Annotated in this window: 41 protein-coding genes (1 of these 41 cut by a window edge); 19 read left to right on the top strand and 22 right to left on the bottom strand. The window is 59.4% G+C overall.

Annotation, left to right across the window (positions count from 1 at the left end):
* Together BDD14_RS17385 and BDD14_RS17380 are read right to left on the bottom strand one after the other, a co-directional pair.
* A protein-coding gene (locus BDD14_RS17385) for a TonB-dependent receptor (protein ID WP_130419904.1) crosses the window boundary here: on the bottom strand, positions 1–1,127 show its start. Its footprint begins 2,155 nt before the window's first position; the window shows 1,127 of its 3,282 coding nt (coding positions 1–1,127); it begins with the start codon at positions 1,125–1,127; the stop codon falls past the left edge of the window.
* Positions 1,128–1,426: 299 nt separating this feature from the next.
* Positions 1,427–2,149, bottom strand: a complete 723-nt coding sequence (locus BDD14_RS17380; protein ID WP_130419903.1) for a DUF5995 family protein — start codon at positions 2,147–2,149, stop codon at positions 1,427–1,429.
* Between the two features lie 127 nt (positions 2,150–2,276).
* Here BDD14_RS17380 and BDD14_RS17375 point away from each other — a divergent pair, with 127 nt between their 5' ends.
* Complete coding sequence (locus tag BDD14_RS17375; RefSeq protein WP_130419902.1) at positions 2,277–3,524, top strand: alpha-amylase family glycosyl hydrolase; 1,248 nt, start codon at positions 2,277–2,279, stop codon at positions 3,522–3,524.
* A gap of 55 nt (positions 3,525–3,579) precedes the next feature.
* On the opposite strand, the gene BDD14_RS17370 is transcribed toward BDD14_RS17375, so the two are convergent.
* Positions 3,580–4,248: a hypothetical protein gene (locus BDD14_RS17370; RefSeq protein ID WP_242618025.1), complete on the bottom strand. Its 669-nt coding sequence runs from the start codon at positions 4,246–4,248 to the stop codon at positions 3,580–3,582.
* Positions 4,249–4,837: 589 nt separating this feature from the next.
* Here BDD14_RS17370 and BDD14_RS17365 point away from each other — a divergent pair.
* From BDD14_RS17365 to BDD14_RS17355, 3 genes are read left to right on the top strand one after another with little or no spacing between them, the layout of a single operon-like run.
* Positions 4,838–5,626, top strand: coding sequence for an ABC transporter ATP-binding protein (locus BDD14_RS17365; protein WP_130419901.1), 789 nt, complete (start codon positions 4,838–4,840; stop codon positions 5,624–5,626).
* Positions 5,627–5,659: 33 nt separating this feature from the next.
* A complete protein-coding gene (locus BDD14_RS17360; protein ID WP_130419900.1) occupies positions 5,660–6,406 on the top strand; it encodes an ABC transporter permease in 747 nt (248 codons plus the stop codon).
* Positions 6,407–6,422: 16 nt separating this feature from the next.
* Positions 6,423–7,019 carry a TetR/AcrR family transcriptional regulator gene (locus BDD14_RS17355; protein WP_130419899.1) on the top strand — a complete coding sequence of 199 codons (597 nt, stop codon included), beginning with the start codon at positions 6,423–6,425 and terminating at the stop codon, positions 7,017–7,019.
* A gap of 245 nt (positions 7,020–7,264) precedes the next feature.
* Here BDD14_RS17355 and BDD14_RS17350 read toward each other — a convergent pair whose 3' ends face one another.
* The 5 genes from BDD14_RS17350 to BDD14_RS17330 all read right to left on the bottom strand — a co-directional run bounded on the left by BDD14_RS17350 (position 7,265) and on the right by BDD14_RS17330 (position 16,352).
* Complete coding sequence (locus tag BDD14_RS17350) at positions 7,265–10,234, bottom strand: FAD-binding and (Fe-S)-binding domain-containing protein (protein ID WP_130419898.1); 2,970 nt, start codon at positions 10,232–10,234, stop codon at positions 7,265–7,267.
* Between the two features lie 237 nt (positions 10,235–10,471).
* A complete protein-coding gene (locus BDD14_RS17345; RefSeq protein WP_130419897.1) occupies positions 10,472–11,500 on the bottom strand; it encodes a DUF1338 domain-containing protein in 1,029 nt (342 codons plus the stop codon).
* A 102-nt stretch (positions 11,501–11,602) separates the two neighbouring features.
* The gene (pabB, locus tag BDD14_RS17340; RefSeq protein ID WP_130419896.1) at positions 11,603–13,522 is read right to left on the bottom strand and encodes an aminodeoxychorismate synthase component I; all 1,920 of its coding nucleotides are present in this window, start codon (positions 13,520–13,522) and stop codon (positions 11,603–11,605) included.
* A 236-nt stretch (positions 13,523–13,758) separates the two neighbouring features.
* Positions 13,759–15,123 (bottom strand): sigma-54-dependent transcriptional regulator, encoded by a 1,365-nt coding sequence (locus BDD14_RS17335; protein WP_130419895.1) that lies wholly within the window; start codon positions 15,121–15,123, stop codon positions 13,759–13,761.
* A complete protein-coding gene (locus BDD14_RS17330) occupies positions 15,120–16,352 on the bottom strand; it encodes a sensor histidine kinase (protein WP_242618024.1) in 1,233 nt (410 codons plus the stop codon). The genes BDD14_RS17335 and BDD14_RS17330 overlap by 4 nt, the downstream gene beginning before the upstream one ends.
* A gap of 353 nt (positions 16,353–16,705) precedes the next feature.
* Between BDD14_RS17330 and BDD14_RS17325 the strand changes: the two genes are divergently transcribed.
* Genes BDD14_RS17325 through BDD14_RS17315 form a run of 3 tightly spaced genes read left to right on the top strand, consistent with a single transcriptional unit; the run spans position 16,706 to position 22,148 of the window.
* On the top strand, positions 16,706–17,854 hold the full coding sequence (locus BDD14_RS17325) for a TolC family protein (protein ID WP_130419894.1): 1,149 nt from the start codon (positions 16,706–16,708) through the stop codon (positions 17,852–17,854).
* On the top strand, positions 17,851–19,026 hold the full coding sequence (locus BDD14_RS17320) for an efflux RND transporter periplasmic adaptor subunit (RefSeq protein WP_242618023.1): 1,176 nt from the start codon (positions 17,851–17,853) through the stop codon (positions 19,024–19,026). Before BDD14_RS17325 ends, BDD14_RS17320 begins: the two co-directional genes overlap by 4 nt.
* A gap of 2 nt (positions 19,027–19,028) precedes the next feature.
* Entirely contained in the window at positions 19,029–22,148 is a 3,120-nt protein-coding gene (locus BDD14_RS17315; protein ID WP_130419893.1) for an efflux RND transporter permease subunit, read from the top strand.
* 89 nt (positions 22,149–22,237) lie between these two features.
* Here BDD14_RS17315 and BDD14_RS17310 read toward each other — a convergent pair whose 3' ends face one another.
* The 4 genes from BDD14_RS17310 to BDD14_RS17295 all read right to left on the bottom strand — a co-directional run bounded on the left by BDD14_RS17310 (position 22,238) and on the right by BDD14_RS17295 (position 29,600).
* Complete coding sequence (locus BDD14_RS17310) at positions 22,238–23,326, bottom strand: P1 family peptidase (RefSeq protein WP_130419892.1); 1,089 nt, start codon at positions 23,324–23,326, stop codon at positions 22,238–22,240.
* Positions 23,327–23,359: 33 nt separating this feature from the next.
* The gene (locus BDD14_RS17305; RefSeq protein ID WP_130419891.1) at positions 23,360–24,811 is read right to left on the bottom strand and encodes a sodium:solute symporter family protein; all 1,452 of its coding nucleotides are present in this window, start codon (positions 24,809–24,811) and stop codon (positions 23,360–23,362) included.
* Positions 24,812–24,824: 13 nt separating this feature from the next.
* Entirely contained in the window at positions 24,825–26,114 is a 1,290-nt protein-coding gene (locus BDD14_RS17300; protein ID WP_130419890.1) for an acetylornithine deacetylase/succinyl-diaminopimelate desuccinylase family protein, read from the bottom strand.
* Between the two features lie 93 nt (positions 26,115–26,207).
* On the bottom strand, positions 26,208–29,600 hold the full coding sequence (locus BDD14_RS17295) for a TonB-dependent receptor (protein WP_165420120.1): 3,393 nt from the start codon (positions 29,598–29,600) through the stop codon (positions 26,208–26,210).
* Positions 29,601–29,837: 237 nt separating this feature from the next.
* Here BDD14_RS17295 and BDD14_RS17290 point away from each other — a divergent pair, with 237 nt between their 5' ends.
* The 3 genes from BDD14_RS17290 to BDD14_RS17280 all read left to right on the top strand — a co-directional run bounded on the left by BDD14_RS17290 (position 29,838) and on the right by BDD14_RS17280 (position 33,899).
* Entirely contained in the window at positions 29,838–30,560 is a 723-nt protein-coding gene (locus BDD14_RS17290) for a GntR family transcriptional regulator (RefSeq protein ID WP_130419888.1), read from the top strand.
* A gap of 61 nt (positions 30,561–30,621) precedes the next feature.
* Complete coding sequence (locus tag BDD14_RS17285) at positions 30,622–31,980, top strand: aminotransferase family protein (protein WP_130419887.1); 1,359 nt, start codon at positions 30,622–30,624, stop codon at positions 31,978–31,980.
* 278 nt (positions 31,981–32,258) lie between these two features.
* Entirely contained in the window at positions 32,259–33,899 is a 1,641-nt protein-coding gene (locus BDD14_RS17280; RefSeq protein WP_130419886.1) for a tetratricopeptide repeat protein, read from the top strand.
* Positions 33,900–34,024: 125 nt separating this feature from the next.
* Here BDD14_RS17280 and BDD14_RS17275 read toward each other — a convergent pair whose 3' ends face one another.
* Positions 34,025–34,846 carry a DUF899 domain-containing protein gene (locus tag BDD14_RS17275; RefSeq protein WP_130419885.1) on the bottom strand — a complete coding sequence of 274 codons (822 nt, stop codon included), beginning with the start codon at positions 34,844–34,846 and terminating at the stop codon, positions 34,025–34,027.
* Between the two features lie 152 nt (positions 34,847–34,998).
* Positions 34,999–36,834 carry an ABC transporter ATP-binding protein gene (locus BDD14_RS17270; protein ID WP_130419884.1) on the bottom strand — a complete coding sequence of 612 codons (1,836 nt, stop codon included), beginning with the start codon at positions 36,832–36,834 and terminating at the stop codon, positions 34,999–35,001.
* 525 nt (positions 36,835–37,359) lie between these two features.
* Between BDD14_RS17270 and BDD14_RS17265 the strand changes: the two genes are divergently transcribed.
* Complete coding sequence (locus tag BDD14_RS17265) at positions 37,360–38,166, top strand: C1 family peptidase (RefSeq protein ID WP_130419883.1); 807 nt, start codon at positions 37,360–37,362, stop codon at positions 38,164–38,166.
* A gap of 113 nt (positions 38,167–38,279) precedes the next feature.
* A complete protein-coding gene (locus tag BDD14_RS17260) occupies positions 38,280–38,597 on the top strand; it encodes a protease inhibitor I42 family protein (protein WP_165420119.1) in 318 nt (105 codons plus the stop codon).
* An 811-nt stretch (positions 38,598–39,408) separates the two neighbouring features.
* Here BDD14_RS17260 and BDD14_RS17250 read toward each other — a convergent pair.
* Complete coding sequence (locus tag BDD14_RS17250) at positions 39,409–41,163, bottom strand: MOSC and FAD-binding oxidoreductase domain-containing protein (RefSeq protein WP_130419881.1); 1,755 nt, start codon at positions 41,161–41,163, stop codon at positions 39,409–39,411.
* 650 nt (positions 41,164–41,813) lie between these two features.
* Here BDD14_RS17250 and BDD14_RS17240 point away from each other — a divergent pair.
* Entirely contained in the window at positions 41,814–42,482 is a 669-nt protein-coding gene (locus BDD14_RS17240) for an HAD family hydrolase (protein WP_130419880.1), read from the top strand.
* 270 nt (positions 42,483–42,752) lie between these two features.
* Here the strand turns inward: BDD14_RS17240 and BDD14_RS17235 are convergent, their stop codons facing one another.
* From BDD14_RS17235 to BDD14_RS17225, 3 genes are all read right to left on the bottom strand, one after another.
* On the bottom strand, positions 42,753–44,297 hold the full coding sequence (locus BDD14_RS17235) for a CoA-acylating methylmalonate-semialdehyde dehydrogenase (RefSeq protein ID WP_130419879.1): 1,545 nt from the start codon (positions 44,295–44,297) through the stop codon (positions 42,753–42,755).
* Positions 44,298–44,403: 106 nt separating this feature from the next.
* Positions 44,404–45,765 carry an alkaline phosphatase family protein gene (locus tag BDD14_RS17230; protein WP_130419878.1) on the bottom strand — a complete coding sequence of 454 codons (1,362 nt, stop codon included), beginning with the start codon at positions 45,763–45,765 and terminating at the stop codon, positions 44,404–44,406.
* Between the two features lie 93 nt (positions 45,766–45,858).
* Positions 45,859–47,355 carry a CehA/McbA family metallohydrolase gene (locus BDD14_RS17225; protein ID WP_130419877.1) on the bottom strand — a complete coding sequence of 499 codons (1,497 nt, stop codon included), beginning with the start codon at positions 47,353–47,355 and terminating at the stop codon, positions 45,859–45,861.
* Between the two features lie 230 nt (positions 47,356–47,585).
* On the opposite strand from BDD14_RS17225, the gene BDD14_RS17220 reads away from it, so the two are divergent.
* Complete coding sequence (locus BDD14_RS17220) at positions 47,586–48,368, top strand: SDR family NAD(P)-dependent oxidoreductase (RefSeq protein ID WP_130419876.1); 783 nt, start codon at positions 47,586–47,588, stop codon at positions 48,366–48,368.
* Between the two features lie 14 nt (positions 48,369–48,382).
* Here the strand turns inward: BDD14_RS17220 and BDD14_RS17215 are convergent, their stop codons facing one another.
* Positions 48,383–48,688, bottom strand: coding sequence for a hypothetical protein (locus tag BDD14_RS17215; protein ID WP_130419875.1), 306 nt, complete (start codon positions 48,686–48,688; stop codon positions 48,383–48,385).
* A 253-nt stretch (positions 48,689–48,941) separates the two neighbouring features.
* The gene (gene leuB, locus BDD14_RS17210; RefSeq protein WP_207231762.1) at positions 48,942–50,054 is read right to left on the bottom strand and encodes a 3-isopropylmalate dehydrogenase; all 1,113 of its coding nucleotides are present in this window, start codon (positions 50,052–50,054) and stop codon (positions 48,942–48,944) included.
* A 196-nt stretch (positions 50,055–50,250) separates the two neighbouring features.
* On the opposite strand from leuB, the gene BDD14_RS17205 reads away from it, so the two are divergent.
* A complete protein-coding gene (locus BDD14_RS17205) occupies positions 50,251–51,549 on the top strand; it encodes an ABC transporter permease (protein ID WP_130419874.1) in 1,299 nt (432 codons plus the stop codon).
* Between the two features lie 55 nt (positions 51,550–51,604).
* Here BDD14_RS17205 and BDD14_RS17200 read toward each other — a convergent pair whose 3' ends face one another.
* Positions 51,605–52,465: a sugar phosphate isomerase/epimerase family protein gene (locus BDD14_RS17200; protein WP_130419873.1), complete on the bottom strand. Its 861-nt coding sequence runs from the start codon at positions 52,463–52,465 to the stop codon at positions 51,605–51,607.
* Positions 52,466–52,545: 80 nt separating this feature from the next.
* Here BDD14_RS17200 and BDD14_RS17195 point away from each other — a divergent pair, with 80 nt between their 5' ends.
* The 4 genes from BDD14_RS17195 (at position 52,546) to BDD14_RS17180 (ending at position 55,520) form a co-directional block, all read left to right on the top strand.
* A complete protein-coding gene (locus BDD14_RS17195; RefSeq protein ID WP_242618022.1) occupies positions 52,546–53,304 on the top strand; it encodes an SGNH/GDSL hydrolase family protein in 759 nt (252 codons plus the stop codon).
* Positions 53,305–53,339: 35 nt separating this feature from the next.
* Positions 53,340–54,101, top strand: a complete 762-nt coding sequence (locus tag BDD14_RS17190) for an SGNH/GDSL hydrolase family protein (RefSeq protein ID WP_242618021.1) — start codon at positions 53,340–53,342, stop codon at positions 54,099–54,101.
* Between the two features lie 18 nt (positions 54,102–54,119).
* Complete coding sequence (locus BDD14_RS17185; RefSeq protein ID WP_130419871.1) at positions 54,120–54,599, top strand: nuclear transport factor 2 family protein; 480 nt, start codon at positions 54,120–54,122, stop codon at positions 54,597–54,599.
* Positions 54,600–54,692: 93 nt separating this feature from the next.
* Positions 54,693–55,520, top strand: a complete 828-nt coding sequence (locus BDD14_RS17180) for an alpha/beta fold hydrolase (protein ID WP_130419870.1) — start codon at positions 54,693–54,695, stop codon at positions 55,518–55,520.
* A gap of 51 nt (positions 55,521–55,571) precedes the next feature.
* Here BDD14_RS17180 and BDD14_RS17175 read toward each other — a convergent pair whose 3' ends face one another.
* On the bottom strand, positions 55,572–57,620 hold the full coding sequence (locus BDD14_RS17175; RefSeq protein WP_242618020.1) for a beta-N-acetylhexosaminidase: 2,049 nt from the start codon (positions 57,618–57,620) through the stop codon (positions 55,572–55,574).
* Positions 57,621–57,671: the final 51 nt, after the last annotated feature.

The following is a 57,671-nucleotide window of genomic DNA, read 5'->3' as shown; positions in this document are numbered from 1 at the left end:
ATCACGTTATCGCTGTATCCGGTCTGCGGACGGCCATCGAGGAAATTGCCTGCGGATGCCGGACCTGCTTCCTGATTTCCGGCGGGCCAGAGAGACAGAACACTCAGAGAGAGTGGATTGACGGAGATGCCGTGCTGCTGCAGAAGGGCCGTACCCGCTCGAACATAAGCGGCGGTGGGCTCGGTCGCCGAAGCAGAGTTCTGGATCAGGTACTTCTGGCGCTCGTAATTGACGAAGTAGAAGAGCTTGTCCCGAACGATGGGTCCACCCACAGAGGCGCCGAACTGCTGGTTGCGCAGCTGGGGCTTGCGTTGCGCTGAGAGAAGGAAGGGGCTCTTGGCGGCAAAGAACTCGTTACGATTGAAGTAGTAGGCAGAGCCGTGAATGGTATTCGTACCAGACTTAATCGCGAGCGAGACCATGCCACCGCCGTTGCGGCCGGCTTCGGCGTTGCCCTGGGACTGCACAGTGAACTGGTCAATAGCGTCGATCGGGATGGTTACGCCGGCGATCGATCCGACACCGCCCTGGTTAGCGGCCGCACCGTTCTGCCAGATGTCGTTGTTGTCCGCACCGTCGATCTGCCAGTTGAGCTGGTTGGTGCGTGTCCCATTCAAGGATTGGGCGCCGTTGTACCCAGGCACGACCTTGAGGAGTTGGGTAAAGTCACGGCCATTGAGCGGAATATTCGCCACGGCCTTTTCGTTGACCACGGCATTGTTGGTGGTCGAAACAGTATCGAGGGTGACGGCGTCGGCACTGACTTCAATCTGTTCGTTGGTCGAGGCGACTCCGAGCTTGATGTCGAGCGAGTAAATCTGTCCTGGGCGGACGGCAATGTGGTCTACCTTGCGGGTGGAAAAGCCGGCAGCGGTAACCTCAACGGTATAATCGCCCAAGGGCAGATCCTGGAAGCTGTACACTCCGGAATCGGTCGAGACCATGTCGCGCTTGTAGCCGGTCTCGGTGCCGAGGAGCGATATTTTGGCATTCGATACTGCCGCACCGCTGGAATCCTGCACAGTACCTGCGATTCCACCGCGGAAGGTCTGGGCGGTCAACATCGGTGTCATCGCAGACACCAACACCAGGAATAAGAGATAGATGTACTTATTGAACAACCTCATAACAGGGCTCTCCTCGAACGTTTTAACTGGAAGATGAAAAGGGGCGAGGCTGGAATGCCTCGTCTATAGACACACGGTTCCCAGGCGAAGGGACAGCTACTTAGTACATCGTCGTGGATGTACAGATGCCGGGTCGTTTTTCATTGAATATTTATCAAACTACCTTTAAACGTTCCGGATTACAAGGCGTTCGTCACACAAATCACCCGGTTCATCCCACGTATCTGCGCCGGTTTCTGATTGCGAAATGGACATAAGTACGGACCACAGGAGTGTTAGCCCGATTTATCGGAAGACATTTACCGGAAGACGAGGATCGCTCTGCCCACCACACCCGTGATCCGATCCTGCGCGGCAAGACCCAGCGCTCGCTGCAGACCGTGAATCTCCCGAAGGTGATTCGAATAATCCCAGGCCAGATCACGCGCCTTGCATACGTTCCAGAAGGCAAGCAGACGACCGATCTTTCCGGTGTCCTGCGCGAGTTGACCGAGAAGTCCGGTTGCAAGCACATCGAGGGCGCGCGGCATCACCGCTTCAAGAAGCTGATTGACCGCTTGATAGTCCACGTATTGAGGACTCTCGGCAGTGGGCGTGATTCCGCTCTGATGACTGGTCTCGATGAGAGCGAGCGCGAGGTCGTGGTTGATGTGCGCATTCATCCCGGCGAGCGCGAACTGAATGCGGTCGACCCCTCCGCGAAAACGAGCTTCCATCAAAGCATCCCACGCGTTTGGAGCGTCTTTCTTATCGAGAGAGGCACGCACGGCCTTGAAGTAAAGGCCCGCGAAGACCACGTCGAGCCGGTCGAGCCAGATCGCATCCTTCCACCCTCCGGCAGGCGGTCGCAGATCGACCTCTTCGGTAACCATGCTGTAGAGATGGTTGAACCATTTCAGGCCGTCGTTGTCATCAAGTGCGGCGTCGATGCGCTTCATCTTCGCGAGAACATCGTCGATGGTGACTGCATCGGGTTCCGTGACGATCTGATACAGAGTCTGATCGGAGGCTGAGAGGCTCATGAATCACGCGCCCTTCTAAGAGAGGATGCGCGAAAGTATAGCGCAGCCGATTCGCTGTCCTCGCCCCGCCGATTTAGCATCGAGAGAGAACAGCTGGCTCAGACGGTCGAGTCCGCAACCATCGACTATGCCAATCTTCCCTCCTCGCCAGCTCCGGATCCCCGCTCTCTTCCTCTTCCTCACCCTGGCCTCTGCGGTACAGGCACAGATGCTGGCTCGTCCCGGATGGGCGGGATCGGGCATGAACGCTGCGCCGTGGTGGAAGCACGCCGTCGTGTACCGGGCCGACCCGGAGACCTTCGGCGGTCTTCACGGACTGGCCGAACACCTGGATTACGTTCATTCGATCGGCGTCGATGCCCTGCTGCTGAGCTCCCTTGGAGGAGACGCGAAGCAGCCGCTCGATCCTTCCGTGGGAACCATGGACGATGTGGACGAGATCGTGCGGCGCGCCAGCCAGAACAACATCCGCGTGCTGGTGGAGCTGAACGGAGCGTCCGCGGACGTTGAGGCGAGGGCTCGGCTGTGGCTGGTCCACGGAGTTGCCGGTTTCTATGTCACGGACGCGGGCGCCGATCAAATCGCCCAGGTCCGGAAGACGGCTGGGAGCTTCGCCGGTCAGCGCATCGTGGTCGGCGATCTCGATGCGACGGGCGCACAGAGTCGAAGCGCGGATGCTCCGCAGCTTGTGGCCGATGCGCGAGCGGGGACGCAGGAAAAGCTTGAGGCTTCCTCGATTCGTCCCTCGCTTGAGCTGGCGCAGCAGATGGCCGACGAAGGACGTAGCGTTCCCCTGTTGCTCTCCGATGGACCGAAGCTGAAGCGCAGTATGAGCCGTTATGGCGATGGCGCGCACGACCTCGAGATTGCGAAGTCGCTTGCGGCGATGTTGCTGACGACGCGGGCGGCGACAATGCTCTTCTGCGGCCAGGAGCTTGGCCTGACGGATGGGGCGAAGCAGATCTCCTTCGCTGCACCGGCGAAGGGCGAGCAGCTGGCGGCGACGAGCGTTGCGGCGGAAGATGCCAGCCCTTCGTCGCTGCTGAACTGGTATCGACAGCTCAGCGCCCTGACTCACAGCAATCGCACGCTGAGCTCGGGAGCGATAACCGTGCTGAATCACGACGACCAGAATGTCCTGGCCTGGGTTCGCAGGCCGGCGGCAGCTTCGCTGGCCACACCTGCCATCGTGGTGATCGAGAATTTGTCAGCGCAGCCGGTGACGCTGTCGCTGAAGGCGGATATGCAGCGGCTGCGGCTGCGAGGAAGTTTTCTGCGGACGCTGATGCGTTCCGACAGCGGGATGGGCGCGATGCACCTGGATGGGATGACCCTTCCGCCGCATGCCGTATTCCTCGGAGAGCTACGGTACTGAGGGGGATACCCCCATGTTGATTGCGCAATCCCTTTAGCTGTGGCACGCAGCAACATCAAGCGGGATGGCTGGAAAGAAATTTTTTGTACTGACCGTCCAATAACTTCAGAATTCCTTCAACAAGCGAAAGCTGACCCTCGAGGATTTCAATCTTTTCTCGCGTGGCTTCGGCATGGCCTCCGGTCGGATCCGGATCGCTCTTCTGGCTGTTCCCCAACGGAGCGATACTCAGGATGGCGTCGCGAATGGCCTGCTGATCGGCGGTTTTGAGTTCGTTCTGATTGGAATAAATTTCGGCGTACTCCTGTACTTCGGGGTAGGGCATGTAGGAGACCGCGGCCGTGGCCTGGGCTGTCTTCCAAGCAACATCGGCCAAGTCACGGTTGCTGGCGCCGATTTCCATGCTGGCGTTTTCCGGAGCCTTATGGTTCTTGACGATGTAGTTGAGAACGTCGAGATCCTTCTTGAGCGCATCCTGCTGTTTGCGCAGGTCTTTGAGTGCACCGGAAAGGGTGTCCGCGTTGTGCTGGATCTCGGCATGGAGACTGGCTTCGGCCTCGTGAACGAGGTGGCGGTGATGGTGAAGAGGTGGAGCAGAAAGTCGCGGATGCCGTGCATTGCTGAGTGAGGCGGATGAACGTCGAGCACCAAGGAACCTCGATGGCATTTCGCTGGTGATTAGCGTAGCAGAGGGTGCGGAGATGGCTATCTTCAGGACGGACAATTCTTTCCGCGAGGTCGAGCAATTGAATTCGGTCAGGAGGGAAGATTCGTCTTCCACAGCTTCCACAGATCTGGCCTATTTCCACAGCAAAATGCCTGAAAAAGCCCCTTGATTCGCGCCGCTGCGGGAGTACTATTCCTTTCACCGGAGGAGTGATCTTCCAGAAGGAGAGAGTAAACGAGGGGCCATCGAAGAGGACCGGCAACGGAACTCAAAACGGGCAGACAGGAGACTGGATGTCTTGCGATGGACCAAGAGAGCTCTTGCAACGAGTGGCATAACGGAGGCAGACGGGAAAGGCGGGTTTCGACTCGCCAGTACCGGACCCATCCGGAATGACAAAGCGTTGTGATCTGGTTCCGAACCAGATCTTCGAAAATCGGAAAAGAGAGGGCGGTTTCTCGCAAGAGAGATCGCCCTTTGCTTTTGGCGTGGGCTGAGGCGAACGCCTCGATTGACGAGGCTGGCCGATCCGCAGCGCTTCCCAAGGTGCGTTCGTGAGCCATTCAAGAAACTATCGCCCTTGCATTTAATAACTAAACCGTTCAGTATTGTTTTGAAAGCGACCGTATACGGGAGACGTCCTCGAATGATTTCCGTCAGCAATCTGGTCAAGAAGTTCGGTACCTTTACCGCCGTCCATGACATCAGCTTCGACGTCGCGCAGGGAGAGATCTTCGCCTTTCTCGGGCCGAACGGAGCCGGCAAGACTACAACCATCAAGATGCTTACCACGCTGTTGCGCCCCACCAGCGGTCTCATCGAACTCGATGGGCTTGACCCCACGGTGAAGCAAAAGGAAGCCCGTCAGCGCTTCGGCATCGTCTTTCAGGATCCCAGCCTCGACAACGAACAGACCGCGTACGAGAACATGGATCTGCATGGCATCCTTTACCACGTGCCTCGCAAGATCCGGACTCAGCGTACCGAGGAGTTGCTGAAGCTCTTCGAACTATGGGACCGCAAAGACGCATACGTGAAGACCTTCTCCGGCGGCATGAAGCGGCGGCTCGAGATCGCCCGCGGCTTTCTGCATACACCGAAGATTCTCTTTCTCGACGAGCCCACGCTCGGTCTCGACCCGCAGAGCAGAAACCAGCTTTGGACACACGTGAAGCACCTCAACGAGACCGAGAAGACCACTGTCTTCCTGACAACGCATTACATGGATGAGGCCGACCGTGTCGCCCATCGCATTGCGGTTATGGATCATGGAAAGATCGTCGCTCAGGGCACCTCGGCGGAGTTGAAAGAGCAGACCAGGACGGAATCCCTCGAAGCCGCATTCCTCGCCCTTACCGGCTCCTCGCTGCGCGACGAAGGTGCAAACTCCAAAGATACGTTGCGACAGGTCGCGCAGATGTTCGGACGCCGCTAAGACCACCGGGAGCCTAGACAGGAGGAGACGAGAATGGGTGCGATTTATATCTTGTGGTTACGGGAGCTGAAGCGCTATGTGCGTTCGCGGGTACAGATCGTGGTATCGCTCGGCCAGCCCTGCCTCTACCTGCTGGCACTGGGCTTCGGACTCGGTCCGGTCTTCAAGCAGGCGGGTCACGGCAGCTATCTGCAGTTCATGGCTCCCGGAGTTGTTGGCATGACGGTGCTCTTCAGCTCCGTCTTTTCCGGTATTGCCATGCTGTGGGATCGGCAGTTCGGCTTTCTTAAGGAGACGCTGGTGGCTCCCGTATCGCGAATGCAGATCATGATCGGACGCACGCTGGGTGGCGCAACTGTTGCTGTCATCCAGGGTACGCTGATCCTCATCATCTGCCTCATCGCCGGCTTCCGCCCCCACAGCTGGTTCGACCTCCCTGTTGCCTTTCTCTTCGTGGCGATGATCGCCATCGTCTTCTCAGCGCTGGGAACCGGAATCGGCTCGGTGATCAAGGACATGCAGGGATTTCAGCTGGTGATGAATTTCATGGTGATGCCCATCTTCTTTCTGTCGGGCGCACTCTTTCCGCTGACCAATCTTCCGCTCGCGATGCGCCTCATCACCAGACTCGACCCGCTGACCTACGGGGTGGACGGTTTGCGCGGCGCGCTTATCAATACGTGGCACTTCAGTCTGATGTTCGATGTCACGCTGCTTGCGGGAATCGCCGCAGTCTTTCTTAGCGCCGGCGCCTATCTCTTCACCAGGATCGAAGCATAGAGCAGAAGAGAGAGCGATGGCGAGACCTAGAAGCGCGGAGTCCCATAAGAAAGTGATCGATGCGGCGGTTCAGTTGTTTTCAGAACGCGGGATCGATGCCACCAGCATGGATGCCATCGCCGAGGCGTCCGGCGTAAGCAAGGCCACCATCTACAAACACTGGCAGGACAAAGACGCCTTGTGCCTGGAGGTGATGGGCTATCTGCATGGCCTCGACGAAGAGCCACCGGTCTTCGACTCCGGCAATTTCCGCGACGACCTCATCGCCCAGTTGCAGTATCAGCCGGCTGCCGATCGCCAGGCGCTGAGAGAAAAGATGACACCGCACATGATCGCCTACGCCTCGCGCAACCGAGCGATGGGTGCAGCCTGGCGGACGCGCGTCATCGAGCCGGCCCGGCTGGCGCTGACCAACCTGATCCAGCGTGGAGAGAAGGGTGGCATCCTCCGTCGCGGCATCGATCCCGAGATCGGGATCGCGCTCTTGCTGGGCCCCATGATGTATCGCCACGTATTCGTAACCAGGGCCGGAGCCAAGGGGCCTAAAGATCTTGAGATTCACGTCGCCGACGCCTTCCTTGCAGCCTTCGGGACAGCGGCGCCTTCTCGCTGAGATCTTTCGAGAAGGCTGCGCTGCGTCGAACGAAGAAGCAGCTCGGCGATTCGAAAGACACCGCAGATCCTTCGACTCGCTGCGCTTCGCTCAGGATGACACTTCTTCGTTCGGGGGTAAGTGGTTCGTGCTTCGGCGCGAATGGTCCACTCATGCGATATAGCCGCATGAATGGGGCACCCGGCACCTTCCCGCTAAGCTTCTGCAAAGGACTGCCGCTCTGCGTTGAACGCAGAAGACTGGAGTCAAGGTTTGTTCGATGCTTGAGCGAGGACCTCGGCCAGGTGTTTGGGGCGGGCGTCTGTGCTCTGGGTGATCTGCTCGCAGCAGCTGAAGCCGTCGGAGACGATGATGGCCTGAGGGTTGTTGCGGACGGCGGGCAGGAGGACGCGCTCGCCTAGTTTTTGCGAGATCTCGTATTTATCGTCTTCGAAGCCGAAGGGCCCGGCCATGCCGCAGCAGCCGGAGTCGAGCGCCTGGACCTCGGCGCCCGTGGCGCGGAGGAGTTTGAGCTCGTCGGTCATGCCGTGCTCGCCGACGCCGGTCATCGCCTTGTGGTGGCAGTGGCCGTGGACGACGATCTTGCCGTCGATCCTGGGCGGCTGATAGTGGGGCGCGTACTTCACGAGGAACTCGCTGAGCAGGTGGATGAGCGAGCGAAGTTTCGGCGCGCGTGGATCGTCAGGGAAGAGGTTGACGAGCTCGTCGCGGAAGACGGAGGCGCAACTGGGCTCGAGCACGACGATGGGGGTTCCGGCATCGATCTGCGGGGTGAGGACGTCGAGGATCTTCAGTAAGTATTGCTTCGCCGTGTCCAGCATGCCGAAGTCGTAGAGCGGCCGGCCGCAGCAGAGATGGTGATTGGGAAGCGATACGCGGAAGCCAGCCTCGGTGAGAACCTTGTGGGCGGCGCGCATGGTCGCAGGATGGAAGTAGTTGTTGAAGGTGTCGGCCCAGAGAAAGACTGCGGGCGCGGTGGCGGGCAGAGGGTTGCGGCGATCTTTGCGGCGCTGCGGATCGCGGGCGAGACGGCGGTCGGGAGTGAAGGGCCGCGAGAAGCGCGGAAACCTCCGGCTGGGATGGATGTGCAGCGCTGATTTGATGAGCGTGGAGATTCCGGGCGCGTTGTTGAATGCATTGACGATGCCTGGAGCGATGGAGGCGAGGCGCGCCCAGCGGTCGATGCGGCCGAAGGCGTAGTGAGAGAGCGGGCGCGAATGGTGCTCGTAGTGGTGGGAGAGGAACTCGGCCTTGTAGGTGGCCATGTCGACGGAGACGGGGCACTCCGACTTGCAGGCCTTGCAGGAGAGGCAGAGGTCGAGAGATTCGCGGACCTGCTCGTTGGCCCAGTCGTTGGGGAGGACCTCGCGCTGCATGAGCTCCCAAAGGAGATGGGCGCGGCCGCGGGTGGAGTGCTGCTCTTCTCCGGTGGCCATATAGCTGGGGCACATGGTTCCGGCGTCGGCCTTGCGGCAGGCACCGACGCCGACGCAACGCAGGGTCGCGCGGGCGAAGGAGCCGTTGTCCTCCTTGAAGGCGAAGTGGGTTTTGGGCTCCCAGGGCTTGTAGTCGGCGCCGAGACGGAGGTCTTCGTGGATCTCGTGCGGGTCGATGAGCTTGTTGGGATTCATGCGCTGATCGGGATCGAAGAGACGCTTGAACTCGCGGAATGCCTCCATCAGCTCAGGGCCGAACATCTTGGGCAGAAGGATGCCGCGAGCCTGGCCGTCGCCGTGCTCGCCGGAGAGGGAGCCACCATGAGCGAGGGCAATGTCGGCGGCCTTCTCCATGAAGGCACGGAAGTCGAGGATGCCCTTTTCGGTCTCGAGGTCGAAGGAGAGGCGCATGTGGACGCAGCCCTGACCGAAGTGGCCATACATGGGGCTCCAGTAGCCGTACTGCTCCATGAGGGCGTAGATGGCGCGGAGATAGGAGCCGAGCTGCTCGGGAGAGACGGCGGCGTCTTCCCAGCCCTCCCAGCCGGTGCGCTTGCCGGGGACGAAGGCGGTGGCGCCGAGGCCGGATTCGCGGACGGCCCAGACCCGGTGAGCTTCGGTGTGGTCGTAGATACGGGCTTCGGCGATTCGCTCGAGCGCCAGGGCAAAGTCGTGGGCGCGGAGGTCGGCTTCGGCCTGGGTGTTTCCGCCGAACTCGACGAGCAGGAAGCCGCGCCCTTCGGGGAGGAGCGGAATGTCGTCGAGGGCCTTCTGCTTGCTGCGAAGGGAGTCGAGGAGGAGGCCGTCCATGCCCTCGAGGCCGATGGGCTTGTGGGTGAGGACGAGCGGGACATGATCGGCAGCAATGAAGACATCTTCGAAGCCGACACCGACGAGGGTTCGGAACTGTGGGGACACGACGAGGTTCAGCGTCGCGCCGAGGATGACGGCGCAGGTGCCTTCGCTGCCGACAAGAGCACGGGCGACGTTGAAGTGTTTCTCGGGAAGCAGCTCGTCGAGGTTGTAACCCGAGACGCGGCGGGGGATGTTGGGAAACTTTTCGCGGACGAGTGCAGCGTAGGTGTCGCGGATGTGCTTGAGTCCGGCGTAGAGCTCGCCGGTGCGGCCGCCTGCGGCGATCTTCTGATTGAGCTCTTCTTCGGAGGTGGCACCGATGGTGAGGCGGGTTCCGTCGTAGAGAAGGATGTCGAGTGAGTGGATGTTGTCGACGGTCTTGCCGCCCATGAGCGCGTGGACGCCGCAGGAGTTGTTGCCGATCATGCCGCCGATGGTGCAGCGGCTGTGGGTGGCTGGATCTGGGGCGTAGGTGAGGGCGAAGTTTTCGGCGGCCTCGCGGACGCGGTCGAGCACGATGCCGGGTTGCACGCGCACGGTGCGGGTGACGGGATCGACCGGACCCATCTTGTTCATGTACTTCGAGAAGTCGAGGATGACGGCAGCGTTGGTTCCCTGGCCCGCAAGCGAGGTTCCGCCGCCGCGCGAGAGGACGGGAGCATTGAATTTCCGGCACGCGGCTACGGTGGCGATGACGTCTTCTTCATCGAGGGGAATGACGAGGCCGATGGGGATGTGGCGGTAGTTCGAGGCGTCCGTGGCGTAGAGGGCGCGGGAGGCCTGATCGAAGCGGACTTCGCCGCGGACTGTCTGCCGGAGCGCCTGTTCGAGATCGGATGCGGCGGAGAAGCTTTCATGCGCACGGGCATGCGAGCTGGGGAGAATGGTGAAGGGCGTGGCGGTGGGGGTCGTGGTGGTGGACATTTTGTCTGCGAGTTATTTTAGTGCTTTTGTGGAGGGTTCGCGCTTGGGGCCAATGCCTGCGGATAGGATGAAGCGAAGTGGCGGTGCGGAGTTGTTCTCAATGCGCGAATCGTGGTTGCACGGACGAACTACTGAGATTCTTGCTGCGCTCAGAATGACGGATGTTGAAGACCGCTCCTCACCTGGTCGTTACGGGCGTCACTTGGTCGCTACGGCGTCGTTACTTGGTGTTTGCCGTCATTTTGTGTTGGCGGTCATTTTAAAGATAGCCTGCGCGTTCGAGCTGTCGAAGCTGAGATCGAGTGGGCTCTTGCCATTTTTTTCAGGCATGCGGAGGCGGGTGATGAACTCGTAGAAGGAGCCTGGAACTTCTTTGGTGACGGTGCTTCCGTCCGGTGCGCCGAAGTTGCGTTGGACGCGGGCGGCGAGGAAGGCGGTCTGACGCACGCGACCGGACTGGGATTTTTCGACGACATCTTTGATGGGCTGGTTGAGGGCCTTCAATTCGGCTGAGAGCTGGTCGACATCGGCGACGCGATCGGTGGCGTGGTTGAAGGCGTTGCCCTCGGTGGAGATCCAGGCCATCTCGGGCGATTCGGCCAGGATCGCCTGATAGTCGGCAAATGCGGGCTCGGCGTGCTGGCGCTTGAAGACGGAGACGAGGACGGGGAGGAGTTTCTGTGAATCCTCCATGGAGAGAAAGCCTTCGGTCTCAAGCTGTTTGAGGAGGGTTGCGGCCTCGGGAGTAACAGGATCGACCGAGGTTGCCGTGACGCGAGCGACTGCAGCCTGGAAGTCGGGCGAGAAACGCTCGGGGTGCAGCTCGCTGATGAAGAACTGCGCGATGTCCTCGGGGTAGTCGGCCTGGGCGTGGGAGCGACCGGTCATGCGTAGCCGCTCGAGCGGATAGACGCCGTTGAGCGCGTAACCAAGCGGACGCAGGATGCGGGTGATGGCCTCCTGTCCGGCGGGAAGCGCGCCCATGCCTTCGAGCCCGACGGTGCGAACAGCTCCATGGTCGTGCATGATGGTGCGTTTCTGGTCGAGGCAGCGTTGAACATATCGCTCGGCGGCGGGGACGCGCTCGAGGAGATCTTCGAAGAGAAGCATGTTGAGCGCTTGGGCGAGAACGGCGCGGGAGGAACGGGGTCCTGCGTCGGCGACGAGAGCGGCATGGATGACAAGGACGCGGAAGAGGCGGCTGGTACGGTCGTGGCCGATGCTGCGCTCAAGAAGCTGATATAAAACGCCGGTCTCATGTCTCATGGTCTGGCTCCTGGGTTCGATTGCCTGGTGCGCGCGAACGATCCATCATGCTCAACGAGGAAGGACACTGTAGATGGTAATCCTCCGAGGCAGTTCCATGTGTCACGCGGGCCGGACTGGGAACAGAATGCGTGGGAACAGAATCGGCGGGAGTTCGGGATCGGCCATCTCGATCCGCGCGATAGGACGAAGTCCGCGGACGGAGTTTCCGAGGAACGCGGCCTCGGCGCTACGCAGGTCGTCGAGGGTAAGGGGGCGTTCGGCGGCATTGAGTTCGGTGGCAAGGACGTGGCGACGAAGGACTCCGGGCAGAACGCCGGATGCGAGGGGCGGAGTAAGGAGCGATCCTTCAAGGTTTACGAAGAGAGTGCTGATCGCTCCCTCTGTGAGCTCTTCTTTTTCGTTAAGGAAGAGGACCTCATCAAAGCCGTCCTGACTAGCCCTGGCGTACTCGCGGTCGTAGAGCTCGCGCTGTGTGGTCTTGTGCCGGAGCAGGAGATCGCCGGAGTTCACCCGGCAGGGAGATATGCGGATCGTGATAGGGGCGGAATCTTCCGTGATGGCTGTGGGCGACACGGTTACTTCGCCGTTGGCCGCAAGGAGGAGACGGATGCGGAACCGTTGCTGGAGCGCAAGCGAGGCTGCCAGTTCCTCGATGCGCGATTCGATGGCGCTGCGGTCGAATGGAAAGTCGAAATAAGCCGCCGAAGAGGCGAGGCGATCGAGATGCAGCGGCAGATATGGCATGCCGTGGCCGTCGAAGAGCATGGTTTCGATGAGCTGAAACTGCGGCGCGGTGCGAGTGAGAAAGGACGCCTTGAGCTGGCACTCACGATACTCCGACGCAGCATCGGAGTCGGCAACGATGCCTCCGCCGACTCCCATCCTCGCGATTCCATCGCGCAGGACGAGGGTTCGAATCGCCACATTGAACTCTGCATCGCCGGAAGGCGCAATGTGGCCGATCGCCCCGGTGTAAACCCCGCGGGGCTGACGCTCGAGCTCGTGGATGATCTGCATGGTGCGAATCTTCGGCGCGCCGGTGATGGAGCCCGAGGGAAAGAGCGCATGAAAGATGTGGGCGAAGGTGAGGTTGGGACGAAGCTCGCCGGAGACCGTGGAGGTCATCTGCAGCAGCGTCCTGTAGCGTTCGACCGCGAACAACGGATGCGCATGGACGGACCCCATGCGGCATATTCGACCGAGGTCGTTTCGCAGCAGATCGACGATCATGACATGCTCGCTGCGGTTTTTCTCGTCAGCCTCGAGGCGCATCATCTGCTGTTCGTCCTCGGCGAGATCGAGCCCGCGCGGCATGGTGCCTTTCATCGGGCGCGTGACGATGCTGCCGTCGCGAATCCTGAAGAAGAGCTCCGGTGACAGCGAGACGATGTGGTGGCCGGCGACGTTCAGCAAGGCGCCGTAAGCGACCGGTTGCGTCTTCGAGAGCACTGCCAGGCAGGCTGCGGCGTCGTGGTGCGTCGACACAGTGACGGAGTCGGTGAAGTTGACCTGATAGGTGTCACCGGCCTCGATATATCGCTTGATGGCAAGAATCTTCCGCGTGTACTCGTCCTGGGGAATATCGAGGGCGGCTTCGCTGACGAAGATCTCGGGAGGCGCGACGGAAGGAACCGCAGGAGGTGCGGGGCCAAGGAAGTCGCCAACGGAATGATCGAAGACAAAGGGCTGCGCGTAAGCGCCGAACCACGCCAGCGGCAGCGAGTCGCCGGTCGCGGGAGCTGGAGTGGAATCGCGCCTGAGTTTGTGTTCAAGGAAATATCCGCACTCGTAGGCGAGGTAGCCGGCAAGGTGAAGACCGCGCTGACGAGCGGTCTCAATCCATCCGAAGAGCGCGTGAAGCTCGTCTGTAGTGTTCGCCGAGACGGCTTCAATGGGATTCAGGAAGAGGTAGCTGTGATGATTCTGTTCATCGAAGCGAGAGGTCTCCAGCAACACGGCGTCGGGCGAGCCAGCAGCGAGCGTTCGAAGATATTCCGGAAGCTGAGTCCACGCAGACATGAATCGCTTGCGATTGTTTCATGTCTGCGGGCCAGGTGATAGGCGTGGAGATGCCGGGCGAGCGGCTCCGAGACGAGAACGGCTCTGGACACGCGACGAAACAGTCTCCGGGCTGGAGGACTTCAGGGTGATCGTGACGTCCTCAGAGCCGGGACGCGGATGAGTTGCCACCAGACGTACCGGGCCGGGCCGCGCCGCCGGTACGGACCCACACGGCTGCTGTGCCGCCGATCAGATTATTCCTGGCCCAGCCCGTACTTCTCCATTCGATAGATCAGCGTCCTGCGACTGATATCGAGATACTTGGCTGCTTTGGTCTGATTCCCTTTGGCCTGCTCGAGGGCGCGTAGAATCAGCTCGCGCTCGATGGCCTCGAGGCTCACTCCCTCCTCGGGCAACTCGATCCAGAAGGTTGAGCTATCGGGCGGAACACGGCGTATCTCTTCGGGAAGGTCGGCCTCCGTCACCAGATTGGAAGAGCTGAGAACCAGCATTCGCTCCAGAACATTCTCAAGCTCGCGAACATTGCCTGGCCAACGGTAGCGCGTGAGATGTTGCATGACGGTTGAGGAAAGTTCCACATCCGCGATTCCATGGCGCTCCTTCGCTTTACTGAAAAGATGCTTGACCAGCTCCGGGATGTCTTCCCTGCGCTCGCGTAACGGAGGCAGCAGGAGGGGCACCACAGCCAGCCGGTAGTACAGATCCTCGCGGAAGGCTCCGTCTTCAATCATCGCCTGCAGGTTGCGATGTGTCGCAGCCACTACCCGGACATCGACCTTCTGGACTTCGGTCGCGCCGATCTTCGCGATCTCTCCCTGCTGCAGAACGCGGAGAAGCTTCACCTGTGCATCCAGCGGAAGCTCACCGACTTCGTCGAGGAAGAGGGTTCCGCCATCGGCGAGCTCAATCTTGCCGGGCCTGCTGGTGTGAGCGCCGGTGAAGGCTCCGCGCGTGTAGCCGAACAACTCGGCCTCCACAAGCTCCTTGGGAATGGAGCCACAGTTGATGGTGACGAAGGGACCGTTTTTTCTTGGGCTGTTCTGGTGGATGGCACGGGCCATCAGCTCTTTTCCGGTTCCCGTCTCACCCTGGATGAGCACGGTGGTGTCGCGCTGCGCAACGCGGGACGCCTGATCGAGCACGCGAAGAAGACTCTTTGCCCTGCCCACGATTCCCTCGAAGCCATAGCGCTGATCCAGCACGGAGCGGAGATTCCGGACCTCTTCGAGAAGGTTCTGGCGCTCCATGGCACGGTGAACGACCAGCACGAGCTCTTCGAAGTCGAGCGGCTTGGTGACGTAATCGTAAGCCCCCAGCTTCATCGCCTCGACTGCGGTTTCGACGGTGCCGAATGCCGTGACGATGATCAGGGTGGGCTGGATATCTTCAGCAGCTATGCGACGCATGAGCTCCAGGCCGCTGGTAGGCATCTTGAGGTCGCTGATAACAAGCCGCGGCCTTGTCTCGCGGATGAGTTCATAGGCTTCGGCCCCATCGGCGGCGAGCGTAACCTCGTAACCAGCCTCCTCGAGCTGCATCTTCATCACGCTGCGAAGGCTGCTGTCGTCGTCCACCACCAGGATCTGCTTCGAGCTCATCGAGCACCGACCGTCTTCTGCGTGCGCTCCAACGGCAACTCAAGCCGAAACGTCATTCCGCCAGCCGAATTATTGGAAGCACGAAGCCATCCACCATGCTGCTCGACGATGTTGGCGGCGACTGCGAGGCCGAGGCCAGTCCCGCTCTCTTTTGTCGTGAAGAAAGGCTCGAACATTCTGTCGATCTCCTGTGGGGATATGCCGCAGCCCTCGTCGGAGACCTCTATACAGAGATTTGTACCTTTCGCAAAGGCTCGCACAATGACGCTGCCTCCGCCGTGTGTGGCCTGAATCGCGTTGAGGACGACGTTCAGCAGAACCTGCTTCATCTGTTCGGCATCGCAGTCAATGACGGGAAGTTGCTGCGGCAGATCATCGAGGATGGCCACCTGCTGACGCATGGCGGTGTGCCGGGCGAGCACGGTTACCGAGTGCACGAGAGCGGCGGGATCGACGCGCTGATATCGCGGCAGGCGTGGGCGGGCGAAGTCGAGGAAGTTCGTCAGCAGCTTGTTGAGGCGCTGCGATTCCTTCTCGAGGATTCCAAGGCATTCCTGCCTGTTGTCCGGGGACGCGTTGCCCCGCTTCAGAATTCCCGCGGCACCGGAGATGCTGGCGAGAGGGTTGCGAATCTCGTGAGCCAGGCTTGCAGCCAGTTGTCCGGCCGCGGAGAGCCGTTCGGTCTTCTTCATCTTCTCTACATTTTCACGAAGCTCGGTGTAGACGTTCTCGAGCTCCCTCTTTGTCGACTCCACCCTCAGGCGCTGTACCCGCTCACGGTCGGCGAGCAAGCCGGCGATGATTCCGGCGCTGCCAAAGATAGCCAGCTCGAGCAACTGGTCCTGGGCATCCATCGGCCAGCGGGCCCAGTGCCGGGCAATAATCGGGGCCTGCATGAGGATGCCAAACAGCAGAGCCTTTACCGCTCCGCGCCACCCGAAGAGCATGCCCGCCATCATGAACGGCAGGAAATTAAGATGATGCAGCACATTATGCAGCGCAACGGCCCGCGGCGAGGTGAACCACGTAGTAAGGGCAAGCAGAACGATCATCGCCGCGATGCCCGCAGCCTTCACTCGCTGCAACCGCAGGACCTTCAAGGAAGGTGGCACGTGCCCCATCTCGTTATTGTCCCACGCAGCCGCTTCTGTCCGCTCCAGCAGCGGCGGGAGACGCGTGACTGTCACTGTTGACGAGAACCAGGTATGCATCAGTGGGAACGGATGCAATTCAATCTCCATCTTTGTTGGAGCGCAGGTCTTTGAGTAAGCGATTGAAAAACGAGTAGACCTGCCCCATAGCGGACAACCTGCGGGGGAGAAGTGTACGAAATGGGACTCTCAACGTCTGAATCCTAACCTTTTGACCGCATTCGCTTTGGCCTCTCGATTGCTTTCTTATCCATGTGCATCTGCGATGGCTTCTTATCGTTCTACTGTTCTCTGTCGGTCCTGCGGTTGCGCAACAGCCGGCCCAGCCAGACGACGCTCTGCCTGCAACTCCTGTCCCGTCTCAGCCTCGACCTCCGACGCCCGCGCTACAGGCATCCGCCGTTCCTCTGACTCTGGAAGAGGCTTTGAAGATGGCTGACCAGAATAGCCCTCGCCTGAATGCGGCCAACGCGCTGCTGGACAGGGCGAGCGCGGCGACCCTGACGGCTCGCGCTTATACAAACCCGCAGGTAGAGTTCTATGCCGGACCGCAGAGTGCCCGGAACATTCCGACACCCGGTGTACCTGGCCTGTTGCAGCACTATTCGGTATACCAGACGATCGAGGTGCCTCGTGAGCGCGAGACCCGTCGCAGGGTGGCCGACCTTGGACGAGTGGGCCAGAGCTATCAGCGGGACAGCGAACGACTGTCGGTTACGGCAACAGTCAAGCATTACTTTTACGAGGCGCTTCGGTGGAAGCACGAAATAGAGCATGCCCGCGCAAATCTTGCTCTTGTGCAGGACCTTCGCAACCGCGTAGAGATAGAGGTTCGAGTGGGCGAAAAAGGACGCCTCGAGCTGACCCGGGCTGAAGCTGAGCTGGCGCGCGCGAATTTTGCCGTACGCAGCGCACAGATCAATTTCGTCAACGCGATTGCATTGCTTCGGGCGGCGATCGCTGCTCCACCCGACATTCCATACGATCCCCGCGGAGATCTCGAGCCTCCCATGCGTTTTGGGCCTCTCAATGAACTTCGCTCCCTGGTGCTGAGGAATCATCCCGTGATCGGGGAAGCCAATACAGCGATCGAACAAGCGGACGCAGAGCTGGAGCGTCAACGTGCGCTTCGCATCCCGCAACCAATTTTCTACGGTGAGTGGGAGAAACAGCCTGACCTTACCTTCTGGCGAATGGGATTTACGGTGCCGCTTCCGGTATGGGATCGACGCCGTGGCCAGATTGCCGATTCTCAGGCCGCGATCCGGCAATCGTCGGCGATTCGCAACCAGCGCCAGCTTGAGCTGACCGCCGCGCTCGAACGCGCGTATGAGAGCTACCAGCTCGCCGATCAGCAGGCTACCTCACTGCAGGCGGGATCGCTGCGCGAAGCAGAGAGCGCGGTGGATGCGGCGATGGCCGCTTATCGTTTCGGCGAGCGCGGCATCGTGGAGGTGCTGGATGCGCAGCGCGTGCTGCAGAGCGTCCGCGGCGATCTGCTTGACGCCCGCTTCGCACGGCAGGCGGCGCTGGTCGATCTTGAAGAACTTGGTGTGGTCCCGTCTGGAGAAAAGCATTGAAGACCGTAAAGCGTACAAGCTCCCTCGCCAGCTGCGCGCTGGCATCTGTTGCTGTGCTGTTTGCTGCCACCGGCTGCCAGAAAGACACGCCGGCCCCCGCGGCGGCGAAGGCTGAACAGGACCCGACTGCCATCACCGTGAGCGCGGAACTTGCGAAGCAATTATCGATTGGGGAGCCAAGGATGCAGGACGTCGCAGGGTCCCTGCAGGTTGCTGCTCGCGTGGATACCGATGCCAGCCGGATTGCGCGCATCGGTTCGCCGGTTGCGGGGCGCATTATCAAGTTGCTTGTGCTTGAAGGACAGTATGTCCATCAGGGCGGCGCTCTCGCGACGCTGCATAGCACCGATCTCTCCGACACGCAGTTTTCCTTTGTGAAGGCTACCTCCCAGGAGAAGCTCGCCGAGCAGGCGACGTTGCGCGCGGAGCAACTGGTAAAGGCCGATGTGATGGGTCTCGCGGAGCTTGAGCGCCGCCGCGCAGAGCTCCTCCAGGCCTCGACCGAGGCCTCCGCATTCCGCACGCAACTGGGCGGCCTCGGAATGTCCGACGCAGCCATTCACAGGCTCGAAAGCACGCGAAAATTGAATGCGGATTATCCCATCCTGTCTACCATCAGCGGAACCGTACTCGAGCGCAAAGTCACCCTCGGGCAGATCATTCAACCCGCCGAGATTGCCTTCATGGTTGCCGATCTTTCCAACGTGTGGGTCATCGCCGAGGTTCCGGAAGAAAGCTCCGGTCGTCTTCGCAAAGGAATGGATGTAACGGTGAGGATTCCCGCGCTACCGGACCAGGACATCCGGGGCAAACTCTCCTACGTATCTCCGATCGTCGATCCGATCACACGCACGGTGCAGGTCCGCATGGACCTTCCTAATCCCCACGGCATCTTCAAGCCTGCCATGCTTGCCGGCCTGACCTTCCTCGATGCGACGGAGCGCAAGACCACAATTCCTGCCACCGCCGTTGTCCGCGAAGAGAACAAGGACTTTGTTTTTGTTCAGATTGAGCCCACGAAGTTCAGGCTTCGCGAAGTCTCCCTCGGCATGGAGAGCGGAGACAACCGTGTGCTCGAGAGCGGAGTGAGCCCCGGCGAGAAGATCGTGCTCGATGGTGCCTTCCACCTGAACAATCAGCGCAAGCAGAATGCCATCAAGGGAGGCGAGTAGCAATGCTCCAGTCCATCGTTCACGGTGCGCTGAAGCATCGCCTCATCCTCGTTGTAGTCGCGATCGCCCTGCTGGGTTTTGGAGTTAACGCCGCCCGGCATCTTTCTGTTGACGCCTTCCCCGACGTCACCAATATCCAGGTTCAGATCGCTACAGAAGCTCCCGGAAAATCTCCCGAGGAGGTCGAGCGGTTTATCACGATCCCTGTCGAGATCGCGATGACGGGTCTTCCCGGCATGACCGATATGCGCTCGATGAACAAGCCCGGCCTTTCGCTCATCACGCTTGTGTTTGAAGACGGACGCAATCTTTATCTTGAGCGGCAGATGGTCTCCGAGCGTCTCAGCGAGCTTCGCGACCGCATGCCCGAGGGCGTAACGCCGGTTCTTGGCCCGATCACGAACGCACTGGGCGAGGTGTATCAATACACGCTGGAGCGACCGGACGATGGACAGCGCCCCCTGAGCAGGGATGAGCTGATTGAACGCCGCACCGTGCAGGACTGGGTCGTGCGGCCGCTGCTGCGTTCGATCTCCGGCGTGGCCGAGATCAACTCGACGGGAGGCTACGTCAAGCAATACGAGACCCTCGTCGACCCGCAGAAGCTGCGCTACTACAACCTCACGATTCAGGACGTCCGTAATGCCCTCGCCCATAACAACGCCAACGCGGGCGGGGGAATCCTTCCTCAACACGCCGAACAATACCTCATCCGCTCGGTGGGCCTGGTTCGTGACCTCGATGACATACGGGGCATCGTGCTCAAAGAGTCGGGCGGCACGCCAATCTATATCCGCGATGTAGCCAACGTCCGCTTCGGTACCGAGGTGCGGTATGGAGCCATGATCAAAAATGGCTATACCGAATCCGTCGGCGGAGTTGTCCTGATGATGACCGGCGGCAATGCCAAGGAGATCGTTGGCCGGGTGAAGGAGCGCGTTGCTGAGATCAATTCTAAGAACATGATCCCGGGCGGCCTTCAGATCAAGCCCTACTACGACCGGTCCCAGCTCGTGGACGCGGCCATTTATACCGTCACCGAAGTGCTCGGCGAGGGTATCGTCTTCGTCATTATCGTGCTCGTGCTGTTCCTGGGAGACCTCCGCTCAAGTCTGATCGTCAGCGCGACTCTGCTGGTCACGCCGCTGTTGACCTTTCTGGTAATGAACCAGATCAATCTTTCGGCGAACCTTATGTCGCTGGGTGGTCTTGCCATTGCGATTGGCCTGATGGTAGACGGCTCCGTCGTCGTGGTGGAAAATGTGTTCGCAAAGTTGAGCCATGCGCGACATCACGGGCACGAGATCAGGTCGGCGCAGGGCAAGATTCACATTGTGCTTGACGCTGTCGGAGAGGTTGCGACACCGGTTCTGTTCGGTGTGACGATTATCATCCTGGTCTTTCTTCCCCTGATGACGCTTGAGGGAATGGAAGGCAAGATGTTCGCTCCCCTCGCATACACGATTGCAATAGCGCTCGCCATCTCCCTGGTTCTTTCGCTCACGCTATCGCCCGTTCTGTGCACCTACCTGCTTCGCGGAGGATCCGAAGACGATACCCGGCTGGTGCGGCTGCTGCGACGCCCCTACAATGCCATGCTTCAGTGGGCTTTATCGCATCGAAAGATGTCAGTACTTACGGTAATTGCGTTGTTCATCTTCGCTCTCTGCCTTTTCCCGTTCCTCGGCACCGCCTTCATCCCGGAGATGGCGGAAGGCACACTATCACCCAATGCCGATCGTGTGCCTAATATCTCTCTGGACGAATCGCTTCGCATGGAAATGGCTATGCAGAAGACCATGAAGACCGTGCCCGGGGTAGAAAATGTCGTCTCCCGCATAGGCCGTGGTGAATCTCCCGCTGATCCCGCAGGACCCAACGAAGCCGACGTGCTTGCCTCGCTGACCCCCATTGAAGAGCGACCCAGCGGTATGACCCAGCAGAAGATCGCCAACCAGATGCGTGACAAACTCACATCGATCCCGGGCATCAACCTGGTCATGTCGCAACCTATCTCCGACCGCGTGGACGAGATGGTCTCGGGGGTTCGCGCCGACGTGGCTGTCATGCTTTACGGTGACGATCTGGATGTGCTGGTTCAAAAAGCACGACAGATCGCCCGCGTGGCCAACGGCATCCAGGGGACGCAGGACACCCGTGTCGACCGGGTGGGCGGCCAGCAGTATCTCAACATCGATATCGACCGCCGCGCCATCGCCCGTTTCGGGTTGAATGCAGCCGATGTCAACGACGTGATCGAGACCGCGATCGCCGGGAAGTCGGCGACAGAGATCTATGAAGGTGAGCGACGCTTTGCGGCCGTGGTTCGTCTGCCACAAACTCTCCGCGACAGCGTACCCGATATCCGCGAGCTGCAGATCAGCTCGCCCGATGGCCCTCTGATCCCTCTCGACAACCTGGCCAAGGTCAGCGTGAAGGAAGGCCCCGCGCTGATCAATCGCAGTATGGGGAAGCGACGCATCGTCGTCGGCGTTAATGTTCAGGATCGCGATCTCGGCGGGTTCGTTGCAGAGCTTCAGCAAAAGGTCGATAACCAGGTGAAACTACCTCCCGGCTACTACATCGAGTGGGGGGGGCAGTTCCACAACATGGAACGCGCCATGCATCACCTGATGATCATCGTGCCCATTACGATTGCGGCGATCTTCTTCCTGCTCTTCGTTCTCTTTCAATCCGTACGCTTCGCCGCACTCATCATCACCGTACTTCCGCTGGCGTCGATCGGAGGCGTTCTCGGGCTCTTCATCTCCGGAGAATATCTGTCCGTCCCCGCATCGGTGGGGTTCATCGCCTTGTGGGGAATCGCGGTGCTCAACGGAGTTGTGCTCGTCTCCTACATCCGCAAGCTTCGTGGCGAAGGCATGTCACAGGAGGATGCGGTCCTCGAAGGCGCTCGTCTTCGCTTCCGTCCTGTCATGATGACAGCGACCGTCGCCGCGCTGGGCCTGGTTCCGTTCCTGTTCTCCAATGGAGCGGGATCAGAGATTCAACGGCCGCTGGCCATCGTGGTTATCGGCGGCCTGCTCAGCTCCACACTGCTGACGCTCATTCTTGTTCCTGTCGTGTATGCCACCTTTGAAGGCAAACAACGGGACGCATAAACGCCCGTTGTTTCGCGTCGACAATGGAAGCCAGGCTTGATGAGGAAGCGTCATCACCGGATTCCTTTCGAAGTTAGAAGACCGAAAGGCTAGGGCCTGCCTGCGTAATCTCGATAAGCCGGCAGGCCGAGATCCGGAAGGCTGGTGGCCTGCATCGCAGCCCGCACAATCGCCCGCGACATAACGGTTGCTGCGATCGCTCCAATGGCCGATACGTCGGCCTTCACGTTGGCAGTCCCGGTCGACATCGCAAAGATAGTGTCGCCATCTCCCATGGTGTGGACGGGATTGATGGCACGCGCGTAGCCGTCGTGTGCCATCTGTGCAATCTTGGTCATCTGGGTCTTGGTGAAGGGTGCGTTGGTTGCGACGACACCAATCGTGGTATTCGCTCCATTTTGAACCACCACGCGATATCCTTTCATGATCGCTTCCATGGAGTCGCGATAGCCCTTGCCGTCTTCACTCCGCGCCCCGGCAACGATCTTGCCCGAGTGCGGGTCCACGACGTCTCCCACTGCATTCACGGCGACCAGCGCGCCAACGACGATGCCGGTATCGCCAATCTTGACGCTTGCGGTTCCGAGACCGGACTTCATGGTGAACTTGGGGCCGAACATCTTCCCAATAGTCGCTCCTGCGCCTGCGCCCACATTGCCCTCGGCCACGGGACCTGTTGTAGCTGCGACGCACGCTTTATATCCCTCCTCGTCGCCGGGCCGGATTTTGAAATCGCCGACCCCCAGGTCCATCAGGATCGCCGCGGGCACAATCGGCACAACGCCTTTGCCGATCTTGAACCCGAGATTATGTTCTTCGAGCCAACGTACGACTCCTGTAGCGGCAGCAAGGCCGTAGGCACTTCCGCCCGATAGCAGAATCGCCTGCACCTGCTGTACAGAGTTGGTCGGCGATAACAGGTCGGTCTCTCTCGTTCCGGGTGCCGAACCGCGCACATCCACGCCAGCAGTCGCGCCGTTCTCGCAGATCAGCACCGTGCAGCCGGTGGGCCGTGTGGAAAGAGTGTGATGTCCTACCTTCAAACCCCGTACATCCGTAATCGATCCACCTTCGGGAAGCGGTAGCGGCCCATTTGGAGCGGCGAACGCGGCCTCCGAAGGCAGTACGGCGACCATGGGAAGTCCAAGGAGATTACGGGTAAATTCACGACGCTTCATTGCCAACCTCAAAAAGAGATAACGACTGTATTTCTACGACAGCGTCTCTTCCATCGACGACGCTTTCGGTACCGGGACCGAAGGGGCAAAGATGCGAAATCCGATCATGACGATCGCCGCCGTCGCAATTCCGATCGCCTGCGGGGAGAGCACACCCACGCCAGCTCCATGCGTCAGGCGTATGGTCACAACGGTTGCCGTGAGCGCGGCGAAGATGCTGCTAAGCGCCGCTGCAGACAAGACACGCTTCGAATAGAGACCGGCCAGCACGGGCACAAACAATGCTACCGCGATCAAACCATAGAAGATTGAGACCGCCTGAATAATCGACGGCAGAATCATCGCGAGAAGGATACCCACAATGCCGGCGCCGATTGAGGCCATGCGGCTGACCCACAGCATTTTCTGCTGCGTAACACCCGGATTTAGAAATGTTTTGTAGAGATCAACCGCGAGCGACGTGGACAACATGAAAAGAATGGCGTCGGTAGCGCTAAGCTCTGCGGAAAAGATGGACGCCAGCGTCCACACCCCGAGCCACTCTGGCAGTAATGACTTCATTGCCGTAGGCAGTGCAAGTTCCGGATTCGCCAGGTGCGGCATGGCTGCAAAGGCGCAGAGACCGAGGACAGGCGGTACGAAGGCAAAAATCGCCTGCCCCAGGGAATTGAGCCCTACGCCCCGCCGCACCGTCTTTACATCGCGCGCGCCGTAAACCTTCTGCACCAGCCCCGGGGAGACCATGAACGAAGGCACAAGGATCGCAATCCACGCCAGGAGTTGATGCGCGCCGGCTCCGGTAATGCTGAACAAGGCTGCGGTCTTCTCCGCGCTGCCCGTATTCGCGAGCACCATATCGTGCATATGCGACCATCCGCCCAGAGCCCGTAGCGCAAAGGGTACTGCCAGCAACAGGCCGGACATCGTTACCGCGAGCTCGAACATGTTCACGAACGACGACGACATCATTCCGCCGGCCGTGCAATACACAATCGCGACGACGCCGCCGATCAGGCATCCTTGCCACTTCGGAATTCCCGCGACCGTGTTCAAGATCCACGAGATTGCAATCAACTGGCCCGCAAGAATCGCCAGCGCACCGAACCAGAAGAGCAGGGAGATCACAACCTTTACGGCCTTGCTGTAACGAAACTCCAGATAGTCCTGCAAGGTCGCGAGGCCGTGCTCCTTCGCAATCGTCCACAGCTTCGGTCCCAGAAACTGAGAGAGCAGGAAGGTTCCGATGCAGGCGGAACCGACCCACCACCAGGCCGACATGCCCATCCGATATCCCAGGCCCGTAGCTCCCACCGTGGACCCCGCGCCGATGTTCGCAGCCAGAAACGTCGCAAACAGGCGCGTCGTCCCCAAACTGCGCCCCGCAACCAGGTAGTCGGCAGAGTTCTTCACCCTGCGGCTCATCACAATGCCGAGCGCCATCAGAAAGATGGAGTACAGCAGCAACGCGATGAGATAGATATTCATTCCGTCCGGCCCTTCATTCAACTCCCAGCAACTGTACCGCAGTCAGTGCCATCACCTTCGCCGATGTAACAATATCGTCGATGCGGCAGTACTCATCCGGAAGATGGGCCTGGGCGAGCAGCCCTGGACCATAGGCGACGCATTGAGCCACGTTGGCGATTCTGACGACATGCTTCTGATCATAAGTGCCCGGGCTCGCCGCGAACACCGCCTCGGTTCCCGCCACCTGCTGAATACACCCCGACAGCGTCTGCACCAGGTCGCAGCTCCTGTCCGTCTGCACCGGATGCACGACCATAAGATCCTCCAGTGTGTATTTGAACTCTGGGTTGGCCGACCTGTACTTCTCCAGCATCTCGGAGATCTCGCCGCGCACTTGGTCGAAGGATTCTTCCGACAAGAACCTGCGATCGAAGATGGCTCCCGACCGGTCGGCCACGCACGGCGTCTGCGTTCCCTCCTCCGGCTGTCCGCCAAAGACGGCGTTTACATTGATGCTCGCGTAGCGTGACTTCGGCGGTTGCACCGGGACCTCTGTCTTCCGCGTCGCCAGCTTCGGCTTCAGCTCGTGCGTCACTCCATGCAGGAAGTCCGTGAGGTGATCGATGGCGCTCACCCCAAGGTGCGGCATGCTGCCGTGCGCGATTCGGCCATGTGTCGTCACCTTGAACCAGTACACTCCACGATGGCCGAGGTAGATGTGGTTCGTGTCCGTCGGTTCGGTAATGATGACGTAGTCGTTCTTGTCCTTGCCCAGCCAACCCTGCTTCGCCAGATAGGCGACGCCTGCGAATCCACCGCTCTCTTCGTCGACGCTTCCACTCTGCTCGACGGTTCCCCGCAGCTTCAGGCCGGCACGCTTCACCGCCTCAATCGCAAAGATCGATGCTGCAATTCCAGCCTTCTGGTCGGAGACTCCGCGGCCGTAGATCTTCCCATCCTCGATCGCGGCAGCGAATGGGTCGCGAGTCCATCCATATCCCACCGGAACGACATCGAAGTGTCCGTTGAAGTGGAGAGAGGGCCTCGATGCTGTTCCCTTCATACGCCCGAATACATTGACCCGCGGATGTGCCTGGGTATGCTCCTTCATTCCGTCCGCGGTGATGTAGTTGATCTCGTAGCCAAACTTCTTCAGCTGATCTCCAATCAGCTCTGCTCCCTCTCGATACAGATCGCCCGGCGGATTCACTGTGGGGACGCGAACCAGGTCCTGGAGGAATGAGATCATCTCGTCCTGAATCTGGTCCACGTTGCTACAGATCGCCTCTTGTGTCTTCGCCGATACTTCCGTTGCAGCCATTTCCTTACCTCAGGGGGGAGTGCTCCGCGACGGATGTCCGGAGCAGCCGTGTTGAAGGTTGCCGGGGCTGGCCTCGCGAGCCCGGCAACCCGGTTAGAAGCCGTACTTGAAAGCCAACTGGACGACACGCGAGTCGTTGCCGACTGTCGACGTGATGCGTCCGAAGGTGGCCGTGCCAAAGGTCAGGCCCGGTTGTGCGAAGCGGGCCTCATTGAAGACGTTGAAGACCTCGAACCGGAAGTCCGCATGCTGGTTCTCCGTAACCCGGAAGATCTTGAACAACGACATATCGGTCGTGTTGAACCCTGGCCCGACAATCACGCCGCGTGGCTCGTTGCCCGACTTGCTGTTGTCAATTCTCGTGCCGAGCATTGGAAGCGAGAAGCACGACGTATTGAAGAACGTCGAAGTCGTCCCGACGTTTCGATTTGCCAGATTGTTTGGATTGCAGGTCATGTTGGGGCGGAAGGTGAGCGACTGCGCCGTGGTCACCGAATTCACGACCGTGAAGGGATTGCCCGACTGCACCTGGAAGATGCCGTTCACCTGCCATCCTCCAATCAACAGCCTCTCCACGGCTGGTTTGCCGATCAACCTCGGCAGTTCGTAGCCGAAGCTGAGCACGAAACGGTTACGTGTGTCGAATAACGAGTTGCCTCGCTCTCGAGCCAGTGCTGTATCGATGGAGTTATCGTCACCGATCGTGACCGGCAGGATCGGCCGCGAATCATTGCCGATATTCAGACCCGATACGTGGTCGATCGAACGGCTCCATGTATATGCGGCCGTCGCAGTCGCGCGATGCCAGCTGCGGAGCGTCATACGCGCCTGCAGCGAGTCATACCAGCTCTTCGCCGCCGAGAATGTCGGCCTTGTGAGTGCAAATGCCGGAAAGACCGCTCGCGTGCCAGCAGCATAGGCGTTCGAAGCGCTGGTCGAAGGAACAACATTGGTGGGGTTTACTTCGATGAAGATCGGAAGCTGCTTGGCATTTGTTCCGACATAGCCCAATTCAAAGCCGATATTCTGCGTGAACTGATGCTCTATGCCCAGGTTGTAGTGCTGGATGTTTGCAGCCTTGTAAGAGTGCGGCAAGGTCCACCCGATGAACGTCAGGCCTGGAGGGAATCCCACCGGTCCTGATGTCGACCCAATATATGGATTAGAAAAGTACGTCGGGTTTGCCGAACTGAGAGGACGCGTATTCAAATCGATCTGCTGCAGCGGCTGAAACGGAGGCGCAAGGGTACCGTTCTGGAAAAAGTCGCCCTGACCGGGAATCGTATCGAAGTAGATCCCATACGCCGCACGCAAGACCGTCTTGCCGTCTCCTGCAGGATCGAAGATCGCCGCAAGACGCGGAGAGACGTTATTCGTATCGGCATAGTACGTTGCAGCCGGAGTGTTCACGTCACCGGGGTAGACCAGACCCACAGGAGCATTCGGCTGCACCGTGGACTGCTGTCCCGGATGCAGAGCAGCAAGGTGCCCCTTCGCCTCGGTATAAGGCAGGTTCACCTCATATCGCGCACCGACCACGACAGTCAGCTTGGGATTGATGCGGAACTGATCTTGAGCATAGCCGGAGTACGTCCAGGACTTGCCGGACATCGCGGGATCGCCAGAGCCTTGCTGAAAGGTTTGCGGGAGTCCAAGATAAAAATCTGCGAGAGCATTCGTCGTGAAGAAATTGCCGAATGTGAACGCACCGTTAGGCCGGTTGATATAAAGCAGGCCAATCCCTTCGCGCCGCACCTCGCCACCGAACTGGAAGGTGTGCCTTCCTTTTATCCACGTAAAGTCATCGGAGATGGTGTCCACGCTGTTGGAACGCGAAGCGAACGGTTGCTGTGCGTCTCCCTGCGTAAAGAAGCCCGTTACAGTTACATTTGGCAGACCCTCCGCTACAGGATTGGTCGAGGTAAAGCCATAGCCTGCCGACGCCAGGTCAAGGCCGCTGGTCGCGTTTGGAGTGCCGTTGATCCACTGCCGCGCATAACGGGCAACGTTGATCTTGTTTGTGCCGATCAGCCACGTATCCGAACCCATCGCATCCTGTAGGGTCATAATCTGCCGGTTGCCCGTCGGAGCAAAGTTCGAGGGCGTGATCGGACCGAACAGGTTCTGATGCGACCTCATATAGCGCCCCAGGAACGAATGACTGGCGAGCTTGAAATCAGCGCGAACTCCCCACATATCGCGGTTATCGATATTCGGCGGAGCAGCCTGATAAAAGCCGTTCGGGGTGTTAGGCAGAGGAATGTAGGTGTTTAGCAGATAGCTCGTCACAGGGCTCACGCGAGAGGGATCGATTCTGTTCGGCGTCCCTTGGTAGTTGAACTGGGTCCTCGTCTGCGGATCGACAATCGCGCCCGTGCAACCCGTCTGACCGACCGCGGTGCATCTTTGTCCCGTTGTTGGATTAACATAGCTTGCCGAGAAGTCACCGCTGCGCTCCGCCGCGGTCAAAACCCTCTGGTTCAGCACGTTGCTGGTCGCGTCCTTAAGGCGAAAGCCCTCGTAGAAGCCGAAGACAAAGAGCCGGTCGCGAATGATCTTGCCGCCTGCTGCGCCGCCGAACTGGTTCTGCTGATAGTTCGGCTTCGTGGTCGAAAAGTAGTTCTTCGCCGCCAGCGCCGCCTCGCGATTGAACTCCCACACACTGCCATGCCAGGAGTTGGTACCCGAACGCGTCACCACGTTGACCACCGACCCCGCGCTCCGCCCGTACTGCGCGTCGTAGGAGTGGGTCATTATCTTGAACTCTTCAATCGCGTCCGGCGGAGGCCGCATCACGAATCCGCTATTGAACGAATCGTTGTTCGGTGCGCCATCCAGCATGAAGTTATTCGACTGGTTCCTCATGCCGTTCACGTTGAAGCTTCCCGTCGAGTTGCCGAAGCCGCCCGGTGTTGCAGTCCCGCTCGCGCCACCCAGAGCCGCAGGAGCTGCTACTACGCCTGGAATCAGCGTTCCCAGCTGCGCGAAGCTTCTTCCGTTCAAAGGAAGATCCACAACGGCCTGGTGATCCACGACAGTCCCAAGAGTCGCGTTTCCTGTTTCTACCAGCGCCGCGGCGCCGGTCACCGTCACCTCTTCCACCACTCCGCCGATGGTAAGGTGAATGTCTGCGCGGGAGGTACCATTCACCTGCACCAAAACCTTATCGACGATCGTCGTCTTGAAGCCCGTCATGGAGGCCTTCACCTGGTAAGTCCCCGGATTCACCAGCGGAAAGGCATACGCCCCGTCTCCCGCAGTGATCGCCGTTCGGGTTTCGGACGTCGCCACATTCATAAGCTCAATCCGCACCCCGGGTACGACTTGTCCCGCAGGGTCGGAGACGACACCGCTCATCTGGCCGGTAGCCTGCGCAAACAACGAACGGGGTCCACATAACAAAGCAGCGAACAACAGAACGGGAAAAAGGCGGCCCAATGCCGCGAAGGAGAACTTCAGAGAGTAAAACGCAGATGCCTCACGCATAACCAACCTCCAGGTCATTCAAGGTACAAAGAGGTGTAGCTCGAGCATCCCGAAATGGGATGCGGGAAATAGCATGGTGCTTATACGACGGGATTGGGGAGACAATATAGGTTGACAGACCGGCTGTCAACAGGTTGTATACTGATTTTGAAAATTTCAATACCGCCCTAACTGCCGGGGCGCGTTTATTCTTACTGAGCTTGTCGCACACACTCAGCTTCCTCCGTGGAGTCACAAATGGAAAGCATAGTTGAACCCCTTTATCGTAAGCTGCGTCAGGACATCGTTGAGTGCGAACTCACTCCCGGGCGTGCCTTTTCCGAGGCGGAGTTTGGCCGCCTCTACACCGCCAGCCGCACTCCCGTTCGCGAAGCCTGCCGACGTCTTGAGCATGAGGGCCTGATTCGCATCATCCCCTTTCGCGGCTATATGATCGCGCCGCTTTCCGTCGCTGAGTTCCACGATCTCGAAGAGATGCAGCTCATCTTCGAACCCGAGGCCGCGGCCCTCGCCGCAGAGCGCGCCAACACCGAAGAACTGGACGAGATGAAGAATCTCGCAACCTATGAGTATCGCGTCGGCGATCGCACCAGCTACCGCGAGTTCATCCAGACGAACTACCAGCTCCACACCCTTATCGCGCAGTCCACGCGTAACAAGCGACTCTTTGAACTGGTGAGCAATATTCACATCCGGCTCATGCGCTTCTTCTACCTCGGCCTGCCCTTCGACTCTTACGGTCCCGCACTCGTCGCCGAACACATTCGCATCGTTGATGCCATCCGCGACCGCGACGTCGTCGAGGCGCGCTGTCGAGCTAGCGAGCACATCCGTATGGCCATGGAACGCAGTGCCAGCCTCCTGATGAGTGCGATCCGTTTCGGTGAGGCAGTCTTCGATGCCAACAGCTCCCTCGACGGAACCATCACCAACACCCGTTCCCGCGCCCGCCGCGTCTAAAACCTCATCAGCCTTCCCCCTCGGAGCGCTATCAATATTTCACCTCGCAGTACGGAGCCATATGTCAGAACAGCTCACCTCTCAGGAAGTCATCCAGCTCACCAAAGACCATAACTACGGCACCTGGCGCAAACAGAAGTTCTGGAACCCCAATCACCTCGTCTCCGCGGATGGCTGCTACTTCACCGACGGCAACGGCAAGAAATTTCTCGACTTCTCTTCGCAGCTGATGTGCTCGAACCTCGGCCACAACAACAAGGCCGTCATCGAGTCCATCAAGAAGCAGGCCGAGACCCTCGCCTACGCCGCGCCTTTCTACGCCACCACGGCGCGCGCCGAGCTCTCGAAGCTCCTGCTCGAGGTCCTGCCTGAAGGACTCACCAAGTTCTTCTTCACCACCTCCGGAACCGACGCCAACGAAGCTGCCTTCAAGATTGCGCGCATGTACACCGGCAAGACCAAGATCATCTCCCGCTATCGCAGCTATCACGGGTCTACCGCCATGTCGATTGCCGCCACCGGCGATCCCCGCCGCTGGCCCATCGAGCCGCGCGGCAAAGGCCAGGGCATCATCTTCTCGCCCGAGGTCAACTGCTACAAATGCCCCCTGAAGCATTCTTATCCCGAGTGCGGAATCGCCTGCGCTGACTACCTCGACTACATGATCGCCAACGAAGGCGACGTCGCCGCCGTCATCGTAGAACCCGTCGTTGGAACCAACGGCGTCCTCATTCCGCCCAAGGGCTACTTCAAGAAGCTTCGCGAAGTTTGCGATAAGCATGGCGTGCTGCTGATCGCCGACGAAGTGATGAGCGGATGGGGCCGTACCGGCAAATGGTTCGCTATCGACAACTGGGATCTCAAGCCCGACATCCTCACCACCGCCAAGGGCATCACCTCCGCTTACGTTCCACTCGGCCTCTGCGCCACCACGCAGAAGATCGCCGACTTCTTCGAGGACAACTACTTCGCCCACGGCCACACCTACGAGGCGCACCCCATGACCCTCGGCCCCGCCGTGGCCACGATCGGTGAGATGCGCCGCCTCAACCTCGTCGATCGTGCCAACGAGATCGGCGCGTACCTCGGCGAAAAGCTCAACGCGCTCAAGCCAAAACATCCCTCCATCGGCGACGTTCGCGGCATCGGTCTCTTCTGGGCCGTCGAACTCGTAAAGGACCAGAAGGAGAAGACGCCCTTCAACACCTGGCAGGAAAAACTCGACGGCAAGCCCATCGTCGTCGAGCAGATCGCCGCCAGGATGCTCGGTGAAGGCGTGGTCATGCAGGCCTGGATGAGCCACTTCGTCCTCGCTCCACCGCTCATCGTCGAGAAGGAAGACATCGACAAGGCCGTAGCCGCACTCGACAGCGCCCTCGTCATGGCTGACAGTCTGCTCGAGCAGCCAAGCGTAGCGTAGAGGGGGCAACCCAGGTCTCGCTTCTGAGACCTGGGCTCATCGACGTCAACTCGCCCATAGCTGCTTCTGCTTTTGTCTCTGCTTATTTTTTGAGTCGTCATTCTGAGCGAAGCGAAGAATCTCAGCAGTTCGCCTGCCCGCCACGGATTGCCCAGATCGACAACTACTTCTGCTCTTCAGAATAGGAGCTATCCTTCAAGGATCAACCACAGCAAAAGGGCCTTCGCCCGGGCCATTGTGAATCGAGCCACAACACCATCATCAACACGAGGCCGCCCATGAAGCTCTTCACTGCTGCTCTTCTCCTCTCCTCCCCCCTCTTCGCCCAGATGACGATGCAGATGTCGCACGAGGATGATCACCGTCCCGTCCCACTCGTCACCGGCATCGGCAACTCCAACCATCCCATTCGGATCGCCACCCCTGAAGCCCAGAAGTACTTCAACCAGGGCCTCGACTACATCTGGGCCTTCAACCACGACGAGGCCCGCCGCTCCTTCCAGAAGGCCGCCGACCTCGATCCCACCGCCGCCATGCCTCTCTGGGGAGTCGCCCTCGCCGTCGGTCCCAACTACAACGACATCGACATCGGCCACGTCCGCGCCCAGCAGGCCATGACCGCGCTGGCCAGGGCGCGATCCCTCGCTCAGACGCAGCCCGAACGCGACTATATAAGTGCCCTCTCTGCGCGCTACAGCGGAACCGGCGACAACATCGTCGTGCACGGCAACGAGTACGCCCAGGCCATGAAGGCCATTACCACCAGCTATCCCAACGACCTCGACGCCGCCACCCTCTACGCCGAGGCGCTCATGGATCTCAATCCCTGGAAGCTCTGGAACCCCGACGGCAGCGCAGCGCCGCACACCGACGAGATCGTCTCAACTCTTCAGGCCGTTCTCAAGAAGGACCCGAACCACGTCGGTGCGAACCATCTCCTCATCCACGCCACCGAGTCCTCACCGCACCCCGAGGTCGCCCTCGCCTCCGCGAAGTTCCTCGAAGACGCCACCCCGGCCGCCGGCCATCTCGTCCACATGCCCGCGCACACCTATCAGCGCACCGGAAACTTCTCTGGCTCCGAGCTTGCGAACGTACGCGCCGTCGCCGCCGATCAAGCCTACTTCAAGTCGCAACATCTCGAATCCGTGACGAACATGTACTACAACATGTACTACGTCCATAACATCCACTTCCTCGCGGCCGCCTGCGCGATGGAAGGCAACAACGCCTGCACCCAGAAAGCCGCCGCCGAGCTCGTCTCACAGGTGCTTCCCGCAACCAAAGAACACCCAGAGACCGAGTGGTTCACGCCCACCCAGCCCTGGATGCTCACACGCTTCCAGCAGTGGAAGACCATCCTCGCCTCACCCATGCCCGAACCGCGTCTCAAGGACCTCACCGCCTTCTGGCACTACGCGCGCGGCAACGCATTCGTCGCGCAGCATCAGCTTCCCGAAGCGCTCAAGGAGCGCGCCGCTCTGGCCGCAAGGATCGACACTCTCCCTGCCGACGCCATCCCCGACTTTCTGAATCCCGCAAAGTCCGCCCTGCAGCTCGCCCTCGACGTCCTCGACGCGCGCATTCAGGAGGCACAAGGGAACCTCACCCAGGCCATCGAGACCTGGCGCAAGGCCGTCGCCCTCAACGACACCTTCCTCTACAACGAACCCGCCGACTGGTACTACCCCGTCCGCGAATCTCTCGGCGGTGCACTCCTCCGCGCTCACAAGCCCGCAGAAGCCGAGGCCGTCTTCCGCCGCGACCTTGAGATCAATCCCGGCAACGGACGCTCTCTCTACGGTCTCTGGCAAAGTCAGCTTGATCAGAAGCAGACAGCAGAAGCCGCGAAGACCGAAGCGGAGTTCAAGAAAGCCTGGCAAAAGGCCGACACAACTTTAAACATCGCGACGTTGTAAGAGTCCACGAAACCTTAAGAGTTCTACAACGGTGTCTACGTTTCAGCCAAACACGCTGAAGCTCGCGTTATTTCAACCGCAGAGCAGCGAAAGTCGAGAACCTGTGGCTCGCCCACCTGCATCCGCTATCCATGCGCACAGCCGCAGCTCCCCTGATCCCCACTCGACTCGTACTGGTCATGCACCTTCGCCCAGTCCGGAAGCGAGTGATGCGGCCCATACTCTTCGCGCCCCTTCGGCAGAACGTCGAAGTAGCCATAGATCCCCATGAACTGCTCACTGCCACGGCCAAACGTACCGTATGTTCGGAAGATCTCGCCCTTTGCGTTCCTGTAAAACACGCTGTGGCCCGAAAGCGTAAAGGTCTCCGGGCCAATCTTCCTCTCGCGAAAGTTATAGATCGTCTTTCCCGCCGCCACCTCCTCCGGCCGGAACGACACATGGAAGTCGTAGTTGAAGTCCGAGTTGTACGACGAGACCCAGCAGAACTTCCACCCCATCCGCTTCCGTACTACCTCAATCTCCTCGATCGGCGCTCGCGACACCGCTACATACGACATGTCGTGATGCTCGAAATGCGGCAGCAGACCATCCACATGGTCCGACTCCAGCGAGCAGCCCGGGCACTGCCACTCCTGATTCGGCTCCATCATGAAGTGCTTGAGGAACAGCTGACTGTGCCCCCTGAAAAGATCCCCGAACGTCAGGTCTCCTTGCGGCGACGTGAACGTGTAACTCTGTTCGACCTTCAGCCATGGCAGCGCCCGCATCTCCGCGGCCAGTTCATCGCCCATCCGCATGTACTGCTTCTCCTTCTCCATCAGGGCCAGCCGCTGCTTCAGCCACTCCTCTTCGGAGACCACAGTATGTCGCTCCACGGCCTCCTCGTTTCGCCGCCTCTCCTCCGCGATCGCCGCGGCTGCCTTCGGATCATTCCCATCACTCATCGTCAATCCTCCTTACGCTCAAGTTTGGACGACGAAGCCGCCTTCAGCCGTTTCCCTGCCCAACCCCATTTCGTCACAAACTGAGCGTCAAAAGGCATCACTGCCATCCATTCCCACGTGAAAGGTCGTCATCGCAGGGCATCTCCTCCCTTCTATCCAAACAGCGCCTCATCCTGTGACTCGTACGTCTCCGGCATAGCCTCGGTCCCCACCAGCAGGCCCAACGCCTGCCGGTCGAACAGCCGCTTGTAAGTCCCGTCGTGCTCGGTCACCAGCGATTCATGCGTTCCCTCTTCGACGATCTCTCCATGATCGAAGACCAGAATGCGATCGAGCATGCGCACCGTCGAAAGCCGATGCGCAATAACGATGGCGGTCCGACCGACCATCAGCCTCTCCGTCGCCTCCTGAATCAGCGCCTCCGATTCAGAATCGAGACTCGATGTAGCCTCATCGAGAATCAGCACCGGAGTATCCGCCAAGAAGGCACGCGCCAGCGCAATACGCTGGCGCTCCCCTCCCGACAGCTTCACGCCGCGCTCGCCGACCAGCGTGGCGTATCCCTTCGGCTGACGAAGGATGAACTCCTCTGCATGCGCCAGACGAGCGGCCTCTTCGATCTGCCGCCGGGTCGCAGCCGGACGACCATAAGCGATGTTCTCCGCAAGCGAGCGGTGAAACAGGATCGGCTCCTGCGGAACCAGCGCCATCTGCGAGCGCACCGAGTCCTGCGTAACATCGGCGATGTTCTGCCCGTCGATCAGGATCTGGCCCTCCGTGATGTCATACAGCCTGTGCAGCAGCTTCACGAAGGTCGTCTTGCCCGAGCCCGAATGTCCAACCAGGCCGACGCGCTGCCCTCCTGGAATATGCAGCGAGAAGTCTTCAAACAGCGGAGTCGTGTGCGCTCCGTATCGAAAGGTAACCCGATCGAGACGAATGTCGCCCTCGACAACGCGAATCGGCCGCGCCTCTTTCTTGTCCGCGATGCCAAGCGGCAGCGATTCGAGCGCCACCATCTCTTCCATGTCGTTCACGCTGCGCTGCAGGTTGGCCACATGCTGGCCAATATCGCGCAGATAGCCATGAATAATGAAATAGCTGGTCAGCACAAACGCGATATCGCCCGGCGTGGCTCTGCGCTGCCACCACAGAAGCAGCGCATAAAGAATCACCGCGACGCGCAGCCCCAGCAACACAAGCAACTGCAAGGTGCCGCTCCAGGTACCTCGCGTCCATGTCCGAAAGGTGCGAAGCCTCCACTTGCCGACCACCTGGCGCAGACGCAGATCCTCCCGCGACTCGGCGCCGAATGCCTTCACCACCGGATTGCAGGTAATCGCATCAGCCATGGCGCCGCCGATGCGCGTATCCTGCGCATTCGACAGCCGGGCCGCCGGAGCCACGAACCGCAGTGAAAGCGTAACGGACAGCGTGATGTAAAACACCGCGCCAATCGCGACGATCGCACCCATCATGGGCCAGTGCATTCCCAACAGCACCGACGAGCCGATCAACACCAGGACCGCCGGCAACAGGGCCAGCAGCAGCGTGTCGTTCATCAGGTCGGTAGCCCACATGCCGCGCGTCACGCGACGAACGATGGAGCCCGCGAAGTTGTTCGCATGCCAGTCCGTCGAGAATCGCTGCACCCGCCAGAAGGCATCGTCCGCAAAGCGCGACATCAGCCGCAGCGTTAGCCGCACGATGCCGAGAAAGCCCGCATGTCGCCCCGCGACCAGCAGCACGCCCATGCAGGCCATCAGCACCACGGTGTGCAGCGCAGTGTGAATCGAAGCAGAACGCACCGCCGCCGGAGCCGCGATCGCGTCGATCAGGCGGCCGGAGTACAGCGGCATCAGCAGGTCGGCAACCGTTGCCGCCGCCATGCTGGCTGCGGTAAAAGCGACCATCGTCTTCTCGCGTCGCCAATGGCGAAACAGGAACGCGAGCACATCACGAATAGCGGAGTTACGAGAGGAAGTCATTTCATCCCATGTGCGGACGAAGCGAGTCCGCGGCCAGGCCAGCCGAAGAACGGCAGGCTATTGATCTAAGGAAGAGTGCGAGCACCGGAAGTGCAGAACGCAGACTCGCATGGCAAGAGCCACGGAATGCAACAGGTTCAGGATGCTCGGTGGAAGCGGGTTACGCGGTAGCCATGTCAGGAAGGACGAACCGCGCGGGGCCTGCAAGATAGCGGGGCATAGAGCGCTGGATAAATATCATCAGGGTCCTTCCTTTCGGCTGAAGTGAGACTAAATTTTAGCACGGCCAGCGTGCAGAACCACTGCAGTTCGTCACGAAAAATGCAGGGCAGGAGAGGGCTCAGAACGAGACGGATGGCAGCCATGCGCCGCGGGGTCGTTGGGATTTCAATCCGAGATTAAATTTTGTCTGCAGGCGGATTTTTCTCTTTCGGAGTAGACTGGCAAACCAAACGGGCAATCACCTTGGGTTGATGTCTCTACCGGGCCGAGTCTTATGACGCGAAATCTGAAGGAGAATTGACCATGGCAGCTAAGAAGCGGCGCCCTGAGCAGGAACGCATCTGTAATCTTAAACCGTCGGTTAAGACGGAGATGGACTGGCAATTTCAAACGGCGGTCGAATCAGGGGCGTTGGCAGCGCGGGCGGCACTTCCCGCCAGCCTCGATCTCCGCAAGTCTTGGTGGGACATCGGCAATCAGAAGGACACTGGCTCGTGCGTCGGCTGGGGCTCGACCGACGCCGTTGCGCGCTACATGTTCGTGACGGCCAGCCGGCTGGCAAAGACCGCCAAGCTCTCGCCGCGCTTTACATGGATGGCGAGCAAAGAGACCGACGCGTTCACATCGCGCCCCGAGACGATGATCGAGGGAGCCGGCACCACGTTGAAGGCCGCAGTCGATATCCTGCGCAAATTCGGCGCCGTGCCGGAGACATTGCTCCCGTTCACCATCTCCACGGCCATGTATACCGACGACGAGGACACGTTCTTTGCCACCGCGGCTACGCGCAAGATCGCCGCGTATTTCAACCTGCAGCGCAACCTGCCCAACTGGCGCGCGTGGCTCAACCAGCACGGACCGATCCTGGTCGGGCTCAACGTCGACCATACGTGGGACAACGCCACCGCTACCGGGGGAAATCTCGACACGTTTCTGCCCGACACGGCGCGCGGGGGACATGCGGTGGCGGTAGTCGGCTACACTGCCGCCGGTCGCTTTATCGTCCGCAATAGCTGGGGAACTACCTGGGGAGACAAGGGCTTCGCCTATGCAAGCGAAGCGTATATCAATGAGGGCTTCTATAACGAGAGCTATGGGGTTACGCTCTAACCGATACGATGCGTAGCATCCGCGTGGCTGCGGTCGCCGGGATAACGGCGCTGTTCGGGGCATGTAGCCATGTTCCGGACGGCAATGCGCCTGCAGGTCCGAGGAGGGCGCCGATGGCAATCATGCTGACCCAACGCGACGATGGCGGACATGTGCGCGCGCAGATGGGAGACACAATCGAGATTCATCTCCCGGAGAATGCCACCACCGGCTATCGCTGGGAGCCTGACGGCCTCGACCTGCATCTGTTCGAGCTCGCCGGTGCAACTGCCGACTATCCCTCCGGGACTGTGGGATCCGGAGGCGATGCGCAGTTCCGGATCAAGGTCATCGCGAAGGGTAGCGCCACACTCCGCCTGAAAAACTGGCGACGATGGGAGGGCGAAGCCGGGGTAACTAAACGCTTCGAGGTGAAGGTCGACGCCTCTTGAGTGACGGTCACCAGGCCAGCTGCACGTCATCCTCAAACACAAGCCCTGTCGGTCCATCGCTCTCCAGCTTCGCCAGTCGAATCACCACAGCCGCACCTCTTCAGGCGAACGTGTCCCGATAAACCCATTGAACTCAGTAGCCACGTGCCGGGTGCCCCATTCATGCGGCCTCATCGCATGAGTGGGATTTTCGCGCGAGAGCGCGAACCCTTTTCCCGCGCTAGAATCCCACGCGTTGGCCCCAGTTCCTCCTCGAGACCGCCGACGAACAGAACCTTCCCTGCGACCCTGAGTTCCGCTCCGCCCTCGTGGCTTACCTCTAGTTGGGCTCGCGCCTCGCTGTCGTCAACTCTGCTGGTTGCAATGGAATGCTGCCACTGAGGGCAAGATTATGCTGCCATTGGCAGCATTCCCAATGCATAAAAAAATTATCCTGCCGCTCAGTACAATCCAATCTTCTCATTCAATCCGAATCGGTCTCGATTGCCAAATCCAGCTGTCTGCGGCGGGATGGCGACTCCGGTCGGAGTAAACAGCAGCAAGGTGCGGATGGCCCGTCACTCGCCAACATTACAAAACGCTGTGAAGTTGTTCCCAAACTTCTTCGAGTTCTCACTGAATGGGAGGGCGATTCTCAACAACGGAGATGGTCAGGCCGTGGCCTGATATTTATTACTCGGCGTTGGGCGTTGAGCGATTTGGTAGTACGGTTCGCATGCGAATGCCACGATGACTCGGGGCACGCCTAACATCCGGGATTGAGCGTTCTGGCCTTTAGGACGTTGATACAGATCTCAAATGCACCCCCTTGTCAAAGATCCAATTCGATCTCTGACAAGGGAGTCGAACAACAGATCAAAACGTTTCCATCGGAGGGCCGATCAAGCGGCTCCGGCGCATAGTTGATTTTGCCGCCGATCAACCCGGACTCGCACGTGTGACAGACACCCGTCCGACAAGACCATCTGACAGGAATATCGCAAGCTTCAGCGAATTCGAGAAGACTTCCATACTGCGAGTTCCATGGAACTGTGAGACCACTGCGTGTGAAGAAGACTTTCGGGCCGGTACCAATGGTTCCGATGGGTTGATGAGGCGGCGGCGAGGTAACGCTCGCGATTCCGGGTGTTATTGATGATTCCGTGCCGAAGGTTTCTGAATGAATGCAGGAATCAGCGATACCCCAGGCCTTCAACGCCATAGTGAAATCCGCAAGGAAAGCGGCAGGCCCACACAGATAGAAGTCCGCTGTTTTCGGTATGTCGCGCTGTTCCAATAATGAGAGATTCAGGTGCCCGTAAACGTCGTAGTCCTTCCCCAGCCGATCTCCATCCTCTGGCCTGCTATAGGCGACCAACGAACGGCTCTGGGGAAGACCCTTCAAAAGCTCCCGTGCTTCCACCGCGAATGGGTGTTCTCTGCCGTTGCGTCCTCCGTAACACCACCAAATCTCCCGCTTGGAATTTGCATCTGTCGACGCAAGCTTGTAAAGCATGGAGAGCACCGGCGTCGCCCCGATACCCGCGCTCAGCAGCACTACGGGTCTGTCGTTCGGTGCAAGTGTAAAGCTGCCCCTCGGTGCGCTCACCTGAAGTAGTTTGCCAACCTGAATGCGTTCATGAAAGTAGCGGCTGCCTGCACCATCAGCACGCTTCACGCTGACGCGATAGGTTCCTGCACTCTGCGGACCAGACATCGAATAACTTCGCAAGATTGGAGCTGAGTTCTTGTCGAGTTCGAGCTTGAAGACCAGAAATTGACCTGCAAGAGGCGCCGGCAATGGGCTCCGATCCTCCGACTCGAGAATAAAGGAGAGCACGTCAACACTCTCTCGCCGCTCCGCCGCCACTCGAAGTAACCGAAATCCGCTCCACGCCGGCGGCGGTGCAGAGGATGGGGCGAGGCCGGCATTGCCACCCTGCTTGTCGGTCCCCACCAGAGCTTCCAACGATTCTTTCCAGCCTGCACTGAGTGCAGGAACGCGAAGGGCACGTTCCAGTTGATCGCGCGGATGGTCAGGCAAGTAAAGCAGCGCATCGATTTCGGCGACACTGACACGCTCTGGTCCATCCGCGACCTTCACGATCTCATCTCCTGCGCCGATCTCTCCTTCCTCAATCACACGGAAATAGAAGCCCGGTCGCTTATGCGAAACCAATAGTGCGGGCATCTGCGGGTTATTCATCCGTATGCCGACGCGATAGCAGGTGACTCGTGGTTGCGTCACTTCGAACAGCGCACCACCGATCCGGTAGCGATCACCAATGCAGACTTCATCATCGGTCAGGCCATCAACAGTCAGGTTCTCGCCGAACTGACCGTACTCAAAGTCATGCCGCTGAAGGTAAGTCTCCCAGTAGCGATAAGAGTCGAGTTGATACACCATTACGGCGCGGTGCTCTCCGCCGTGTCCTCCAAGGTCGCCCTGCCCATCGCCATCGAGATTAAGATGACGCGCCATCACCTTGCCTGGTGCTGATCGCTTCCAGACAGCGGTATGGACCATCTTGCCTTGCCAGTCGACGTCGCGTGGAAGACCGACATTCACGGAGATAAGCGAATTCATCTTTTGGCCTCCCACGCTGCAGATACAGCGAATTTGTTTCCGATGAACTGTGTGTTTCTATGATCCTCCCAGGCAGCTGTCCTATACCTGAGGGTGAGGGAGTACTGCTAATAGAAACACATGATAAATAGCCTGATGAAGCGCAGCTATAATTTCATTTGTTGGGTGCGGTGATCTATGTCTAGAAATCCGGCGAACCCTGAAGGGCAGGTCGCTTTCAAGGATCACTGCTGTGTAGTCGGCAAAACCGCACCTTACTCTCCAGCCATAACTCCGACCACGTCCTGATCGAACCGCGGTTGCGGCGCCACCCGCCTTCGGCGTGGTTGATATTTGCACACCCATCTGTGATCGCCGAAGGTGGCAGCATTCCGTTACACCAAATGGCAGCATAACTTTGCACTTCGTGGCAGCATAACGCTGCACTGGGTGCCAGAATTGATTGCATTCAGTAGCTCCGCACTTCCCCCGAAACTCCGGTATCCGAAGCTCCCATGCCCTCCTGGAACTGGGGAGTCCCCGGCGGTCCCTACCAGCCCGAACCTCCGGACCCGAACGCCTGATCTCCACCCATCCGTGGCGAAAACCAATCACACCTTCATCGCTGCAGGCGAATCCGCATCTCATTCACCTGAAGCCCGGAGGCACCCATGGTCCAAGCAGTTCTGAGCGACATCGACGGCACCCTCGTTCAAAGCAACTGGCTCCACGCCTCCGCCTGGCAAGACGCCTTCTCCGTCGGCGGCATCGACCTTGACGTCGAGGTCATCCGCCGCCAGATCGGCAAGGGCGGCGACGAACTCATCCCCGTCTTCGTTCCGTATTGGCGCCGCCGCATCCTCGAAGAGCCGCTCAAGGCCTACCGAAAATTCGTCTTCCAGCAGGACTACCTCGAAAAAGTCGAGGCCTTCCCCTGTACCCGGGAGCTCTTCCATCGCATGAAGAAATCGGGCATCAAAATCGCGCTCTCCTCCTCCGCCAATAAGGACGAGCTCGAAACCTATAAGGCCATCGCTCGCGTCTCCGACCTGGTCGACATCTCCACCACCGCCGACGATGTAGACCGTTCGAAGCCCCACCCCGACATCTTCGAGACCGCCCTCCGCAGGTTGGGCGCGAAACCCGCCAGCGTGCTCGCTCTTGGCGATACCCCCTGGGACGCCGAAGCCGCTGGAAGGGCCGGAGTCCGCACCATCGGGGTCACCACCGGCGGGTGGAGCCAACAGGAGCTCTACGACGCCGGTTGCATCGAGGTCTATAAAGATGTCTCCGATCTCCTCAGCAACTTCGACCACAGCGCTTTTGTCACGCTCTCCTAGCGTGTCAAGCCCCGAACGGAGTGATCTCGTTGATTGCAAAAAGGATCATCGCTGCCGATTAGTTTCCATCCACTTGCTATCCTTAAAATAAAGAAAACCGAGAGACTTCCCATCGCAATGGGAAAAGCCCCGATCGATCGGGGCTTTTCAAGGAATATCCTGTTTCTATTCAATATTTTACCTGCAATGCCGTCTGAAATGAACAACTTGGCACGATGATCCACACCTAAGTTATTCAAAATCAATATTTTGCACAAAAACGATACCGGGCTACCCCAGGGTCGGCATCGTCGTATCGACCCCGGCCCGGATGCCCGTAGGCCACCGCGCCGTAATCGTCTTGATCCGCGTGTAGAACCGCACGCCCTCCGGTCCATAGATCGAGTGGTCGCCGAATAGCGACCGCTTCCATCCACCGAAGCTGTGGAACGCCATCGGAACCGGAATCGGAACGTTCACGCCAACCATTCCAACCTGCACCGAATGCGCGAACTCACGGGCCGTATCGCCGTCACGAGTGAAGATGGAGGTGCCGTTGCCGAACTCGTGCTCGTTGATCAGCTCCATCGCCGTCTTGAAGTTGTTCGTCCGCACCAGCCCGAGCACCGGCCCGAAGATCTCTTCCTTATAGATGAGCATCTCCGGCTTCACGTGATCGAACAGCGTTGCTCCCATGAAGAAGCCCTCGCCCTTGGGAAGCGCGCCCTTGCGACCGTCCACCACCAGCTCCGCGCCCTCCTTCGTTCCTGTCTCCAGGTATCCAGCGACGCGATTCAGGTGGATCTTCGTGACCAGCGGCCCCATGTCCGAGTTCTTTTCCATTCCCGGAAGCACCTTCAGCTTATCGATGCGCTCGATCACCTTCGCCCTGAGCGCATCGGCCGTCTCGTTACCGACCGCGACCGCGACCGAGATCGCCATGCAGCGCTCGCCCGCGGAGCCGTAGGCCGCTCCCACCAGCGCATCCGCGGCCTGGTCCATATCAGCATCCGGCATCACGATCATGTGGTTCTTCGCTCCGCCGAGCGCCTGGACACGCTTGCCATGCGAGGTTCCCTTCGCATAGACGTACTCCGCGATCGGCGTCGAGCCGACGAAGCTCACCGCCTTGATGTCAGGATGCTCAAGCAGCCCATCCACGGACTCCTTGTCACCATGCAGCACGTTGAAGACGCCGTCCGGAAGCCCGGCTTCCTTCAACAGTTCAGCAATCAACACGGATGCGCTCGGGTCGCGCTCGCTCGGCTTCAGGATGAAGGTATTCCCGCACGCCAGCGCGATCGGGAACATCCACATGGGAACCATCGCCGGAAAGTTGAACGGCGTGATTCCTGCAACGACGCCCAGCGGTTGACGCATCGACCAGGTATCGATGTCTGGACCGACCTGCTCTGAGAACTCGCCTTTCAGAAGGTGAGGAATTCCTGTCGCGAACTCGACCACTTCAAGGCCGCGAGTTGCTTCGCCCTTTGCATCGGAGAAGACCTTGCCGTGCTCGGAGGTGATGATCTCGGCAAACCGGTCCATGTTCTGCTCGAACAGCTCGCGGAAGCGGAACATGACGCGCGCTCGCCGTAGAGGTGGCTGAGCGGACCAGGAAGGGAAAGCGGCCTTCGCAGCAGCAACAGCCTTGTTCAACTCCGCGCCACTTGCCAGCGGGACCTTTGCCTGCACGTGGCCCGTGGCGGGGTTGTAAACGTCACCGAAACGGCCCGATTCACCAGCTACCTTCTGACCGCCAATCCAGTGCGTAATCTCACGCAGCTTCGAGCTCTCCGTGCTTTTGACCTCAGGTGCTACTACCGTCGATGACATGGGGAAACCTCAATTCTCTAAGATGCGAATCACTCTCTATCCGCCTTCTAAAATAGATACGAAATTGCTTGATAGTCAAATCTAGTTGCATAATACGCAACAACATCTAATGTTTTGCCAGCCGACCTACATCATGACCCTTCGCGTTCGGAATTGTCGCTCCCAGCAGCGCCGCCGCAGTGGGGCCGACATCTTCAGTGGAAACCCCCTCCAGCGAGCTGCACTTCTCGACGCCTGCGCCGGAGAGGATGAAGGAGGGGTGCATCTCCGGCACCTGCGGATTATAGCCGTGCGCACCCTTACTGGTTGAAGCGGTCACTGGCGGTCCTGTGAGATTGCTGCCGAATCCAAACCCCTTTGCCGGGTCAAATGCCAGAAACGCCAGCGGATCGGCACCCAGTGCCTTCAAATCGTTGGGAGTGTACACATGGGCGATTCCATTCGCGGGATCAGCCGCCAGCGCCCTCAGGATCTCGGTCGCCTTCTCGATGCTGGCGCGATCGTTCGGGTCCTTCGCTTCGAAGAAGACAGAACCAGTGAGATTTCGCTGGTACACCTTCCAATCGGTCAGGCGCCCGTTCTTGTCGGTAGTCAGTAGTCCTGCTTCTCTGAGTGCGATGAGGGGATGGAAGAGGGTCGTAACCGGCAGAAAACCATGATCGGAGACGAGAATCCACGAGGTCTCTTTCGTTCGCCCGGACTCTTCGACGTAGAAGCGAATCCTTCCGATCTGGCTGTCGATCCGCTCCAGCTCCGCGTGCGACTCTGGGGTGTAGGGGCCGTACTTGTGCTGTGCCTCATCCAGCTCGCTGAGGTGAAGCGCCAGCAGCGATGGCTTGCGGGTACGCAGGATTGCGATGACCGCGTCGGTGCGCCAGTCGTCCGACATGGGCCGCGCAGTTTTGTTCTCGGTCTGCATCTCGCGAAAGAGCCCGGGCGTCGAGAGGACGCGCATGAGCGCTATATCTTCGCCGGTACGAACGGGACGGTATTCTGGGAGAAGGTAGTCCACGTCCGCACCGACGGTCACTGGCCAGGAGACTGCCGCCGTCTTTAAATGCGCGGTGTGCAGCGCCTGCCAAAGCGTAGGTGTGTTGATCTTTTCCGCATAGTAGTACCAGCCGCCGAACTCAAGGTTGAATGGGTCCAATGGCGTATTGCTAACGACGCCATGTACTGCCGGTGGTTGTCCCGTGATCATCGAGGTGTGGCTGGGATAGGTGCTCGCGGGAAAGACTCCCATGATTCCTGGGGAAGCACAACCGGAGCTCATCAGCGCACGGATATTTGGAATCTTGAGGCCGTGCGCATCGGCTTGTTCGTACTCGACGGGAGTCATACCGTCGACCGAGATCAGGATGACCTGCCTGGTTTCAGGGGTCTTCGCACGCAACGAAACGCAGGAAACAGCCGACAGGATGATCGCCGCGGAGAACCGCGAGAGACTGAGCGAGATGGACCGGAGCATGGTTCTCCTGCCGAGTGCCGACTATAGACGCGAGAGGACTTCATCGTAGGCAGCTGCAGATTTTAAGTCAACAGTCGGTATACCGAAAAATAACTACTTCCAATTCAGGTAGATAGGATTCGTCAACACGATTGCATCGCTTCCTGGCGCGCCGTCCACCAACTCGGCTCGGAGCCAGTGGCGCTTTCCGTCCGAGGTCCAGCGATAACTCGCCTTGCCACTTGAGAGGGCGGGTTCGGATTCGACAATTTTGCCGTCGAGATAGAGGCGCAGCCGGGCTCCTGAGTTGTCGCTCGTGGTGATGGTGAAATTCACTGTACTTCCCGAGGCAGCCTTCACTTCATCGCCCATCATGGCCGGGCCAGCGTTGAGCAGAAGCTCCGGTCCATCGGGACCATGGGTTTTGACGTAGACATGCCCTGCCCTGATTCCTTCGAGGATCGCGGGCTGCGAGAGCTCACGCGCATAGACCACCGTGGTTGGGATTCCGACTCCGTCGTGCAGGGAGAGCTGTTCGCCGCCGCGATGCTCGTCTCCTCCACCGACGCCAGTTGGCCGCAGGCCTTTGGCCAGTTGCGCCTCCCACAGGGGAATGCCGTTTCCAGGCGGCGGGGTGAACCATGATCCGTGCTCGTGGTACCCGTTGATGACCTCGATTGCATCGACCTTCGAGTAGTCGGTGATGGGAGCCCATCCCCATCCGCAGCCAGGGCAATGGCCATCCCACGGCCAGTACGAGTGGTTGATACTGACCAACGCGTGCTGAGCATGTGCCTGATCGAAGAGGTCGTTGACGGTGAATCCCTTGTCGGCAGCGCGGTAGTCGAGGAAACCGATCGTTCCCCAGACGTTGGTGTGGCCGCGAACGGTGGTTACCTCCTCGCCGGCTATCAGCAGGAGCTTGTCGTAGTAGGGCTGCACCTGTCCCATCTCGTTGAACGTCGCCTGCGTGTTGTGGTCGGTGATGGCGAGGAAGTCGAGTTTTTGGGAGGCGGCAGCCTCGAGCAGCTTCCACACAGGACAGGGGACATCCTTGCCGGACTGGCTCTTGCACACGGCGTCCGTGTTCCCGGTGTGGGAGTGCAGATCTCCCATGTACCAGCCTGGTTTGGCGTTCAACGCGATGTAGTGAGTGGGATCGAGCTGACGCGAAAGATGAATGCGCAACGTGTAGTCGCCGTGCGCGCCGGGTGCGACGTAGTTGAATCCGAAGGAGACCTTCCACGTCCCTGGCACCAGCGGGCCGGGCATATAGGGCCCGGTCGCGGTCACAGTCGAGATGCTGAACTTCGCGCGACCTTCTCCTCGATAACGCTCTGGATCGAAGATTCCGACTGTGACGTACATGCCCTTTTGAAAACCGGGCGATTCGAGCTCGACTTCTATGCGTTCGATTCCCTGTGGCATCTGAAAGGTCTGGGTCTCGTGCGTACCGATCTTCTCGGGGGTAATGGTTCCGTGCAGCTCGATGTCGAGCGACGGATCGTGTGCGTGAGCCGCCTGTGCACGGAGGGTTGTCGCAGCCAGCGACAACGCGGCGGCAAAGAGGACGCAGACAGACCGAGACGGACGCGGGGAGACAGAAGGCATGACACGAACCCTCAACGCGGAGATTTTGGAGCTGGAACGAATCTGGGTTGCAGCATACCAGCTGCCCCTTTCGCAGCCGTTTTCTTCTGGCCGACCTGAGAGCGATTTGCATAAAACACCAACCGTGGGTTTAGAGTAAGGACCATTGCGCTTCCGCAGAGATCTTGTGACCATAGGCGGAAAGCGTACCCCACTTCTGCAGGAACTCTCTTTGGAAAGGAAGCAGCGTCTTGTACGACTACAGAAAACTCTTCGATCTCACAGGCAAGAAGGCACTCGTCGTCGGAGCAGGCAGCGGCATTGGCGAGGCGGCCGCGCACGGATTGGCAGCCCATGGGGCACACGTTCTGTGCGGCGATCTAAACCTCGAAGGCGCGCAGAAGGTTGTCGATGACATCAAAAACGCGGGTGGAAGTGCAGAGGCGATTCCGTTCGACATGCGCGATGGAGCTGCCGTCACAAAGACATTCGATGGGCTTGCCGATCTGGACGTTCTGGTCAGCACTCCAGCCATCAACGTTCGCAAAGAGCTGTTGAACATGAGCGAGGAAGAGTTCGACCGGGTGATGACGCTCAACCTCAAAGGAACCTTCCGCCTGATTACCGCCGCAGGACGCAACATGAAAGCCCGTGGCAAAGGAAGCATCATCACGTTTGCGAGCATCCGCGCGCTGACGGTCGAGCCGGGACAGGGTGTTTATGCCGCGACCAAAGCCGGTGTGCTGCAGATGTGCCGAACGCTGGCCGCTGAACTTGGACCGCATGGTGTTCGCGTGAATGCTATCGGGCCCGGCGTCGTCGATACGCCTTTGACCGCACCCATCGCGGCCAACAAGGACTGGTACAGCGCATACGCGAATAAGAGTGCGCTGGGCCGCTGGGCGAAGCCGCATGAGATGGCGGGAGCGGTGGTCTACCTGGCCTCCGATGCGGGGTCGTTCGCAACGGGAACCCTGACTATCGTCGATGGCGGATGGACGGCTGTCGATGGACGCTTCACGCCGCCGCTCTAAGACGCTCAAGGACTCTAAGGCTGAGGGCCGAGGGGATCGAGGTACGAGGGAGAGCTCGGGTTACGGAGCTCTCCGATTGCGCCCTGCGGCGTCCCGCTTGCCAGATCGACGCGCACCACATCGGTCAGACGATAGAGCTTCGCATGGATCCTGTGCGCGATCGGCTCGCCGCAGTCCACCGAGATGCGGATGGTGGTAACCGCATCTTCCCGTACCAGATGGAAATGTTCCACCTCAAGCAGGTGCTGGTCGAAGATCTGCGCTACCCGCATCGCCAACCTCGGTCGAGCCGCAGCGGTGATTCGATAGGTCCATGCCATTTCTTTTTTCCCCCTTGTGGTTTTAGAAACAAAAAGAAAAATCCCGCCAGAGCATCGGCTGTGGCGGGATTCGTGAACTTCCGGATTGATTCGGAGGATTACGTTACGCCACCACCTGAGATGGGCGAAATAATGGACCGAATCGAGATGATTCTGGACGCAGCAATACTAGCTCGTCGTGAAGCCTGAGAGCCGAGGTTGGCCGCGCCATTCATGCGTAGGAGCATATACCCAATCCTGAGAATCATGCAATTCAAACTGCGGATGACGTAAGGCGCTCGAGCTGTGCGAGGATCGCGTTTCCCACTTGCTCGGTGCAGAAATCGCCGCCAAGATCGGGTGTTCTGGCGCCTGCGGCAAGCGCGTCGATGCAAGCCTGCTCGACCTGCGCGGCCTGCTTCGGCATGCCGAGCGAGAGGCGAAGCATCATGGCGACGCTCAGAATCTGCGCCATCGGATTAGCGATGCCCTTGCCTGCGATGTCCGGCGCGGAACCATGAATAGGCTCGTATATGGCGGGATTGAAGAGTTCCGCCTTTGTGGCGCCGATAGTCGCCGAAGGTAGCATGCCGAGGCTGCCGGTGAGCATCGAAGCGAGGTCGGAGAGGATGTCGCCGAACATGTTACCGGTGACGATCACGTCGAACTGCCGGGGCGCGCGCACCAGCTGCATGGCGCAGTTGTCGGCGTACATGTGGCGGAGGGTGACATCGGGAAACTCGCGCGCGTGCAGCGCACTCATCACCTCGCGCCAGACCAGGCCGCTCTCGGTCACATTAGCTTTCTCTACGCTGCAGACCTGGTTGCGTCGATCGCTAGCCAGTTGAAACGCCACGCGACCGACGCGCTCGATCTCCTGGGTGGAGTAGGTTTCAGTATTGAAGCCGCGCTTGTCGCCGTTTCTGAGGGTCTCGATACCGCGGGGCTCGCCGAAGTAGAGGCCCCCGGCACACTCGCGGACGATCATGAGGTCGAGCCCGCCGATGACCTCCGGTTTAAGCGTGCTGGCATCGATCAGCGGGGTAAAGAGGGTGGCGGGACGCAGATTGGCGAAGAGATTCAACTCCTTGCGGAGCCGGAGGATGGCGATCTCAGGACGAAGGTTGAAGCCAAGGCCCTCCCACTTCGGACCGCCGACCGAACCGAAAAGCACGGCGTGAGAGGCTCGTGCGCGTTCCATGGTCTCGTCCAGCAGCGGTGTGCCGTGCGCGTCGATGGCACAACCACCGGCGAGAGCGTATTCCAGGTCGAAATGGGTGTCTGATTGCGCCTCAACGTGCTTCAGGATGCGAACGGCCTGTTCCATGACCTCTGGGCCGACGCCATCGCCGGGCAGTACCAGAATTCGAAAGGACGATTGACTCACGAACACCTCCTCACTGTAAAGACTATCCTGCATATGGTTGCGGGCGCGAAGACGACCCACAACCTGGAGCAGTTGAGCATGCCTGAGGATCGCTGAAGGAGTCTCTCTTGAGTCCTGGCAATGATGCTCGAAAAGTAGCAGAAAAGCATGCACCGCTGCGATACTGGGAAGCGTCTAATCTTTTGGAATTACGCTGATGGCGACCGCAAATCTTCCCCAACCCGTCGCACCTCCCAAGGCGAGGATAAGCTCCTTCGAGCGGACGCTGCAGAGCGCCCGAAGGACGATGATGTTCAGCGAGGTGGTCAAGCTCGCAGTCGACAGCTTCAAGGCCAGCAAGGTTCGTTTTCTGCTGACCATGCTGGGCATGATCATCGGCTCAGCCTCGATCATTCTCGTCTATACGCTCGGGCTTACCGGCAAGGATTACGCGCTCAAGCTTATCTCCTCGATCGGTCCCAACATGATCGAGATGCAATATAACGGCGGCAGCTTAGTCGGCCCGGACAATACCAGCACTCCCGACTTCATGACGCGCGACGACATGAACGCCGTCGTCGAACAGGTTCCGGGCATCATCGCCTCGTCTCCGATGCTGGAAGATCACGACCGCCTCAGCATCGGCGGCGGCATCGTCAAGGACACGATGATCCTTGGGGTCTCGCCGCAATATAAGCAGGTTCGGAACCTGGCTGTTCTCGCCGGAAGATTCTTCGATGATCAGGATGCGATTACCCACACCAAGGTAGCTCTCATCGTTCTTCCGTTCGCCAAGCTGTTGTTTGGGAGCGCTCAGAGTGCGGTGGGGCGGACGATCAGCTTTCGCGGAGTCCCGTTTACGATCATCGGCGTCTTCAAGGAGAGTGTCGAAACCTTCGGCCAATCGGAGATCAGCGATCAGACGATTCTGATTCCCTACCCGGTGGCTCGCTACTTTACCGGGACCGATACCGTGAAGCAGATCTTCTTCACGATGAAAGATACGAGCATGGTGATTCCGGCGTCTCAGGAGATTCTTGACATTATTAAAAGCCGCCATCGGCCTACATCGGTCTACACGGCCTTCAACCTTGCGCAGGTTCTCAGCGTGATGGCGCAGATCGCGAATATGCTGACGATTGTGCTCACGCTCGCGGCGGCGATTACCCTGATCGTCTCCGGCGTCGGCATCATGAACAGCATGCTGGCGAACGTGCAGTCGCGTCTTCGCGAGATCGGCATACGCAAGGCCCTGGGCGCCACGAGTCACGAGATCCGGCTGCAGTTTCTTACGGAAGCAGTCTTTCTTTCGCTTAGCGGAGGCCTGATCGGGACCCTCCTCGGTCTCGCGATTCCGCTCTCCGTCAGCTTGCTTACGCCGTTCAAGATTCCGGTCTCATCGTGGTCTGCGGTTGTGGCCCTGGGAACCGCCGTAGTCGTCGGTGTGTTGTTTGGAACTCTTCCCGCCAACCGCGCCGCGCGCCTGGACCCCGTCCAGACTCTCAAATACGAGTAAGTTTCAGGTTCGAAGATTCCGCAAGCTCAGGCCAGCTGCGAATCCGCACGGCAGGTCAGACGGACTCCTGGAGCGTTTCGTCAATCCTGGCTTGCTTCGAGAAGCTCTCCGTGGCTCTCGAGACGACCAACTCTGTCGTCTCATTCAACTCATAGGCAATCTCCAGGATGCCGGGAACCTCTGCCGGGAGTGTGGAAACGAGGCGAGCGAGGTTCGTCCAGTCGATGTCTCCCGATCCGGGCCAAAGGTGATCGTCGCGCAGCCCATGGTTGTCGTGCAAATGCAGTTCGCTGATTCGCGAGCGTAACAGCTCAAAGGCATGATCCAGGCCACTATCGCTGAGGTTGGCGTGCCCTACGTCGAGCGTGATGCCGATATTGTCGAAGTGGCCGATGGTGAGGATCTCGAGCAGATGCTCCGGCGTAGTCACCTCGTTCTGCAGATTCTCAAGCAGCACCTTGACCCCAAGGGGACGAGCGAAGGTCTTGATGTGCTCGATTGCCGTCAACGAGTTCTCGATCGCTCTCTCGTCCCAGGGGTCATCCTTCACTCCGAGGTGAAGCGTGATCGCCGAAATCGATATCTGCTCGGCCAGCTCCAGGGCCCGCTTGACCTCGTCCATTGCTTCGATGCGGTGTGTTTTTTCCGGGGCAATCAAGGAGAGCGTTGGGCTGACATGACGCGACCAGTTCTCTGACTGCTCCAGCGTATAGATGGGCTGGTGAAGCGTCGCCCCAACCCCGGTGTCGCTAAACCAGGTGGCAAACTCTCGAACCACGGCGCGATCCGTGTAGTCGAAGTGATGGCGTGCGGCAAACAGCTCGATGGTACGAGCCCCGCTGCGCTGCAAGGCATCGAGCAGGCCTGGGTGAAGCCGCTGAGAGAGAAAGACGTGAGTGGAGATTCCGGGCTGCATCCTGAATTAGAAGACTACAACAGACCCGGGTGTGAAGATTTCATTTAGCATGGGCGCTGAAATCTACGGGAGGATGACGTATGCGCCGGGTTCTGCTGACGGCAGCGCTCTCCGGAACTTTATGGGCCCAAGCACCTGGCCCGCCTGCTGTTGCACCGCAGCCCGACACAGCGAAGCAGACGGATCGCATGATGAAAAAACTTGCAGATTGGCCGGACCTGGCTCGCTATCGCGACGAGGACCTGTCGCTCGGAGCACCGAAGCCGGGCGAACAACGGGTGGTCTTCCTGGGTGCTTCCATCACAGATTTCTGGGGAAGAAAGTATGGAGAATTCTTCCCCGGCAAGCCTTACGTCAACCGTGGAATCAGCGGACAGGTTACATCGCAGCTCCTCGTTCGATTCCAGCAGGATGTGGTTCATCTTTCCCCGGCAGCCGTGATCATCGCCGATGCGGGCGCGAACAATATCTCGGGAAATGCCGGGCCGGCAACGCTGGAGATGTTTCAAAACGACGTCGTCTCCATGGTTGCAGTCGCACGGGCACACCACATTCGCGTGATCCTCGCATCGCTTCTGCCCGCGTCGCGATTCCCGTGGCAACCTGAGGCGCGGCCCGCCGCCGAGATTCGGGAGTGGAACGCCTGGCTGAAGCAATATGCGGAACGGCAGCGAATGATATATCTGGATTACTACTCGGCCCTGGTGGACGAGCAAGGCGGCATGAAACCTGAACTTGCCTTCGACGGAGCGGTGCATCCGAATACTGCCGGATACGCCGTGATGCAGCCCCTGGCCGAAAAAGCCATCGCCGAAGCTCTAGCCGGGACTGTACCGTAGTTCCGTCAACAACGAACCTGAAAGGAATGATTTACATGGTCCGTGGAATGATTGCCCTGCTGGCGGGCACCCTGGTCTCCGCTTCCGCTTATGCACAGACGCCTGCGGCGGCTCCGACTGCCACAACTGCTACGGCGGATACCGCCAAGCAGATCGCGACGATGCAGACCAAGCTAAATGACTGGCCACAGCTCTCGCGATACCGGGACGCCAATGCCAGTTTGCCGTCCGTGGCGGCTGACGAGAGGCGCGTTGTTTTTTACGGCGACTCCATCACCGACGCCTGGGCAAAGAAGCCTGAGGAATTCTTCCCAGGGAAACCGTATGTCGGCCGCGGCATCAGCGGCCAGACAACCCCGCAGATGGTGGTGCGGTTTCAGCAGGATGTCGTGCACCTCAAGCCCGCGGTCGTGGTGATTCTTGCAGGAACCAACGATATTGCAGGCAACACAGGCCCCTCTACACCGGAGATGATCGAGGATAACTTCGAATCGATGGTCGCGATTGCGAACGCAAACAACATCAAGGTCATCCTCTCGTCCATCCTTCCGGCGGACCACTATAACTGGCAACCGGGCGCTCATCCCGCCGAGCAGATTCGAGAGATGAACACGCGACTGAAAGAGCTTTGCCGGAAATACGGCCTTGTGTATCTCGATTACTACACCGCGATGGCGAATGCCAGCGGCGGCATGAATCCCGACCTGGCCAAAGATGGCGTCCACCCAACCAGCAAAGCATATGCAATGATGTCTCCTCTGGCCGAGAAAGCGATTGCAGAGGCGTTGGCGCACTAACGGGGAAGGAGTCTCGTCATGGAAAAAGCAACACCAGCAAGTCCTATCGTTCCTCCATTTACCAGGGAGAGCGCCATCAAAAAGGTTCGCGCCGCGGAAGACGGATGGAATACGCGCGATCCGCAGCGTGTCTCGCTGGCCTACTCCGTGGATAGCCGCTGGCGTAACCGATCCGAGTTTGTAAACGGCCGCGACCAGATTGTCGCACTTCTCACGCGCAAATGGGATCGTGAGCTGGAGTACCGGCTGATCAAGGAGCTGTGGGCCTTCGACGGCGCAAGAATCGCCGTGCGATTCGCGTATGAGTGCCATGACGCCGCTGGTCAGTGGTGGCGAAGCTATGGCAATGAAAACTGGGAGTTCGACGAGAGCGGGCTAATGAAAGCTCGCCATGCAAGCATCAACGATCTGGCGATCGCAGAGTCTGAGCGGCTGTACCACTGGCCCATCGGACGCAGACCGGACGACCATCCAAGTCTGAGCGATCTGGGACTCTAGCGAGTTGTAACCTGATGCATTTGCTTCGGTAGCTGCATCCAACCTTTGGCAGTGAATCGTTGTGAGAAAAACGACACGCACGAGGAGAGCAGGATGCCATTTCTTACCGTCGGGAGAGATGCCGGCAACATCGACCTTTATTACGAGGATCACGGGGTCGGCAAACCCGTCGTTCTGATTCACGGTTTTCCGCTAAGCGGAAGGTCGTGGGAGAAACAAATTGGGCCCCTGGTCGACAGCGGGCATCGCGTGATCGTCTACGACCGACGAGGCTTCGGCCGATCGTCACAGACGATTTCGGGATACAACTACGACGTCTTCTCCGAAGACCTGCACAAACTCGTCAAACACCTGGATCTGAAACGTCCCTCGCTGGTGGGGTATTCCATGGGTACCGGCGAGGTTGCGCGATACATCTCGAGATATGGCTCGATCAACGTCGACAGAGCAGTCTTCATCGCTGGAATACCTCCCTACCTTAAGCAGTCGCCAGAAAACCCTGCAGGTGTAGACGAAGGAGTACGCACGCGGTTGGAAGCCGCCATTAAACAGGATCGCCTTACCTTCCTGACCAGCTTTTTCGAGAACATGTATAACGCGGATGTATTGCTCGGCTCCAGGCTAACGGAGGAGGAGCTTCGTTATAGCTGGAACATTGGCTCCATGGCCTCACCGCAAGCCACACTGCAGTGCGTCGGTGCGTGGTGGACAGATTTCCGCGCCTGTGTGCCGAAGATCGATGTCCCAACGCTCATCATTCACGGAGACGCGGATCGCACGGTTCCCCTGGAAGGAAGCTCGCGGCTTTTGCAACGCGGAATTCGCGGAAGCAGACTGGTCGTGATTGAAGGGGCACCTCATGGCCTGCTGGCGACGCACGCCGATAAGGTCAATCCCCTGCTTGTAGATTTTCTGCAGTAGACGCTCGATTTAAAGGAAGGGCTGTGACAGACCACGTCACAGCCCTTCCTCTTACTGCTCGGGAACCGCCTTCACCAACTCTTCGAGAGGGTCGACGAAGGTAAATCGCACCAAGGCCTGCTGCTCACGCGCTGTCCCAATCTGCGCAAGTTTTGCCTGCTTCCATCCGGCTGGAGCCTTACTGCTGCTGCTGAGGTAGGAAAGGGCCTCCTCGGCGGTTTGGGAGAGCTGCAGCAGTTGCTGGGCTCGTGGCCGCGCGACCGCGAGTAGAGGCGAAGTCGACATCTGAGTTTCGACGGTAGGGACAGCAGCGGCCCAGCTCTTGAACTGACGCTCAAGTTGCGTGCGTGCCTGTTCGTTTGCCGAAGGCGTCTTGAGCAGGTCACCAACCAACACCGCGATCTGGTGGCGAGTGGGTGGATCCGGCCGCACCGCGTCCACCAGATTGTCCAACGGCGTCAGCTGATCTGTGTGCTGGCCCTTGTAACGGTCGCCGAACGAGACGGGCTGCAGCGCCGATGCAAAGACGCGTAGCGCGTCGGTATCCTCAGTACCAGCCAACTCGCGCAGCGCCGCGCCTTCGTGAGTGAGATGGCGTAAGCCAAGCGCTTCGATCCGTAGCGATTCCACATCAAGCCGACGGTACATATCGTCGACATCCTTGACTGACTCTGGAGACCAGAACCGCTCAGCAACCGCGGCGGTGCGTGGCCAGATGCGCGAATCGATGGAGAGCGGATTGATGTGCTCACCCCACATGCACACTTCGCCGCCCAGCACGAATTTGCGCTGCTCGGCCGTGAGATCCGAGTTGGATGGAAGCGGGTCTGCGAGATAGTGCTCCTCAGCCGACTTCATTCCATCCAGGTAGTAAGGCTGCGAAAGAATCCCGTGATAGCCTCGGCGGGCAGCAGCGGTGAGCGACTCCGCGCCGCGCCAGGAGTGAATGACAGCGTCGGTCGGAAGGTCCGGATTCAGAATCTCGTCCCAGCCGACCATGTGTTTGCCGTGTTTCTTGGCGAGTTCGAGCACCCGCTCCGAGAAGTAGGTCTGCAGCTCCTCTGTGGTCTTGAAGTTGTGCGCGCGCATGAAGGCGACAACGCGGGGGTTATTCTTCCACTGCGTCCCCGGAGTCTCGTCACCACCAAGATGGAGGTAGGAGTCGGGGAAGATGGTCGCCATCTCGCCAAGGAAGGCGTCGATGAACTGATAGGTGCTGTCCTTGGTGGGATCCATCGCCACCTGCTCAACACCGAACTCGCGCCGGATGGTGTACGGGCCAGGATCGCTCGATAGCTCGGGATATCCCACCAGCCAGCTTCGAGTATGGCCCGGCATGTCGAACTCAGGAATGACACGGATTCCGCGAGATGCTGCATAAGCCACGACCTCCCGCGCCTCTTCCTGTGTGTAATAAAGGCCGTCGGAGCCCTCGCCGGTAAGCTTCGGATAGATCTTGCTTTCGATGCGGAAGCCCTGATCTTCCGAGAGGTGCCAGTGGAAGACGTTGAGCTTTACAGCCGCCATGGCGTCGAGATTGCGCTTGATAACCTCAACGGGCTCGAAGTGGCGGCCGACGTCGATCATCAGCCCACGCCAACGGAAGCGCGGCGAGTCCTCAATCTGCACCGCCGGAACGATGAAACCGCTGCCGCTGGGCTGGATAAGCTGCAGCAGGCTTGTCATGCCGCGCATGGCGCCTACGACGGTAGCCGCGTGAAGCTTAACCCCTGTTGACGTAACGGCCAGCGTGTAGGATTCATTCTCATCGATGGATTGGATCGCATCACCTGCTCCGTCCACATCAATGGTGAGACTGGATGCGTCACTCGTCGTGATCGCCCGTTGGCGTGGAACGCCTGTCTTACGCTCAATCTGCATAAGGGTGCGATCGACAGCGTCCTCCAGACGTTGATTCTTGAAGTGAGGCAGACCTACCGTCACGGCTGTGTTCCAGGGCAAAGCTCCAGACCCCACTCTCAAATGCGCGGGCTGGGGCATCAGTGTGTTGACGAATGTCGACTGGGCAGCAGATGAGGGCGAGAAGCCAAGTATCAACATGGCCCCCCCGAGCAGGGAAAAAGCGGCAGGACGCTTCACAACAGGTGTCTCCTTGGATACGCGACTTTATCTTTATCTTGAGAACTATAC

The organism is Edaphobacter modestus (assembly GCF_004217555.1).
Classification (GTDB): Bacteria; Acidobacteriota; Terriglobia; order Terriglobales; family Acidobacteriaceae; genus Edaphobacter; species Edaphobacter modestus.
This window is presented reverse-complemented; position numbering and strand designations above follow the sequence as displayed.

Bases quoted from the DNA above. Each gene is read 5' to 3' on its own strand.
- BDD14_RS17315 (WP_130419893.1), top strand. From the start codon at position 19,029: ATGCTCCAGTCCATCGTTCACGGTGCGCTGAAGCATCGCCTCATCCTC.
- BDD14_RS17360 (WP_130419900.1), top strand. From the start codon at position 5,660: ATGGGTGCGATTTATATCTTGTGGTTACGGGAGCTGAAGCGCTATGTG.
- BDD14_RS17310 (WP_130419892.1), bottom strand. From the start codon at position 23,326: ATGAAGCGTCGTGAATTTACCCGTAATCTCCTTGGACTTCCCATGGTC.
- BDD14_RS17205 (WP_130419874.1), top strand. From the start codon at position 50,251: ATGGCGACCGCAAATCTTCCCCAACCCGTCGCACCTCCCAAGGCGAGG.
- BDD14_RS17290 (WP_130419888.1), top strand. From the start codon at position 29,838: ATGGAAAGCATAGTTGAACCCCTTTATCGTAAGCTGCGTCAGGACATC.
- BDD14_RS17350 (WP_130419898.1), bottom strand. From the start codon at position 10,234: ATGTCCACCACCACGACCCCCACCGCCACGCCCTTCACCATTCTCCCC.
- BDD14_RS17345 (WP_130419897.1), bottom strand. From the start codon at position 11,500: ATGAGACATGAGACCGGCGTTTTATATCAGCTTCTTGAGCGCAGCATC.
- BDD14_RS17225 (WP_130419877.1), bottom strand. From the start codon at position 47,355: ATGCCTTCTGTCTCCCCGCGTCCGTCTCGGTCTGTCTGCGTCCTCTTT.
- BDD14_RS17300 (WP_130419890.1), bottom strand. From the start codon at position 26,114: ATGGCTGCAACGGAAGTATCGGCGAAGACACAAGAGGCGATCTGTAGC.
- BDD14_RS17280 (WP_130419886.1), top strand. From the start codon at position 32,259: ATGAAGCTCTTCACTGCTGCTCTTCTCCTCTCCTCCCCCCTCTTCGCC.
- BDD14_RS17250 (WP_130419881.1), bottom strand. From the start codon at position 41,163: ATGAATTCGCTTATCTCCGTGAATGTCGGTCTTCCACGCGACGTCGAC.
- BDD14_RS17380 (WP_130419903.1), bottom strand. From the start codon at position 2,149: ATGAGCCTCTCAGCCTCCGATCAGACTCTGTATCAGATCGTCACGGAA.
- BDD14_RS17180 (WP_130419870.1), top strand. From the start codon at position 54,693: ATGCCATTTCTTACCGTCGGGAGAGATGCCGGCAACATCGACCTTTAT.
- BDD14_RS17265 (WP_130419883.1), top strand. From the start codon at position 37,360: ATGGCAGCTAAGAAGCGGCGCCCTGAGCAGGAACGCATCTGTAATCTT.
- BDD14_RS17230 (WP_130419878.1), bottom strand. From the start codon at position 45,765: ATGCTCCGGTCCATCTCGCTCAGTCTCTCGCGGTTCTCCGCGGCGATC.
- BDD14_RS17325 (WP_130419894.1), top strand. From the start codon at position 16,706: ATGGCTGACCAGAATAGCCCTCGCCTGAATGCGGCCAACGCGCTGCTG.
- BDD14_RS17275 (WP_130419885.1), bottom strand. From the start codon at position 34,846: ATGAGTGATGGGAATGATCCGAAGGCAGCCGCGGCGATCGCGGAGGAG.
- BDD14_RS17365 (WP_130419901.1), top strand. From the start codon at position 4,838: ATGATTTCCGTCAGCAATCTGGTCAAGAAGTTCGGTACCTTTACCGCC.
- BDD14_RS17305 (WP_130419891.1), bottom strand. From the start codon at position 24,811: ATGAATATCTATCTCATCGCGTTGCTGCTGTACTCCATCTTTCTGATG.
- BDD14_RS17270 (WP_130419884.1), bottom strand. From the start codon at position 36,834: ATGACTTCCTCTCGTAACTCCGCTATTCGTGATGTGCTCGCGTTCCTG.
- BDD14_RS17355 (WP_130419899.1), top strand. From the start codon at position 6,423: ATGGCGAGACCTAGAAGCGCGGAGTCCCATAAGAAAGTGATCGATGCG.
- BDD14_RS17190 (WP_242618021.1), top strand. From the start codon at position 53,340: ATGGTCCGTGGAATGATTGCCCTGCTGGCGGGCACCCTGGTCTCCGCT.
- BDD14_RS17240 (WP_130419880.1), top strand. From the start codon at position 41,814: ATGGTCCAAGCAGTTCTGAGCGACATCGACGGCACCCTCGTTCAAAGC.
- BDD14_RS17185 (WP_130419871.1), top strand. From the start codon at position 54,120: ATGGAAAAAGCAACACCAGCAAGTCCTATCGTTCCTCCATTTACCAGG.
- BDD14_RS17335 (WP_130419895.1), bottom strand. From the start codon at position 15,123: ATGAGCTCGAAGCAGATCCTGGTGGTGGACGACGACAGCAGCCTTCGC.
- BDD14_RS17215 (WP_130419875.1), bottom strand. From the start codon at position 48,688: ATGGCATGGACCTATCGAATCACCGCTGCGGCTCGACCGAGGTTGGCG.
- BDD14_RS17235 (WP_130419879.1), bottom strand. From the start codon at position 44,297: ATGTCATCGACGGTAGTAGCACCTGAGGTCAAAAGCACGGAGAGCTCG.
- pabB (WP_130419896.1), bottom strand. From the start codon at position 13,522: ATGTCTGCGTGGACTCAGCTTCCGGAATATCTTCGAACGCTCGCTGCT.
- BDD14_RS17295 (WP_165420120.1), bottom strand. From the start codon at position 29,600: ATGCGTGAGGCATCTGCGTTTTACTCTCTGAAGTTCTCCTTCGCGGCA.
- BDD14_RS17375 (WP_130419902.1), top strand. From the start codon at position 2,277: ATGCCAATCTTCCCTCCTCGCCAGCTCCGGATCCCCGCTCTCTTCCTC.
- BDD14_RS17200 (WP_130419873.1), bottom strand. From the start codon at position 52,465: ATGCAGCCCGGAATCTCCACTCACGTCTTTCTCTCTCAGCGGCTTCAC.
- BDD14_RS17260 (WP_165420119.1), top strand. From the start codon at position 38,280: ATGGCAATCATGCTGACCCAACGCGACGATGGCGGACATGTGCGCGCG.
- BDD14_RS17195 (WP_242618022.1), top strand. From the start codon at position 52,546: ATGCGCCGGGTTCTGCTGACGGCAGCGCTCTCCGGAACTTTATGGGCC.
- BDD14_RS17285 (WP_130419887.1), top strand. From the start codon at position 30,622: ATGTCAGAACAGCTCACCTCTCAGGAAGTCATCCAGCTCACCAAAGAC.